Source organism: Kitasatospora sp. NPDC051914 (assembly GCF_040680995.1).
Taxonomy (GTDB): domain Bacteria; phylum Actinomycetota; class Actinomycetes; order Streptomycetales; family Streptomycetaceae; genus Kitasatospora.
This window is the reverse complement of the sequence record NZ_JBFAXX010000047.1, coordinates 1-56,085: the sequence shown is the minus strand read 5'-3', so window position 1 is coordinate 56,085 and position 56,085 is coordinate 1. Positions and strand designations below refer to the sequence as shown.

At 73.3% G+C, this 56,085-nt stretch carries 52 protein-coding genes; 17 read left to right on the top strand and 35 right to left on the bottom strand.

Annotated features, from left to right (window positions below):
- Positions 1 to 131: 131 nt before the first annotated feature.
- The 7 genes from AB0M03_RS27605 to AB0M03_RS27575 all read right to left on the bottom strand — a co-directional run bounded on the left by AB0M03_RS27605 (position 132) and on the right by AB0M03_RS27575 (position 5,922).
- Positions 132 to 1,448 (bottom strand): GTP-binding protein, encoded by a 1,317-nt coding sequence (locus AB0M03_RS27605; protein ID WP_363495573.1) that lies wholly within the window; start codon positions 1,446 to 1,448, stop codon positions 132 to 134.
- Between the two features lies 1 nt (position 1,449).
- Positions 1,450 to 2,388, bottom strand: a complete 939-nt coding sequence (gene cysD, locus AB0M03_RS27600; RefSeq protein ID WP_363495570.1) for a sulfate adenylyltransferase subunit CysD — start codon at positions 2,386 to 2,388, stop codon at positions 1,450 to 1,452.
- A complete protein-coding gene (gene cysC / locus AB0M03_RS27595) occupies positions 2,385 to 2,999 on the bottom strand; it encodes an adenylyl-sulfate kinase (RefSeq protein ID WP_363495629.1) in 615 nt (204 codons plus the stop codon). Before cysC ends, cysD begins: the two co-directional genes overlap by 4 nt.
- Positions 3,000 to 3,031: 32 nt before the next feature.
- Positions 3,032 to 3,730 carry a phosphoadenylyl-sulfate reductase gene (locus AB0M03_RS27590; RefSeq protein WP_363495567.1) on the bottom strand — a complete coding sequence of 233 codons (699 nt, stop codon included), beginning with the start codon at positions 3,728 to 3,730 and terminating at the stop codon, positions 3,032 to 3,034.
- A complete protein-coding gene (locus AB0M03_RS27585; protein ID WP_363495564.1) occupies positions 3,727 to 3,927 on the bottom strand; it encodes a hypothetical protein in 201 nt (66 codons plus the stop codon). Before AB0M03_RS27585 ends, AB0M03_RS27590 begins: the two co-directional genes overlap by 4 nt.
- Positions 3,924 to 5,648, bottom strand: a complete 1,725-nt coding sequence (locus AB0M03_RS27580; RefSeq protein WP_363495561.1) for a nitrite/sulfite reductase — start codon at positions 5,646 to 5,648, stop codon at positions 3,924 to 3,926. The genes AB0M03_RS27585 and AB0M03_RS27580 overlap by 4 nt, the downstream gene beginning before the upstream one ends.
- 190 nt (positions 5,649 to 5,838) lie before the next feature.
- Complete coding sequence (locus AB0M03_RS27575) at positions 5,839 to 5,922, bottom strand: putative leader peptide (protein ID WP_317634116.1); 84 nt, start codon at positions 5,920 to 5,922, stop codon at positions 5,839 to 5,841.
- A 225-nt stretch (positions 5,923 to 6,147) separates the two neighbouring features.
- Between AB0M03_RS27575 and AB0M03_RS27570 the strand changes: the two genes are divergently transcribed.
- From AB0M03_RS27570 to araA, 6 genes are all read left to right on the top strand, one after another.
- Positions 6,148 to 7,518 (top strand): YihY/virulence factor BrkB family protein, encoded by a 1,371-nt coding sequence (locus tag AB0M03_RS27570; protein WP_363495558.1) that lies wholly within the window; start codon positions 6,148 to 6,150, stop codon positions 7,516 to 7,518.
- Positions 7,519 to 7,783: 265 nt separating this feature from the next.
- Positions 7,784 to 8,065, top strand: a complete 282-nt coding sequence (locus AB0M03_RS27565) for a DUF5133 domain-containing protein (protein WP_363495555.1) — start codon at positions 7,784 to 7,786, stop codon at positions 8,063 to 8,065.
- Positions 8,066 to 8,302: 237 nt separating this feature from the next.
- A complete protein-coding gene (locus AB0M03_RS27560; protein ID WP_363495552.1) occupies positions 8,303 to 9,337 on the top strand; it encodes a LacI family DNA-binding transcriptional regulator in 1,035 nt (344 codons plus the stop codon).
- Positions 9,338 to 9,817: 480 nt separating this feature from the next.
- A complete protein-coding gene (gene araB / locus AB0M03_RS27555) occupies positions 9,818 to 11,584 on the top strand; it encodes a ribulokinase (RefSeq protein WP_363495549.1) in 1,767 nt (588 codons plus the stop codon).
- Complete coding sequence (locus tag AB0M03_RS27550) at positions 11,581 to 12,252, top strand: L-ribulose-5-phosphate 4-epimerase (protein WP_363495546.1); 672 nt, start codon at positions 11,581 to 11,583, stop codon at positions 12,250 to 12,252. Before araB ends, AB0M03_RS27550 begins: the two co-directional genes overlap by 4 nt.
- 14 nt (positions 12,253 to 12,266) lie before the next feature.
- Positions 12,267 to 13,775, top strand: a complete 1,509-nt coding sequence (gene araA, locus AB0M03_RS27545) for an L-arabinose isomerase (protein ID WP_363495543.1) — start codon at positions 12,267 to 12,269, stop codon at positions 13,773 to 13,775.
- 82 nt (positions 13,776 to 13,857) lie between these two features.
- Here araA and AB0M03_RS27540 read toward each other — a convergent pair whose 3' ends face one another.
- The 6 genes from AB0M03_RS27540 to AB0M03_RS27515 all read right to left on the bottom strand — a co-directional run bounded on the left by AB0M03_RS27540 (position 13,858) and on the right by AB0M03_RS27515 (position 21,731).
- Entirely contained in the window at positions 13,858 to 15,057 is a 1,200-nt protein-coding gene (locus AB0M03_RS27540; protein WP_363495540.1) for an MFS transporter, read from the bottom strand.
- A gap of 46 nt (positions 15,058 to 15,103) precedes the next feature.
- A complete protein-coding gene (locus AB0M03_RS27535; RefSeq protein ID WP_363495537.1) occupies positions 15,104 to 15,568 on the bottom strand; it encodes an RICIN domain-containing protein in 465 nt (154 codons plus the stop codon).
- A gap of 131 nt (positions 15,569 to 15,699) precedes the next feature.
- Positions 15,700 to 16,935 (bottom strand): multiple monosaccharide ABC transporter permease, encoded by a 1,236-nt coding sequence (gene mmsB, locus AB0M03_RS27530; protein WP_363495534.1) that lies wholly within the window; start codon positions 16,933 to 16,935, stop codon positions 15,700 to 15,702.
- A gap of 3 nt (positions 16,936 to 16,938) precedes the next feature.
- The gene (mmsA, locus tag AB0M03_RS27525; protein WP_363495532.1) at positions 16,939 to 18,516 is read right to left on the bottom strand and encodes a multiple monosaccharide ABC transporter ATP-binding protein; all 1,578 of its coding nucleotides are present in this window, start codon (positions 18,514 to 18,516) and stop codon (positions 16,939 to 16,941) included.
- Between the two features lie 112 nt (positions 18,517 to 18,628).
- Positions 18,629 to 19,726 (bottom strand): multiple monosaccharide ABC transporter substrate-binding protein, encoded by a 1,098-nt coding sequence (chvE, locus tag AB0M03_RS27520; RefSeq protein ID WP_363495529.1) that lies wholly within the window; start codon positions 19,724 to 19,726, stop codon positions 18,629 to 18,631.
- Positions 19,727 to 20,063: 337 nt separating this feature from the next.
- Complete coding sequence (locus tag AB0M03_RS27515; RefSeq protein ID WP_363495526.1) at positions 20,064 to 21,731, bottom strand: carbohydrate binding domain-containing protein; 1,668 nt, start codon at positions 21,729 to 21,731, stop codon at positions 20,064 to 20,066.
- Between the two features lie 437 nt (positions 21,732 to 22,168).
- On the opposite strand from AB0M03_RS27515, the gene rsgA reads away from it, so the two are divergent.
- Positions 22,169 to 23,275, top strand: a complete 1,107-nt coding sequence (gene rsgA / locus AB0M03_RS27510) for a ribosome small subunit-dependent GTPase A (protein WP_363495523.1) — start codon at positions 22,169 to 22,171, stop codon at positions 23,273 to 23,275.
- A 220-nt stretch (positions 23,276 to 23,495) separates the two neighbouring features.
- Here the strand turns inward: rsgA and AB0M03_RS27505 are convergent, their stop codons facing one another.
- Genes AB0M03_RS27505 through AB0M03_RS27490 form a run of 4 tightly spaced genes read right to left on the bottom strand, consistent with a single transcriptional unit; the run spans position 23,496 to position 28,137 of the window.
- Positions 23,496 to 24,920 carry a GH1 family beta-glucosidase gene (locus tag AB0M03_RS27505; protein ID WP_363495520.1) on the bottom strand — a complete coding sequence of 475 codons (1,425 nt, stop codon included), beginning with the start codon at positions 24,918 to 24,920 and terminating at the stop codon, positions 23,496 to 23,498.
- 49 nt (positions 24,921 to 24,969) lie between these two features.
- A complete protein-coding gene (locus tag AB0M03_RS27500; RefSeq protein WP_363495625.1) occupies positions 24,970 to 25,806 on the bottom strand; it encodes a carbohydrate ABC transporter permease in 837 nt (278 codons plus the stop codon).
- Between the two features lie 5 nt (positions 25,807 to 25,811).
- Positions 25,812 to 26,783 (bottom strand): sugar ABC transporter permease, encoded by a 972-nt coding sequence (locus tag AB0M03_RS27495; protein WP_363495517.1) that lies wholly within the window; start codon positions 26,781 to 26,783, stop codon positions 25,812 to 25,814.
- A 55-nt stretch (positions 26,784 to 26,838) separates the two neighbouring features.
- A complete protein-coding gene (locus AB0M03_RS27490) occupies positions 26,839 to 28,137 on the bottom strand; it encodes an extracellular solute-binding protein (RefSeq protein WP_363495514.1) in 1,299 nt (432 codons plus the stop codon).
- A gap of 407 nt (positions 28,138 to 28,544) precedes the next feature.
- Here AB0M03_RS27490 and AB0M03_RS27485 point away from each other — a divergent pair, with 407 nt between their 5' ends.
- Positions 28,545 to 31,427 carry a glycosyl hydrolase gene (locus AB0M03_RS27485; RefSeq protein WP_363495511.1) on the top strand — a complete coding sequence of 961 codons (2,883 nt, stop codon included), beginning with the start codon at positions 28,545 to 28,547 and terminating at the stop codon, positions 31,425 to 31,427.
- A gap of 27 nt (positions 31,428 to 31,454) precedes the next feature.
- Here AB0M03_RS27485 and AB0M03_RS27480 read toward each other — a convergent pair whose 3' ends face one another.
- Positions 31,455 to 31,898 carry an ASCH domain-containing protein gene (locus AB0M03_RS27480; protein ID WP_363495508.1) on the bottom strand — a complete coding sequence of 148 codons (444 nt, stop codon included), beginning with the start codon at positions 31,896 to 31,898 and terminating at the stop codon, positions 31,455 to 31,457.
- Between the two features lie 85 nt (positions 31,899 to 31,983).
- On the bottom strand, positions 31,984 to 32,307 hold the full coding sequence (fdxA, locus tag AB0M03_RS27475; RefSeq protein ID WP_363495505.1) for a ferredoxin: 324 nt from the start codon (positions 32,305 to 32,307) through the stop codon (positions 31,984 to 31,986).
- 95 nt (positions 32,308 to 32,402) lie between these two features.
- Between fdxA and soxR the strand changes: the two genes are divergently transcribed.
- Entirely contained in the window at positions 32,403 to 32,867 is a 465-nt protein-coding gene (soxR, locus tag AB0M03_RS27470; RefSeq protein WP_363495502.1) for a redox-sensitive transcriptional activator SoxR, read from the top strand.
- Between the two features lie 18 nt (positions 32,868 to 32,885).
- Here soxR and AB0M03_RS27465 read toward each other — a convergent pair whose 3' ends face one another.
- Positions 32,886 to 33,464, bottom strand: coding sequence for an XRE family transcriptional regulator (locus AB0M03_RS27465; protein WP_363495499.1), 579 nt, complete (start codon positions 33,462 to 33,464; stop codon positions 32,886 to 32,888).
- A 70-nt stretch (positions 33,465 to 33,534) separates the two neighbouring features.
- Here AB0M03_RS27465 and AB0M03_RS27460 point away from each other — a divergent pair, with 70 nt between their 5' ends.
- Complete coding sequence (locus AB0M03_RS27460; protein WP_363495496.1) at positions 33,535 to 35,076, top strand: MFS transporter; 1,542 nt, start codon at positions 33,535 to 33,537, stop codon at positions 35,074 to 35,076.
- A gap of 74 nt (positions 35,077 to 35,150) precedes the next feature.
- On the opposite strand, the gene AB0M03_RS27455 is transcribed toward AB0M03_RS27460, so the two are convergent.
- From AB0M03_RS27455 to AB0M03_RS27445, 3 genes are all read right to left on the bottom strand, one after another.
- Complete coding sequence (locus AB0M03_RS27455) at positions 35,151 to 35,603, bottom strand: SRPBCC family protein (protein WP_363495493.1); 453 nt, start codon at positions 35,601 to 35,603, stop codon at positions 35,151 to 35,153.
- Positions 35,604 to 35,855: 252 nt separating this feature from the next.
- On the bottom strand, positions 35,856 to 36,890 hold the full coding sequence (locus AB0M03_RS27450; protein ID WP_363495490.1) for an aminoglycoside phosphotransferase family protein: 1,035 nt from the start codon (positions 36,888 to 36,890) through the stop codon (positions 35,856 to 35,858).
- 79 nt (positions 36,891 to 36,969) lie between these two features.
- Positions 36,970 to 37,986, bottom strand: a complete 1,017-nt coding sequence (locus tag AB0M03_RS27445) for a LacI family DNA-binding transcriptional regulator (protein ID WP_363495623.1) — start codon at positions 37,984 to 37,986, stop codon at positions 36,970 to 36,972.
- 525 nt (positions 37,987 to 38,511) lie between these two features.
- Here AB0M03_RS27445 and AB0M03_RS27440 point away from each other — a divergent pair.
- Both AB0M03_RS27440 and AB0M03_RS27435 read left to right on the top strand, forming a co-directional pair.
- Complete coding sequence (locus tag AB0M03_RS27440) at positions 38,512 to 40,173, top strand: AlkA N-terminal domain-containing protein (protein WP_363495487.1); 1,662 nt, start codon at positions 38,512 to 38,514, stop codon at positions 40,171 to 40,173.
- Positions 40,170 to 40,676, top strand: coding sequence for a methylated-DNA--[protein]-cysteine S-methyltransferase (locus tag AB0M03_RS27435; RefSeq protein WP_363495484.1), 507 nt, complete (start codon positions 40,170 to 40,172; stop codon positions 40,674 to 40,676). The genes AB0M03_RS27440 and AB0M03_RS27435 overlap by 4 nt, the downstream gene beginning before the upstream one ends.
- Before the next feature lie 45 nt (positions 40,677 to 40,721).
- Here the strand turns inward: AB0M03_RS27435 and AB0M03_RS27430 are convergent, their stop codons facing one another.
- Positions 40,722 to 41,276 carry a MarR family transcriptional regulator gene (locus AB0M03_RS27430; protein ID WP_363495481.1) on the bottom strand — a complete coding sequence of 185 codons (555 nt, stop codon included), beginning with the start codon at positions 41,274 to 41,276 and terminating at the stop codon, positions 40,722 to 40,724.
- A gap of 192 nt (positions 41,277 to 41,468) precedes the next feature.
- On the opposite strand from AB0M03_RS27430, the gene AB0M03_RS27425 reads away from it, so the two are divergent.
- A complete protein-coding gene (locus AB0M03_RS27425) occupies positions 41,469 to 42,980 on the top strand; it encodes an MFS transporter (protein WP_363495478.1) in 1,512 nt (503 codons plus the stop codon).
- 157 nt (positions 42,981 to 43,137) lie between these two features.
- Here AB0M03_RS27425 and AB0M03_RS27420 read toward each other — a convergent pair whose 3' ends face one another.
- The 3 genes from AB0M03_RS27420 to AB0M03_RS27410 form a co-directional block, all read right to left on the bottom strand.
- Positions 43,138 to 43,836 (bottom strand): DUF305 domain-containing protein, encoded by a 699-nt coding sequence (locus AB0M03_RS27420; RefSeq protein ID WP_363495475.1) that lies wholly within the window; start codon positions 43,834 to 43,836, stop codon positions 43,138 to 43,140.
- The gene (locus AB0M03_RS27415) at positions 43,836 to 44,534 is read right to left on the bottom strand and encodes a DUF3105 domain-containing protein (protein ID WP_363495472.1); all 699 of its coding nucleotides are present in this window, start codon (positions 44,532 to 44,534) and stop codon (positions 43,836 to 43,838) included. The genes AB0M03_RS27420 and AB0M03_RS27415 overlap by 1 nt, the downstream gene beginning before the upstream one ends.
- A gap of 125 nt (positions 44,535 to 44,659) precedes the next feature.
- Entirely contained in the window at positions 44,660 to 45,151 is a 492-nt protein-coding gene (locus AB0M03_RS27410; RefSeq protein ID WP_363495469.1) for a hypothetical protein, read from the bottom strand.
- 295 nt (positions 45,152 to 45,446) lie between these two features.
- Here AB0M03_RS27410 and AB0M03_RS27405 point away from each other — a divergent pair, with 295 nt between their 5' ends.
- Entirely contained in the window at positions 45,447 to 47,123 is a 1,677-nt protein-coding gene (locus AB0M03_RS27405) for a hypothetical protein (protein WP_363495466.1), read from the top strand.
- A gap of 42 nt (positions 47,124 to 47,165) precedes the next feature.
- Here AB0M03_RS27405 and AB0M03_RS27400 read toward each other — a convergent pair whose 3' ends face one another.
- The 5 genes from AB0M03_RS27400 to AB0M03_RS27380 form a co-directional block, all read right to left on the bottom strand.
- Entirely contained in the window at positions 47,166 to 47,792 is a 627-nt protein-coding gene (locus tag AB0M03_RS27400; protein ID WP_363495463.1) for a TetR/AcrR family transcriptional regulator, read from the bottom strand.
- 179 nt (positions 47,793 to 47,971) lie between these two features.
- Positions 47,972 to 48,133 carry a hypothetical protein gene (locus tag AB0M03_RS27395; protein WP_363495461.1) on the bottom strand — a complete coding sequence of 54 codons (162 nt, stop codon included), beginning with the start codon at positions 48,131 to 48,133 and terminating at the stop codon, positions 47,972 to 47,974.
- 114 nt (positions 48,134 to 48,247) lie between these two features.
- On the bottom strand, positions 48,248 to 49,075 hold the full coding sequence (locus AB0M03_RS27390) for a tyrosinase family protein (RefSeq protein WP_363495458.1): 828 nt from the start codon (positions 49,073 to 49,075) through the stop codon (positions 48,248 to 48,250).
- Between the two features lie 50 nt (positions 49,076 to 49,125).
- Entirely contained in the window at positions 49,126 to 49,518 is a 393-nt protein-coding gene (locus AB0M03_RS27385; protein WP_363495455.1) for a tyrosinase cofactor, read from the bottom strand.
- Between the two features lie 234 nt (positions 49,519 to 49,752).
- Positions 49,753 to 50,559 carry a GntR family transcriptional regulator gene (locus tag AB0M03_RS27380; protein WP_363495452.1) on the bottom strand — a complete coding sequence of 269 codons (807 nt, stop codon included), beginning with the start codon at positions 50,557 to 50,559 and terminating at the stop codon, positions 49,753 to 49,755.
- Positions 50,560 to 50,655: 96 nt separating this feature from the next.
- Between AB0M03_RS27380 and AB0M03_RS27375 the strand changes: the two genes are divergently transcribed.
- A complete protein-coding gene (locus AB0M03_RS27375) occupies positions 50,656 to 50,898 on the top strand; it encodes a hypothetical protein (RefSeq protein WP_363495449.1) in 243 nt (80 codons plus the stop codon).
- Complete coding sequence (locus AB0M03_RS27370) at positions 50,892 to 51,140, top strand: hypothetical protein (RefSeq protein WP_363495446.1); 249 nt, start codon at positions 50,892 to 50,894, stop codon at positions 51,138 to 51,140. The genes AB0M03_RS27375 and AB0M03_RS27370 overlap by 7 nt, the downstream gene beginning before the upstream one ends.
- Before the next feature lie 40 nt (positions 51,141 to 51,180).
- Here AB0M03_RS27370 and AB0M03_RS27365 read toward each other — a convergent pair whose 3' ends face one another.
- The 3 genes from AB0M03_RS27365 to AB0M03_RS27355 are packed head-to-tail and all read right to left on the bottom strand — an operon-like array spanning position 51,181 to position 54,679.
- Positions 51,181 to 52,218 (bottom strand): agmatine deiminase family protein, encoded by a 1,038-nt coding sequence (locus AB0M03_RS27365; protein ID WP_363495443.1) that lies wholly within the window; start codon positions 52,216 to 52,218, stop codon positions 51,181 to 51,183.
- Between the two features lie 29 nt (positions 52,219 to 52,247).
- Positions 52,248 to 53,963, bottom strand: coding sequence for an urease subunit alpha (locus tag AB0M03_RS27360; protein ID WP_363495621.1), 1,716 nt, complete (start codon positions 53,961 to 53,963; stop codon positions 52,248 to 52,250).
- Positions 53,964 to 53,968: 5 nt separating this feature from the next.
- Positions 53,969 to 54,679, bottom strand: coding sequence for an urease subunit gamma (locus AB0M03_RS27355; RefSeq protein ID WP_363495440.1), 711 nt, complete (start codon positions 54,677 to 54,679; stop codon positions 53,969 to 53,971).
- A 722-nt stretch (positions 54,680 to 55,401) separates the two neighbouring features.
- On the opposite strand from AB0M03_RS27355, the gene AB0M03_RS27350 reads away from it, so the two are divergent.
- Positions 55,402 to 55,806, top strand: a complete 405-nt coding sequence (locus AB0M03_RS27350; RefSeq protein WP_363495437.1) for an ATP-binding protein — start codon at positions 55,402 to 55,404, stop codon at positions 55,804 to 55,806.
- The last annotated feature ends 279 nt before the right edge of the window (positions 55,807 to 56,085 follow it).

Here is a 56,085-nt window from a genome sequence, read left to right as displayed (position 1 = left end):
CGGCCCGGTGACAGGGGCTCAGCGCCCCTGTCCGCCCCCACATCGCGTCAGGCCGCCCTGGCCGCTGCCGAGGACGCCGCTGCCGATGCGGCCGCCTTCCTTGTCCATGCCCGAGAACGCCTCGCTGGGCATCAGACCCAGTCCTCCTCGTCCGGTTCGGTGGCGCGTACGGTGTCGAAGGCCTCGCCCGCCATGCCGGCGGTGAGGGTGGTGCCGTCGGCCGGGTCGATCAGCAGGAACGAGCCCGTCCGGCGGTTGTCGGTGTAGCCGTCGAGCGCCAGCGGCTCGGCGGTGCGCAGCACCACGTGGCCGATGTCGTTGACCTCCAGGCCGTCGGCACCGGAACGCTGCTCCAGCGTGTCGATGTCGATCCGGTAGGAGATCTCCTTGACCAGCGCGCGCACGGTGCGGGTGGTGTGCTTGAGCAGCACCTTCGCGCCGGGGCGCAGGGCCCGCTCGTTGAGGTGGCAGACGGTGGCCTCGATGTCCTTGGTGGGCACCGGGGCGGGGCCGGCCGCGATCAGGTCGCCGCGGGAGACGTCGATGTCCTCGGCGAGGCGGACGGTGACCGACTGGGGGGCCCAGGCGATGTCCGTCTCCTTGCCGAGGGCGTCGATGCCCGCGACGGTGGTGGTGTGCCCGGACGGCAGGACGGTCACCGGGTCGCCGACCCGCAGCACGCCGGAGGCGAGCTGGCCGGCGTAGCCGCGGTAGTCCGGGTGGTCCTCGGTCTGCGGCCGGATCACGTACTGGACGGGGAACCTGGCGGGCTCGCCGCTCGGGTCGCTGCCGACCGGGACGGTCTCCAGGTGCTCCAGCAGGGTCGGGCCGCCGTACCAGTCCATGTGCGCCGAGGGCTCGACGACGTTGTCGCCGGCCAGGGCGGAGATCGGCACCGCGACGACGTCCTTGACGCCGAGCGAGGCCGCGTAGGCGGTGAACTCCTCGGCGATGGCCGCGAAGACGGGCTCGGCGTAGTCGACGAGGTCCATCTTGTTGACCGCGAGGACGACGTGCGGGACGCGCAGCAGGGCGGCGACGGCGGCGTGCCGGCGGGTCTGCTCGACGACGCCGTTGCGGGCGTCGACCAGCACGACGGCGAGCTCGGCGGTGGAGGCGCCGGTCACCATGTTGCGGGTGTACTGCACGTGGCCCGGGGTGTCGGCGAGGATGAACCGGCGCCGGGCGGTGGCGAAGTAGCGGTAGGCGACGTCGATGGTGATGCCCTGCTCGCGCTCGGCGCGCAGGCCGTCGGTGAGCAGCGCCAGGTCGGGCGCCTCCTGGCCGCGGTTGCGGGAGGCGTGCTCCACGGCCTCCAGCTGGTCGGCGAGGACCGACTTGGAGTCGTGCAGCAGACGGCCGACCAGGGTCGACTTGCCGTCGTCCACGGAGCCGGCGGTGGCGAACCGCAGCAGCGAGGTGGCGGTGGTCTCCGGAGTGGCGGTCATCTTAGAAGTACCCCTCACGCTTGCGGTCCTCCATCGCGGCCTCGGACAGCTTGTCGTCGGCCCGCGTGGCGCCGCGCTCGGTGAGGCGGCTGGCGGCGATCTCGGTGATCACGTCGGCGATCGTGGTGGCGTCGGAGTCGACGGCGCCGGTGCAGGACATGTCGCCGACGGTGCGGTACCGGACGAGGCGGTTCTCGACCGGCTCGCTCTCCTTGGGGCCGCCCCACTCGCCGGCGGTCAGCCACATGCCGTTGCGCTTGAACACGTCGCGGTGGTGGGCGTAGTAGATCTCGGGGAGCTCGATGCCCTCGCGCTCGATGTACTGCCAGACGTCCAGCTCGGTCCAGTTGGAGAGCGGGAAGACCCGGACGTGCTCGCCGACCGCGTGCCGGCCGTTGTAGAGCGACCACAGCTCGGGGCGCTGGCGGCGCGGGTCCCAGGCGCCGAACTCGTCGCGCAGGGAGAAGACGCGCTCCTTGGCGCGGGCCTTCTCCTCGTCGCGGCGGCCGCCGCCGAAGACGGCGTCGAACCGGTTGGTCTCGATGGCGTCGAGCAGCGGGACGGTCTGCAGCGGGTTGCGGGTGCCGTCGGGGCGCTCGCGCAGCCGGCCGTCGTCGATGAAGTCCTGGACGTGGGCGACGTGCAGGCGCAGGTTGTGCTTCGCGACGGTGCGGTCGCGGTACTCGATGACCTCGGGGAAGTTGTGCCCGGTGTCGACGTGCAGCAGCGAGAACGGGACGGCGGCCGGCCAGAACGCCTTCAGCGCCAGGTGCAGCATGACGATGGAGTCCTTGCCGCCGGAGAAGAGGATCACCGGCCGCTCGAACTCGCCCGCCACCTCGCGGAAGATGTGCACCGACTCCGCCTCCAGGGCGTCGAGGTGCGACAGCGCGTACGGGTTCTCCTGGGTGTCCGGGAGACTGTGCGTGGCGGTCGTCATGCGAGGCCCCTTGTCGTCAGGAAGGCGTGCAGCTCGGCGGCGGATTCGGCGACCGCGCGGCCCTGGGTCTGCAGGCGCAGCTCGGGGTTCTGCGGTGCCTCGTACGGGTCGTCGACACCGGTGAGACCGGAGATCTCGCCGGCGGCCTGCTTGGCGTACAGGCCCTTGACGTCGCGCTCGGCGCAGAGCTCCACCGGCGTGGCGACGTGGATCTCCAGGAAGTCGGTGCCGTTGGCGGCGTGCCGCTCGCGGACGGCGGTGCGGGAGTCCGCGTACGGGGCGATCACCGGGGCGAGGACCTTGACCCCGTTCGAGGCCAGCTTCTCGGCGACGAAGCCGATCCGGGTCACGTTGGTGTGCCGGTCCTCCCGGGTGAACCCGAGGCCCTTGGAGAGGAACTCGCGGATCTCGTCACCGTCCAGGACCTCCACCTTGTGGCCCTCGGCGCGCAGCCGCTCGGCCAGCGCGAACGCCAGGGTGGTCTTGCCCGCGCTGGGCAGCCCGGTCAGCCACACGGTGGCGCCGCGCTCGCAGGGGGCGGCCGCGCGGGCCGCCGCGGTGCTCCCGGCGGACTCCCCGCGGTCCAAGGTGTCGGCTGTGGTCACGGTGATCTCTCCTGAGGTCTCGTCGGTCTGGCGGATGGTCAGAGGTGGATGCCGCACTCGGTCTTGCCGGAGCCCGCCCAGCGGCCGGCCCGGCCCTTCTCGCCCTCGCCGGGCTTGGCGGTGCAGGACAGCGGCGAGCAGCCGATGGAGGTGTAGCCCTCCCACAGCAGCGGGTTGAGCAGCACCCCGTTGGCCTGGACGTACGCGTCGACGTCGTCCTGCGTCCAGCGGGCGATCGGGGCGAGCTTGACCTTGCGGCGCTTGGCGTCCCAGGCCACCACCGGGGTGTTGGCGCGGGTCGGCGACTCGTCGCGGCGCAGCCCGGTCGCCCAGGCGTCGTACGCGCCGAGGCCGCGGTTCAGCGGCTCGACCTTGCGCAGCGAGCAGCACAGGTCCGGGTCGCGGTCGTGCAGGTTCGGCCCGTACTGGGCGTCCTGCTCGGCCACGGTCAGCTTCGGGGTGAGCGTGATGACGTTGACCGGCATGGTCGCCGCCACCGCGTCCCGGGTGCCGATGGTCTCGGCGAAGTGGTAGCCGGTGTCCAGGAAGACCACGTCCACGCCGGGCAGCACGGAGGAGGCGAGGTGGGCGACGACCGCGTCCTCCATCGAGGAGGTGACGCAGAACCGCTTGCCGAAGGTGTCGGCGGCCCACTGCAGGATCTCCTGCGCGGTCGCCTCCTCGAGGTCGCGGGCGGCCGCGGTGGCCAGCGCCTCGTAGTCGGCCGTGGTGCTCATTCGCCACCTCCTTCGGTGTGCTCGGTGCCGGTCGTGGTGCCGGTCGTGGTGCCGTCGGGCCGGAGCAGGCCCAGGAACTTCAGCTGGAACGCCCTCCGGCAGGAGGCGCACTCCCAGCAGCCGTGCCCGGCCTCCGAGGGCCGCAGGTCCTCGTCGCCGCAGTACGGGCAGTGGAACGGCGCAGCCCTCTCACTCACGAGAGCTGGTCCTCGGTGGCCCGGGCCGTCCACTGGGCGAAGCGCTCGCCCTCGGTGCGGTCGGCCTGGTAGCGGGTCAGCACGCGCTCGACGTACTCCGCCAGGCCGTCCTTGGTGACCTTCAGACCGCGGACCTTGCGGCCGAAGCCGGCCTCCAGGCCGAGCGCGCCGCCGAGGTGCACCTGGTAGCCCTCGACCTGCTCGCCGTTCTCGTCGGTCACCAGCTGGCCCTTGAGACCGATGTCCGCCACCTGGATGCGGGCGCAGGCGTTCGGGCAGCCGTTGATGTTGATGGTGAGCGGCTCGTCGAAGTCCGGCAGGCGCTGCTCGAGCTCGTCGATCAGGCGGCGGCCGCGCTCCTTGGTCTCGACGATGGCGAGCTTGCAGTACTCGATGCCGGTGCAGGCCATCGTGCCGCGGCGGAAGGTGGACGGCTTGACCTGCAGGTCGAGCGCCTCCAGGCCGGCGACCAGCGACTCCACGCGGTCCTCGGGGATGTCGAGGACGATCATCTTCTGCTCGGCGGTGGTGCGCAGGCGGTCCGAGCCGTGCTGCTCGGCGAGGTCCGCGATCTGGCCGAGGATCTTGCCGTTGACCCGGCCGACGCGCGGCGCGAAGCCGACGTAGAAGCGGCCGTCCTTCTGCCGGTGCACACCCACGTGGTCGCGCCAGCGGGCGATCGGCTCGGCCGGGGCGGGGCCGTCGGCCAGCTTGGTCCCCAGGTACTCGTCCTCCAGCACCTGGCGGAACTTCTCCGCGCCCCAGTCGGCGACCAGGAACTTCAGGCGGGCGCGGTTGCGCAGCCGGCGGTAGCCGTAGTCGCGGAAGATGCCGATGACACCGCCGTACACGTCCGGGACCTGCTCCAGCGGGACCCAGGCGCCCAGGCGCACGCCGAGCTTGGGGTTGGTGGACAGGCCGCCGCCGACCCACAGGTCGAAGCCGGGCCCGTGCTCGGGGTGGACGACGCCGACGAAGGCGACGTCGTTGATCTCGTGGGCGACGTCCAGCAGCGGGGAGCCGGAGACGGCCGACTTGAACTTGCGCGGCAGGTTGGAGAATTCCTTGTTGCCGATGAAGCGGCGCTGGATCTCGTCGATGGCGGGGCTGCCGTCGATGATCTCGTCCTCGGCGATGCCGGCCACCGGGGAGCCGAGGATGACGCGCGGGGTGTCGCCGCAGGCCTCGGTGGTGGACAGGCCGACGGCCTCCAGCTTCTGCCAGATCGCGGGGACGTCCTCGATCCGGATCCAGTGGTACTGGACGTTCTGCCGGTCGGTCAGGTCGGCGGTGCCGCGGCCGTACAGCTCGGAGACCTCGGCGATCGCTCTGAGCTGGGCGACCGTCAGCCGGCCACCGTCGATGCGCACGCGGAGCATGAAGTACTCGGCGTCCAGCTCGTGGGGGTCGAGGATGGCCGTCTTGCCGCCGTCGATGCCCCCCTTGCGCTGGGTGTAGAGGCCCCACCAGCGCATCCGGCCGCGCAGGTCGGCGGGGTCGATGGAGTCGAAGCCGCGGTGGGCGTAGATCGTCTCAATGCGTGTCCGCACATTGAGACCGTCGTCGTCCTTCTTGAACTGCTCGTTGGCGTTCAGCGGCGTGAAGTGGCCCATGCCCCACTGGCCCTCGCCGCGGTGGCGGGTCACCTTGCGGGCGGCGGCGGGGCGGCGCACGGGTGCGCCGGCGACCGTGGGCTCGACCGGTTCGGGGCTAGGGGCCATGGTGTCTCGTCCTTTGGCAGCTGGCTCTGATGAGGGGTTCGGCATCCCCGGGCACGCAACTGCTCCGACCTGCGCTGTTGCTGCAGGCGTCAGGGTGCAGTGACGCTGGCCGGAGGGCGCCCGCGCATCCGCATCGGCGGGGATTCGCGAGGTGCCGGCGCCGGTGCCGTGGTGGCGGCGGGGGTAGGGCTCAGGTCACCGGACAGATGGCGCTGGACACGCGGAGGAGATCGACGTGCAGTCGACCTACTAGGGTGGCTCCGGCGCTTGGCATGGCAAGAGATTCGCACGGCGAACGACCCTCGGTCCACTAACGTCCGCATTTTGGACGCGGATGTTTCGCATCATGGGATGCCTACCCGATTTACCGTCGTCAGCGCGGTGCGCGCCTCGACGCGAGGCCCCGCCGAAGGTACCTGACGACCCCTCCGCAGCCCCTCCCCGGGGCCCTCGCGCGCGTGTGCGCGGGGGAGGGGGTACAGGCCAGTACGGTAGGGGCGTGCAAGCAGCAGGCAGTACTCCGCGGGAGACCCCAGGCCCGGCCGCCGAACGGCCCCCGCGCCGCCGGGGCGGGCGCCGCCGTGCCCGCCGGAACGGCTGGCGCCACACCCTGTGGGCCCTGCTCAAGGACACCACCAACACCTGCGTCGAATACCGGGTCACCGGCCTCGCCGCCGAGGCCGCCTTCTTCACCCTGCTCTCGATCCCGCCGCTGCTCCTCTGCCTCGCCGGCACCCTCGGCTACCTCGACGACATCCTCGGCGCCGGCACCATCGACAAGCTGAAGAACGACGTCGTCTCGGCATCCGAAACGGTCCTCTCACCGGATTCGGTCGACCAGATCGTCCAACCCCTGCTGACCAGCGTCTTCGACAACGGCCGGCCCGACCTCATCTCCATCGGCTTCCTGCTGTCGCTCTGGTCCGGCTCCCGGGCGCTCTACATCTTCATCGACACCATCACCGTCATGTACGGCCTCGACGGCAAGCGCGGCATCGTCAAGACCCGCCTCATGTCCCTCGGCCTCTACCTCGGCGCCCTCGTCATCGGCTCGCTCGTCCTGCCGCTGCTCGTCGCCGGCCCCGGCCTCGTCATCGGCGCCCTCCCCGACTCCGCAGGCCTCGTCCAGGCCCTCTACTGGCCCGCCGCGATCCTGCTCCTGGTGATCTTCCTCACCACGCTCTACCACGTCGCCGTCCCCGCCAACACGCCCTGGCGCGAGGACATCCCCGGCGCCCTGGTCGCCCTGCTCGTCCTCGTCGTCTGCAGCGTCCTGCTCCGCGTCTACCTGATCAGCTCCGTCGAGGGCCCCTCCGTCTACGGCTCCCTCGCCGCCCCCGTCGCCGTGCTGCTGTGGATCTTCGTGGTCGCCCTCGCCGTCCTCATCGGCGCCGCCATGAACGCCGCCATCGACCGCCGCTGGCCCAGCGTCGAGACCGCCGACGCCCGCGCCGAGAACGAGCGCGCCAGCGAGGCCGCCGCCGCCACCGTCGTCCGCGAGGCCGCCGCCCGCCGCGCCCAGCAGCGCGCCCTCCTCGTCCGCGAACTCGGCCTCGCCGACGGCGGCGAGGAGGACGACGAGGACGACGACGACCTCCACGCCCCCGCCGAGTACCCCGAACGCTGGGCCGAAGTCCTCCCGCCGGACAGCCTGCTGCGCCGCATCCTCGGCGGCGGAGCCCGCCGCCGCCAGGCCCCGCCGCCCCCCGACACCGACCGGCCCACCGCCCCGCCGCGCAGCTCCCCGCACCACCACCCACAGCCGCCGCACCCCCTCCAGCAGCACGGCCAGATCTACCCCCCGCCCCCGCCCCCGATGCCCCCCGTCCCCCCGGCCCAGACCCCCCGCACCCCCTGGGACAGCCGCTAGGGGCGTCTTCAAGGGCCATGGGTGCACTTCCCGGCCGAAGGCCGGGGGAGAACTGCACGAGTCGGAAGGCGCCGAGCCGCACCTCCATCCCTCGCACAGCGCCCCATGCCTTCCCGCCCATGCCCACGGCGCGGGTGAATAAGGAGAAGGCGTGAAGAAGGTGCGTCCATTCGGAGGCATCGGGCTTGGCGTGCCGGTGCCCGGGCAGGCGCGCGAGCAGGATGCGGAACCGGTCCGTCCGTCCATGAACAGAGGGAGTAGGCCCATGCCGCTGATCAACTACGTCGTGCTGGGTGCGCTGGTCGCGGAGCTGGACGCCCTCGCCGACGTGGCCGTGCCGGACGCAGCCGTCCGGCGTCGCCGGGAGGACGCCCTCTACACCGTGTGCGTGTACACCGGCGTCCGCGACCCCCTGCGGGCCCTCGTCCGGGCCCGCCGGCTGCTCGCCCGGCACGATGCAGCGGTTCTCGCCGCGCCGGTGGTGCGGGCCGAGCCCGCCGTCCCGGCCGAGCTCGCCGTACCCGCGGAGCCCGTCGTCGCCGCGTAGCACTGCCGGGGCGCTGCGGCGCCCCCCGAGTCCGACGGGCTCGGCCGTGAGACTCGGCCCCCGTCCCGGAGCCCCCGCGCCGGAGGGTGCCGCCCGGGACGGGGGCCGACCACGTGGCCTGCACTGTTGCGGGGCGGCCCCGAGATCGACTTGTGAGCGCGAACAATTACACTCCCTTGCGCACACGTGAGACAGTTGCAGCGTGCATCTGGCTCTGCACCGACAAGGGGGCTGTGAGTGGGAAGTGAGATTGCCGGGACGGAGCCCCGACAGCCCGTGATGGCCGACGTCGCGAAGCTCGCCGGAGTGTCGCACCAGACCGTGTCCCGAGTCCTGAACGGCGCCCCGCACGTGCGGCCCGACACCCGCGACAAGGTGCTCGCCGCCATCAGGGAGCTGGACTACCGCCCCAACTCCGCCGCCCGGGCCCTGGTCACCCGCCGCTCCCAGACCCTCGGTGTGGTGAGCTTCGCCAGCACCCTCTACGGCCCGGCCTCGATGCTCGACGGCCTCGAACAGGCCGCCCGCAGCGCCGGCTACTTCGTCAGCGTGGCCAGCCTCCGCTCGCTGGACGCGCGTTCCGTCCAGGAGGCCGTGGACCGGCTGCGCGACCAGGGCGTCGAGGGCGTCGCCGTCATCGCCCCGCAGATCTCCGCCGTCGGCGCGGTCGCCCGGCTCTCCAGTTCGGTGCCGGTGGTCGCGGTCGGCTCCGGCAGCCGCTCCCGCGTCCCGACGGTCGCGGTCGACAACCTCACCGGCGCCGCCGCGGCCACCCGCCACCTGCTCGACCTCGGCCACGGCACCGTCCACCACGTCGCCGGCCCGGCCGGCTGGCTGGAGACCCAGGACCGCCTGGACGGCTGGCGCCGCACCCTGGAGGAGGCCGGTGCCCCGGTGCCCCAGGTCTACAACGGCGACTGGAGCGCCCGGTCCGGCTACGAGGCCGGCCTGCGGATCGCGGCGGACCCGGAGGTCACCGCGGTGTTCTGCGCCAACGACCACATGGCCCTCGGCCTGCTCCGGGCCCTCCACGAGGCCGGACGCCCGGTGCCCGGCGCGATCAGCGTGATCGGCTTCGACGACATCCCGGAGTCCGCCTACTTCACCCCGCCGCTCACCACCGTCCGCCAGAACTTCGGCGAACTTGGCCGCCGCGCCCTCGAACTCCTCGTCGAGGAACTCGCCGGGGTGGCCCACGCCCGCAGCCACGTCCTGGTCGCCCCGGAAATGGTCCTCCGCCGCTCCACCGGCCCGGCCCCGCGTCCGGCCTGACCCACCCGGGCGCGCCTGCAACCAAGAGGGGCGCGACGAACGGCGCGCAGCGGCAGGCCGACACCGTCACTCCCGCTCCGCGCGGCTCCGCGCGCCCCCTCGGGGTGAGTTGTGCCTTGAGCAGCGCACTCGAGGGGGCGCCGCACGGCCGCACTGCCGTCCCGCCCGTGTGACCTGCCCGTTCCGGCCCTCCCGACCTCGTTGCACGGCCCCCGCACCCTTGACAGCCAAAATGTGAACGTTAACAATCACAGCATCCGGAGTCGCCCGGCCATCCGCCACGGCCGTCGCGACCACCTGCTCCGCCGGCCGGCGGCCACCCCGCTTCGGCCCGTCCGCCCGGCGGCAGACGTTCCGCTCCTCATGAGGGTGAGGCGGCGGAACACCGGCCGGCCGCCGGCCCGCGACGGGGCGGAACAGCCGGCGGCCGGCCCCGAACGCCACCCCGTTCGTCCCCACCCCCGTTCGAAGGATGAGACAGTGACCGAGACGCCCCCCACCCGGGCCGAGCAGACCGGCACCCCGCAGACCGGCACCGAGCAGACCGCTGCGGACAGGACCGCCACCGGCGGCGACACCTACGTCGTCGGCGTCGACTTCGGCACCCTCTCCGGCCGCGCCGTCGTCGTCCGCGTCCGCGACGGCGAGGAGATCGCCACCGCCGTCCACAGCTACCCGCACGCCGTCATCGAGGACCGCCTCCCCGGCACCGGCCGCCGACTGCCCCCCGACTGGGCCCTCCAGCACCCCGAGGACTGGCGCGAAGTGCTCCGCACCGCCGTCCCCGAGGCCCTCGCCGCCTCCGGCGTCGACCCCGCCCGCGTCATCGGCATCGCCACCGACTTCACCGCCTGCACCGTGCTGCCCGTCCGCGCCGACGGCACCCCCCTCGCCGAGACCCCCGAGTGGGCCGCCCGCCCGCACGCCTGGCCCAAGCTGTGGAAGCACCACGCCGCCCAGCCGCAGGCCGACCGCATCAACGCCCTCGCCCACGCCCGCGGCGAGAAGTGGATCCACCGCTACGGCGGCAGGATCTCCGCCGAATGGCAGTACGCCAAGGCCCTCCAGGTCCTCGAGGAGGACCCGCAGGTCTACGCCGCCTGCGAGCGCTGGATCGAGGCCGCCGACTGGATCGTCTGGCAGCTCACCGGCACCGAGACCCGCAACAGCTGCACCGCCGGCTACAAGGGCATCCACCAGGACGGCGGCTATCCCGCCGACGACTACCTCGCCGCCCTCCACCCGGGCTTCGCCGACTTCGCCCGCACCCGCCTGGAGCACCCGCTCCTCCCGCTCGGCAGCCGGGCCGGCTCGCTCACCGCGGAGGCCGCCGCCTGGACGGGCCTGCCCGAGGGCACCGCCGTCGCCGCCGGCAACGTCGACGCCCACGTCGCCGCACCCGCCGCCCGTGCCGTCGACCACGGCCAGCTGCTCGCCATCATGGGCACCTCCACCTGCCACGTCGTCAACGGCGCCACCCTCGCCGACGTCCCCGGCATCTGCGGCGTCGTCGACGGCGGCATCGTCGCCGGCTCCTACGGCTACGAGGCCGGCCAGAGCGCCGTCGGCGACATCTTCGCCTGGTGGCTGCGCCAGGGCATGCCCGCCGACTACCTCGCCGAGGCCGAGGCCACCGGCGAGGACCTCCACCAGCTCCTCAGCCGCAAGGCGGCCGACCAGCCCGTCGGCGGCCACGGCCTGGTCGCCCTCGACTGGATGGGCGGCAACCGCTCCGTCCTCGTCGACCACCACCTCTCCGGAGTGATCGTCGGAATCACCCTGGCCACCAGGCCGGAGGAGATCTACCGCGCGCTCCTGGAGGCCACCGCCTACGGCACCCGTACGATCGTCGAGGCCCTCGAGGACGGCGGCGCCCCCGTCACCGAGTTCGTCGTCGCCGGCGGTCTCAAGAAGAACCCCCTCCTGATGCAGATCTACGCCGACGTGCTGCGCCGCCCCGTCTCGCTCGCCGCCTCCGAGCAGGGCCCCGCCCTCGGCTCCGCCATCCACGCCGCGGTCGCCGCCGGCGCCCACCCCGACGTGCGCACCGCCTCCGCCGCCATGGGCCGCGTCCACCGCCACGCCCACCTGCCCGACCCGGCCCGCGCCGACGCCTACGACGCCCTCTACGCCGAGTACCGCGCCCTGCACGACCACTTCGGCACCGGCCCCGACAAGCAGCTGCACCGCCTGCGCGCCATCCGCAACGCCGCCCTGACCGCCGACCGCACCAGCGAGGACCGATGACCTCCCCGATCGACCTGCTCCGCCGCCAGGTCAGCGACCTGCACCAGGAACTCGTCCGCTACAACCTGGTCGTCTGGACCGCGGGCAACGTCTCCGCCCGCGTCCCCGGCGAGGACCTCATGGTCATCAAGCCCAGTGGCGTCGCCTACGACGAGCTGACCCCCGACAACATGATCCTCTGCGACCTCGACGGCACCGTCGTGGCCGGCGACCACAGCCCGTCCTCCGACACCGCCGCCCACGCCTACGTCTACCGCCACATGCCCGAGGTCGGCGGCGTGGTGCACACCCACTCCACCTACGCCAGCGCCTGGGCCGCCCGCGGCGAGGCCGTCCCCTGCGTGCTCACCGCCATGGCCGACGAGTTCGGCGCCGAGATCCCCGTCGGCCCGTTCGCCCTCATCGGCGACGACTCCATCGGCCGCGGCATCGTCGACACCCTGCGCGGCCACCGCTCGCCCGCCGTCCTGATGAAGAGCCACGGCGTCTTCACCATCGGCAAGGACGCCAAGGCCGCCGTCAAGGCCGCCGTCATGTGCGAGGACGTCGCCCGCACCGTCCACATCTCCCGCCAGCTCGGCGAACCCCTGCCCATCGCCCAGGCCGACATCGACCGCCTCAACCACCGCTACCAGCACGTCTACGGCCAGCAGCCCGCGGCCCGGTGAAGGAGAACCACCCCATGACGCATACCGCCGACACCCGCGAGATCTGGTTCCTCACCGGCAGCCAGGGCCTCTACGGCGAGGACACCCTGCGCCAGGTCGCCGAACAGTCCCGCGAGGTCGCCGCCGCCCTCTCCGCCGACGGCGGCATCCCCGTCCGCATCGCCTGGAAGCCCGTCCTCACCGACGCCGCCGCCATCCGCCGCACCTGCCTCGACGCCAACGCCGACGACAACTGCATCGGCATCGTCGCCTGGATGCACACCTTCTCCCCGGCCAAGATGTGGATCGCCGGCCTCGACGCCCTGCGCAAGCCCCTGCTCCACCTGCACACCCAGGCCAACCGGCAGCTGCCCTGGTCCACCATCGACATGGACTTCATGAACCTGAACCAGGCCGCCCACGGCGACCGCGAGTTCGGCTACATCCAGTCCCGCCTCGGCGTCGCCCGCAAGACCGTCGCCGGCCACGCCACCGACCCCGCCACCGTCCGCCGCATCGCCTCCTGGGCCCGCGCCGCCGCCGGCCGCGCCGAACTCGCCACCCTCAAGCTCGCCCGCTTCGGCGACAACATGCGCGACGTCGCCGTCACCGAGGGGGACAAGGTCGAGGCCCAGCTCCGCCTCGGAGTCTCCGTCAACACCTACGGCGTCAACGACCTCGTCGCCGCCGTCGAAGGCGCCGCCGACAGCGACGTCACCGCCCTCACCAAGGAGTACGACGAGCTCTACCGCCTCGCCCCGGAACTCCGCCCCGGCGGCGACCGCCACGACGCGCTGCGCTACGCCGCCCGCATCGAGGCCGGCCTGCGCACCTTCCTCACCGACGGCGGCTTCGGCGCCTTCACCACCAACTTCGAGGACCTCGGTGGCCTGCGCCAGCTCCCCGGCCTCGCCGTCCAGCGCCTGATGGCCGACGGCTACGGCTTCGGCGGCGAGGGCGACTGGAAGACCGCCGTCCTGCTGCGCACCCTCAAGACCGCCGCCGCGGGCCTGCCCGGCGGCACCTCCTTCATGGAGGACTACACCTACCACCTGGAGCCCGGGCAGGAACTCATCCTCGGCGCCCACATGCTGGAGGTCTGCCCGACCATCGCCGCAGGCACCCCCTCCTGCGAGATCCACCCGCTGTCCATCGGCGGCCGCGAGGACCCCGTCCGCCTCGTCTTCGACGCCGCACCCGGACCCGCCGTCGTCGTCGGCATGGCCGACATGGGCGACCGCTTCCGGCTGGTCGCCAACGAGGTCGACGTCGTCGAGCCCGTCGAACCGCTGCCCCACCTGCCGGTCGCCCGCGCCGTCTGGAAGCCCCGCCCCGACCTGCGGACCTCCACCGAGGCCTGGCTCACCGCCGGCGGCCCGCACCACACCGTCCTCACCCGGGCCCTCGGCACCGAGGAGCTCGACGACCTCGCCGAGATGCTCGCCGTCGAACTCGTCCTCATCGACGGGGACACCACCATGCGCCGCTTCACCCGCGAACTGCGCTGGAGCCAGGCCTACCACCGTCTCGCCCAGGCCCTCTGAGCCCATGTCCACCGGCCGCACCCCGCACGCACCGCGGGGTGCGGCCGTCCGCGTGCCGCGACCTCCACCGCCGCGGGCACCGTCACGGGCCCGGGACCGGGCGGCGCAGCAGGTACAGCCCGGCGAACACGGTCAGCAGCGCCATGCAGACGATGAACACCACCCCCGCCTCCTCCAGGCCGACCGGTCCGGACAGCACGCCCACACCGATCACCGGGATCGAGATCCCCGTGTAGGCCACCACGAACAGCGAGGAGATCGACCCGGCCCGGTGCTCTGCGGGCGCCGCCGCGGCCACCGCCCCGACCGAGCCGCGCAGCGACAGCCCCTGGCCCGTCCCGCCGACCAGCGCGCTCAGCACCAGCAGCGCCAGCACCTCGGCCAGCAGCGAGCCGCCGAGCAGCGCCAGCCCCGCGAGCAGCACCGCGCAGCCCAGCGGCAGCGCCCGCCGCGCCCCGAGCCGGCCGGCCGCCAGCTGGCCGCCCGTCGACGCCAGGAACGTCGCGAAGACGATCAGCCCGATCAGCGCCCGGTTGTGCACGTCCAGGGTCTGCGCCAGGAAGGCCGGCGAGACCGCCGTGAACACCCCGAGCAGCGCGAACCCGGCGAAGGACGCGACCCCGGCCGGCACGAACACCCTGCGCACCTCGGGCGGCAGGCTCGGCGCCTTCAGCCGGGCCGCCGACAGGCCGCCCGCCCCGGCCACCGACTCCGGCAGCACCAGCAGCACCCCCGCCGCGACCGCCACCATCACCAGGTGCACCACGAACGGCAGCACCAGCGGATCGGGCGCGTACTCGGCCAGCACCCCCGACAGCAGCGGGCCGAGCCCCAGCCCGCCCATGTTCGCCGCCGTCGCCGCGAACGCCGCCCGGCCCTCCCGGCCGACCGGCGCCAGCTCCAGCACGTACGCGGTCGCGGTGCCGGTGAACAGGCCCGCCGAGAAGCCCGACATCAACCGGCCCAGGCAGAGCAGCGGCACCCCGCCCTCCGCCAGGAAGCAGACCGCGCTGAGCGCCGCGAAGCCGAGCCCCGCCAGCAGCACCGGCTTGCGCCCCACGGTGTCCGAGACGTTGCCGACGGCCAGCAGCACTCCGATCACGGCGAAGGCGTACACCGCGAAGACCACCGTGACGACCAGTTCGGAGAAGCCCAGCTCCTCCTGGTACAGCGAGTACAACGGGGTGGGCAGGGTGGTGCCGGCCATGCAGACCGCGAAGACGCCGGAGGCGGCCAGGTACGCCGTGGAACGGGTCGGACGGCCGGTCTGACGTTCACTCATGCGCCCACGGTACGGGCCGGTCGGCACGGCACCGCGGGGGCGCGCGTCAGGCCGGTTCCAACCGCCACCACTGCGCGGGATCGTCGGCGTCCTCCTGCTGGCGCACCGAGCCGTCCGCACAGCCCTCCACGGCCTTGCCGCTGATCACCGCGACGACCGTGAACGTGCCCGGCGCGTCCACGTGCTGCTCGAACAGCCACTCCTGGGCACCGAAGCCGTTCGGGGACCACTGCTGGATCGGCACCCCGTTTTTCGTGCGGGCACCCATGACGTCGAGGCGCTTGCCGCTCGCCGCGTTCTCCAGGTGGTACAGGCCCGCCCCCGGATGCACCGGTGACACCCGCCAGACCTGGGCCTCGCTGCCGTCGTCCGACGCGTGCCGGGCCTTCGCCCCACTGCCGCCGCGCCCGCCGGCGATCTCCAGCAGCAGCCCGCTGCCGACGTTGCGCAGCCGGTAGCGGCCCTCCGCCACCGGCCCGTGCGCCGCCCCGCCCGACCGTGCTCCGCCCATGTGCCGTCCCGCCGCCGCCCGGCCGCCCGGGTGCGACCGTCCTCGGAGGTCCACGCTACGTGCCGGGACCGACAGGAACGGCTCCGCCCGGTGTGCGCACACACACCGGGCGGAGCCGTCGCGGGCCGGGGTCAGGAGCCGACCTTGCGCTTGTTGTAGACGTCGAAGCCGACTGCGGCGAGCAGCACCAGGCCCTTGATGACCTGCTGGTAGTCGGTGCCGACGCCGACCAGCGACATGCCGTTGTTGAGCACGCCCAGCACCAGGCCGCCGATGATCGCGCCGAGCACGGTGCCGACGCCGCCCGAGGCGGAGGCGCCGCCGATGAACGCCGCCGCGATCGCCTCCAGTTCGAAGTTGATGCCGGCCTGCGGGGTGCCGGCGTTCAGCCGGGCCGCGAAGACCAGGCCGGCCAGCGCCGCCAGCACGCCCATGTTGACGAAGGCGAGGAACACCACCCGCTTGCTCTTCACACCGGAGAGCTTCGCCGCGGGCTCGTTGCCGCCGATCGCGTAGGTGTGCCGGCCGATGATCGAGTTCCGCATCAGGTAGCCGAAGCCGACCAGCAGTGCGCCCAGGATCAGCAGCACGATCGGGGCGCCGTGGTAGCTGGCGAGCAGCAGGGTGAAGACCACGACCGCGGCGGTGATCGCGGCGATCTTGGCGAGGAAGAAGCCCACCGGCAGCAGTTCGAGTCCGTACGAGGCGGCCTGGCGGCGGCCGCGGACCTCCTGCAGCACGGCGATCGCGAGCACGCCGAGGCCGAGCAGCAGGGTCAGGTTGTGGTAGTTGGTGGGCGGGCCGACCTCGGGCAGGAAGCCGCTGGAGATCTTCTGGAAGCCCTTGGGGAACGGCGCGATCGACTGGCCCTGGAGCAGGATCTGGGTGCCGCCGCGGAACAGCAGCATGCCGGCCAGGGTGACGATGAACGACGGGATGCCGATGTAGGCGATCCAGAAGCCCTGCCAGGCGCCGGCCACCGCGCCGATCAGCAGCGCGAACACCAGGGCGAGCGGCCACGGCAGGTCGTGCCTGACCATCATCACGGCGGCCGCCGCCCCGACGAACGCCGCCAGTGAGCCCACCGACAGGTCGATGTGCCCGGCGATGATGACGATCATCATGCCGATCGCCAGGATGAGGATGTAGCCGTTCTGCTGGATCAGGTTGGTGATGTTGAGCGGCTTCAGCAGGGTGCCGTCCGTCCAGATCTGGAACAGCACCACGATCAGCGCGAGGGCGACCAGCATGCCGTACTGGCGGACGTTGCCGCGCAGCGCCTGGACCAGCACGGCGCCGGCGGAGCGCGGCTCCGCGGGGGCCGCCGGGCCCGGCGGGGTCTTCGGGGTGGTCTGGGTCTGGGCCATGCCTTACACCTGCTCGGGTCGGGATGCCGCGGTCTGCGGGGCGGCGGTCTGCGGGGCTGCGCTCACGGTCATGAGGCGCATCAGGGACTCCTGGTCGGCGTCGGCACGGGCCACCTCGCCGGTGACCCGGCCCTCGGCCATCGTGTAGATCCGGTCGCACAGGCCCAGGAGCTCGGGGAGTTCGGAGGAGATCACCAGCACGGCCTTGCCCTGTGCGGCGAGGTCGGCGATGACCTGGTAGATCTCGGCCTTGGCACCGATGTCGATGCCGCGGGTCGGCTCGTCGAGGATCAGCACCTCCGGGCCGGCGAAGATCCACTTGCTGAGGACGACCTTCTGCTGGTTGCCGCCGCTGAGCTTGCCGGTCTCGGCGAACACCGACGGGGCCTTGATGTTCATCGACGCCCGGTACGACTCGGCGACCTTGGTCTCCTCGTGCCGGTTCACCCAGCCCCGCCGCGCCACCTTGCCGAGCGCGCTCAGCGTGATGTTCCGGCTGATGTCGTCGATCAGGTTGAGGCCGAGCTGCTTGCGGTCCTCGGTCACGTACGCGATGCCGTGCCCGATCGCCTGCGGCACCGTCCGGGTGGAGACCTCCCGCCCGTGCACCAGCACCCGCCCGCCGGTGTACCGCCCGTACGAGCGGCCGAAGACGCTCATCGCGAGCTCGGTCCGGCCGGCGCCCATCAGGCCGGCGATGCCGACGATCTCGCCGCGCCGCACGGTCAGCGAGGCGCCCTCGACGACGTTGCGGTGGTGGTCGATCGGGTGCTGGACGGTCCAGTCCTCGACGGCGAAGGCGGTCTCGCCGATCTCGGGGGTGCGCTCGGGGTAGCGGTGCTCCAGGTCGCGGCCGACCATGCCGCGGATGATGCGGTCCTCGGCGATGCCGTCGGCGCCGACCGGGATGGTCTCGATGGTCCGGCCGTCGCGCAGCACGGTGACCGCGTCGGCGACCCGGGCGATCTCGTTGAGCTTGTGCGAGATGATGATGCAGGAGATGCCCTGGGCCTTGAGCTCCAGCATCAGGTCGAGCAGCTTGCGGCTGTCCTCGTCGTTCAGCGCGGCGGTCGGCTCGTCCAGGATGAGCAGCTTCACCTCCTTCGCCAGTGCCTTGGCGATCTCGACGAGCTGCTGCTTGCCCACGCCGATGTCGGCGATCCGGGTGTGCGGGTTCTCCTGCAGGCCGACCCGCTTCAGCAGGGCGGCGGCGTGGGTGAGCGTCCTGTTCCAGCTGATGATGCCGCGGCTGGCGTGCTCGTTGCCGAGGAAGATGTTCTCGGCGATCGACAGGTACGGCACCAGGGCGAGTTCCTGGTGGATGATCACGATGCCGCGCTGCTCGCTGGCCCGGATGTCCTTGAAGCGGCAGGGCTCGCCCTCGAAGAGGATCTCGCCCTCGTAGCTGCCGTGCGGGTACACGCCGCTCAGCACCTTCATCAGGGTGGACTTGCCGGCGCCGTTCTCGCCGCAGATCGCGTGGATCTCCCCGGCGGCGACGCTGAGGTTGACGTCGGAGAGGGCCTTGACGCCGGGGAAGGTCTTGGTGATCGAACGCATCTCGAGGACAGGTCCGGCCATGGTGGTGCATCCGTTTCGACGGGGGCGGTGCGGGCGGGGGCGCTGGGGTCGCACCCCGCCCGCACCGCCGGATCCAAGCGGCCCGCGGCGGGCGGGCCCGGGACTGGTCGGGTTACTTGAGCTGGTCGGCCGTGTACTGGCCGCCGTCGACCAGGACCTTGGCGTAGTTCTCCTTGTCGACGCTGACCGGCTGCAGCAGGTAGGCCGGGACGACCTTGGCGCCGTTGTCGTACTGGGTGGTGTCGTTGGTCTGCGGCTTGCCGCCGGTCAGCAGCGCGTCGCCCATCTGGACGGCGACCTTGGCGAGTTCGCGGGTGTCCTTGTAGACGGTCTGGGTCTGCTCGCCCGCGATGATCGACTTCACCGAGGCCACCTCGGCGTCCTGTCCGGTGACGATCGGCAGCGCCTTGCCGGCGCTGCCGTAGCCGACGCCCTTGAGCGAGGAGAGGATGCCGATGGAGATGCCGTCGTAGGGCGAGAGCACCGCGTCCACGTGGGCGCTGGTGTACGACTTGCTCAGCAGGTTGTCCATCCGGGACTGCGCGACGCCGCCGTCCCAGCGCAGCGTGGCGACCTGGTTGAAGGCGGTCTGGCCGCTCTGCACGACGAGCTTCTTGCTGTCGATGTACGGCTTGAGGACGCTCATCGCGCCGTTGAAGAAGAACTGGGCGTTGTTGTCGTCCGGCGAGCCGGCGAACAGCTCGACGTTGAACGGGCCCTTGCCGTCCTTGAGGCCGAGCTTGTCGGCGATGTACGTGCCCTGCAGGACGCCGACCTTGAAGTTGTCGAAGGTGGCGTAGTAGTCGACGTTCTTGGTGCCGCGGATCAGCCGGTCGTAGGAGACCACCGGGATGTGGGCGTCGGCCGCCTTCTGCAGGACGTCGGTCAGCGAGGAGCCGTCGATCGCGGCGACGACCAGGAGCTTCGCGCCCTTGGTGATCATGTTCTCGATCTGCGACACCTGGTTCTCGACGACGTTGTCGCCGTACTGCAGGTCGGTCTTGTAGCCCTTGCCCTGGAACTCCTTGACCATGTTGTTGCCGTCGTTGATCCAGCGCTCGGAGGACTTGGTCGGCATGGCGATGCCGACCAGCCCGCCCTTGCCTCCGTCCTTGGCCGCGCCGTCGCCGACGCCGTTGGCGCTCTGGCCGCAGGCCGCCAGCGACAGCGCGAGACCGGCCGCGGCGAGGGCCGTAGAGAGCTTGCGCACAGTTCCTCCAGGGGGTGTGCCGCGACCGGGGCGGACGGGGGGTGCCGGGTCGGTCGAGCGGGGGGGGGTGGGGGGCAGGTTATCGGTCAGGGAATGAGGGTGCTGCCAGGGGGACGGGCCCCCTGGCCTGGTGTTACCTGAGTGTTAACGCTCACAAGAAGCCCGTCAAGGGGGGTGGAGTCACCATCGGGTCACGTGCGGGCATAGATATGGAAGCGCCGTGCAGGCTGCTTGACGAGTCGACTGTTAGCGCTAACAATTTGCCCGGGGGGCTGCCCGGACGCGCAGAGCCGCCCCCGCCGGTGGGGGCGGGGGCGGCTCTGCGGCTCTGCGGTCGTCAGCCGGTGAAGCCGGCCGTGATGGAGGTGAACTGCCAGTTGTTCTGGCTGATGCCGGAGCAGTTCTCGGCCACCCCGCCGCCGGCGCACGGCCGGTCGCGGTTGACCGACCAGAAGGCCAGGCGGGCGATGTGGTTGGCGTTCGCCCAGTCGCGGATGCTCGTCCAGATCGCCGGCGTGGTGGTCTCCTGCTGGTCGGAGAGGCCGTTCATGCCGGAGATGCCGACGTGCGCGTACGCGGTGGCGTCGTCCCAGTCGAAGGTGGTCTTCAGCTTGTTCTTCAGGCCGTTCGCCGCGCTCACGGTGTTGCCGTACATGTCGGCGCCGCCGCCGAAGTCGAACGGCATGATCGTGAAGACGTCGATGTCGGCGTTCAGGGCCTTGGCCTGCTCGATCAGCCGGTTGCCGTAGTAGGTCGGGCCGGTGGTCGAGGTGCCGAAGGTGAGGATCGTCCTCAGGCCGGGGTTGTTCTGCTTGACGATCTTCAGCGCGCCGAGGATCTTGTCCTGGACGGCCGTGTTCTCGAACTCGTCGGTGTTCTCGATGTCGACGTCGATCGCCTTCAGGCCGTAGGCGCTGATCACCTTCTGGTAGGCGCCGGCCAGGTCGGCGGCGGTGGCGCAGTTCGGGCCGAGCTTGTTGCCCTGCCAGCCGCCGATCGACGGCACGATGTCGCCGCCGGCCGCCCGGATCGCGTTGATCGTCTGCTGGTCGACGCCGCCGGTGAGCGGGCGCTGACCGTCCCAGGACGGGTTGCAGCCGCCGGAGGAGAGGATGAACGCCATGGTGAACCACTTGATGCCGGTCGCGCTCATCACCGTGGTCGCGGACGGCGGCTCGCCCCAGCCCATGTACAGGTAGGGCGCGGCCTGCTTGAAGCCGGTGCCGCCACCGCCGCCGGGGTCGGTGGTCACCGTGACGCCGTTGGACGCCGCCGAGGTGTTGCCCGCCGCGTCCCGCGCCTTGACGGTGAAGGTGTACGCGGTGCTCGCGGCCAGGCCGGTCACCGTCGCCGAGGTGCCGGTGCTGCTCGCCACCACGTTGCCGCCGCTGTACACGTCGTAGCCGGCCACGCCCACGTTGTCGGTGGAGGCGTTCCAGGACAGCGACACCGTGGAGGAGCTCTTGCCGGTCGAGGCGAGGCCGCCCGGCGCGGTCGGCGCCTGGGTGTCGCCGCCCCCACCGCCCGGGCCGTCCAGGCTGATGTCGTCGGCGTAGTAGGTGCCCTGGCCGTACCAGCCGTGCGTGAAGATCTGCGCGCTGGTCTGGCTCGCGCCGGTGGTGAAGGTGACGGACAACTGCTGGTACGAGGCGGCGGACGGCGTCCAGGTGGAGGCGCCGCCGGTCACGCCCAGGTAGACGTAGTTGCCGCGGACCCAGCCGGACAGCGTGTACGTGGTGTTGGGCTGCACCGAGACGGTCTGGGTGCACTGCGCCGAGTCGCTCGCGCTCGCCGCGCCGGCCAGCGCCTTGCTGCCGGAGTGCACCGGGCTGTTCACCACCGAGCCGAGCCCGCCGGTGCAGGACCAGCCGCTGAGCGTGCCGCTCTCGAAGCCGGGATTGGTGAGCAGATTGGCCGCCTGGGCCGTTCCAGGCAGGGCGACGGCCGCGGCCGAGCCCAACGCGACGGCGCCGAGCGCCGCCACGAGGCGGTTCCGGGTACGCACAGGACCTCCAGTGGGGGATGGGGGTTGCGGCCGCAGGGGAGGTGCGGGGGAGCCGTGCAGGCCGCGTGCTCCGCCAAGATGGACTAGACCAATATCGGGTGTCAAGGGTACGTCAACACCCATCGGCGGCATCGCACTTGACCGGATCGGCAGCAGCGCAGGTGAACCGCCCCGCCCGGCTGGAAAAACCGCTGGCGCCGCGCCCGCCCGATGGCTAGCGTGGACGCCGTCCGGGAGGCCCGCCGAGGCCTCCCCCGTCGAGCCCTGTGAAGCCAGGAGGTGAGGACCGTGATGACCGTCGTTGCGATGGGCGCTGCCCGCGTCCGTACGTCGTCCACCCCCACCCCCGTGGCCACCGGCTGACCCGCACCGATCGCACCGCGCGCCGACGCGCGCACCGCCGGGGCCACCCTTTCCCGTGAAGGGCCCACCCCACCGTGACCAGCAACACCCCTCTCGCCCACCCGCTCTCCGCCTACGGCTGGAACGACGACCGGGCCGACGAGTTCACCCACTTCGCCGAGGCAGGGCTCACCCCCGCCCTCATCTCCCGCGTCGACCGGGGCCGCTGCGACCTCCTGGTCGCCGACCCCGACACCGGCGAACTGCGCACCGTCCGCGCCGACACCCGGCCGGTCGGCGATCCCGACCCGGTCAAGTGCCCCTGCACCGGGGACTGGGCCGCCGTCGACCTCGCCGCGCAGCCCATGCCCACCGTCACCGCCCTGCTCGACCGCACCACCGCGATCGTCCGCAAGACCGCGGGCGGCCGCTCCGACGGCCAGGTCCTCGCCGCCAACATCGACACCGTCATGATCGCGGTCTCGCTGGCGGCCGACCCGGACCTCGGCCGGATCGAGCGCTTCCTCGCCCTCGCCTGGGAGTCCGGCGCCGCACCCCTGGTCGTCCTCACCAAGGCCGACCTCGTCGACGACGCCGACTTCATCCACGAGGACGTCGAGAAGATCGCCCCCGGCGCCACCGTCCTCACCGTCAGCGCCGAGACCGGCGAGGGCATGGACGTGCTCCGCGCCTGCCTGCACGGCGCCACCGCCCTCGTCGGCCAGTCCGGCGCCGGCAAGTCCACCCTCACCAACGCCCTCGCCGGGCGCCGGGTGATGGCCGTCCAGGAGACCCGCTCCGTCGACGAGAAGGGCCGCCACACCACCACCACCCGCGAGCTGGTCCCGCTCGAGGGCGGCGGAGTCGTCATCGACACCCCCGGCCTGCGCGAGGTCGGCCTCTACGGCGGCGAGGGCGTCGACCTCGCCTTCGCCGACATCGCCGGCCTCGCCGAGCAGTGCCGTTTCGACGACTGCAGCCACCGCTCCGAGCCCGGCTGCGCCGTGGCCGCCGCCCTCGAGGACGGCACCCTGCCGCAGCGCCGGATGGACAGCTACCTCAAGCTCCAGCGCGAGAACGACTGGATCGCCTCGCGCAGCGACGCCCGGCTCGCCGCCGAGCGCCTGAGGAAGTGGAAAACCGTCAGCAAGTCGATGCGCGGGCCGAACAACCCCACCCGGCACGACCCGGCCCGCCGCTGACACGGACGGCCGTGCACCCGTACGGCGGCCGCGCCGTCAGGGCTTGTCAGACAAGCCCTCGGGCACGGCCGCCGGGTCGAACGGATGCACGGCCGATCGGCCGCCGGGCGCCGCCGGGCCCGGCGGCCGCCCACCGCACCACCGGTGTACCGACCCGCACGGCCGCCCCGAGCCCCCACAGCCCAGGGCGGCCGTACGGCGCACCACCGCCGGCCCCACCTCAGGCCGGCAGATCACCGGTGCGGATCACCTCCGCGTACCAGCGCGCACTCTCCTTGGGCGTGCGCCGCTGGCTCGCGAAGTCCACATGGACGATGCCGAAACGCTTGCTGTACCCGAACGCCCACTCGAAGTTGTCGAGCAGCGACCACAGGAAGTAGCCCTTCACCGGCGCCCCGTCCCCGATCGCCCGGCGCACCGCACCCAGGTGCCCGTGCAGGTAGGCGATCCGCTCCGGGTCGCGCACCGCACCCGACGGGTCGCTGTAGTCCTCGTACGCCGCGCCGTTCTCGGTCACCAGCAGCGGCAGCCCCGGCAGGTCGTCCCGCAGCCGGGTCAGCAGCTCGTACAGCCCGTCGGCGTCCACCGGCCAGCCCATCGCGGTGCGGCTGCCCTCCGCGGGCAGGAACCGCACCCCGCGGTCGGCCGGCCACGGCGAGATGTCGCCCGCGTGCCCGTCCTGCCGCACCGCCGGGCGCTCCGGGTCGTCGGCCGCGACCACCGTCGGCGTGTAGTAGTTGATCCCCAGCGAGTCGATCGGCCGGGAGATCTCCGCCAGGTCGCCGTCCCGGACGAAGGACCAGTCGGTGACCTCCGCGGTGTCCGCCAGCACGTCCGCCGGGTAGCGGCCGTGGAACACCGGGTCCAGGAAGATCCGGTTCGCCAGGCCGTCGATCCGGCGCGCCGCGTCCAGGTCCGCCGCGTCCTGCGACAGCGGGCGCACCGCCGCCAGGTTCAGCGTCAGCGACACCTGCGCCGCCGGCGGCAGCGCCGAGCGCAGTGCCGCCGTGCCCAGCCCGTGCGCCAGCAGCAGGTGGTGGTGGGCGGTCAGGGCGTCCGCCGGGCTGGTGCGGCCCGGTGCGTGGATGCCGTTGCCGTAGCCGAGGAAGGCGCTGCACCAGGGCTCGTTGAGCGTCGTCCAGGTGCCGATCCGGTCGCCGAGGCGCTCGGCCGCGACCCGGGCGTACTCCGCGAAGCGGTAGGCGGTGTCCCGGTTCGTCCAGCCGCCCCCGTCCTCCAGCTCCTGCGGCAGGTCCCAGTGGTAGAGCGTCGCCACCGGGGCGATCCCGGCCGCCAGCAGCTCGTCGACCAGCCGGTCGTAGAAGTCCAGGCCGGCCTCGTTCACCGGGCCGCGGCCGCCGGGCACGATCCGCGGCCAGGCCAGCGAGAACCGGTACGCGCCGAGCCCCAGCGAGGCCATCAGCGCCACGTCCTCGCGGTACCGGTGGTAGTGGTCGGCGGCGATGTCGCCGGTGTCGCCGTTGCGGACCTTGCCCGGGGTGCGGCTGAAGGTGTCCCAGATCGACGGGGTGCGGCCGTCCTCGGCGGCGGCACCCTCGATCTGGTACGCGGCCGTGGCCGCGCCCCAGACGAAGCCGGCCGGGAAACCGGTGCGGACGGGGGAGGGGAGGGCTTCGACGGACATGTCGCCTTCCGGAAGGAGTGGTTGGGGAAGCACGGGCGCGGAGTGCGGGTCAGCCCTTGACGGCGCCCTGCATGATGCCGCCGACGATCTGCCGGCCGAGCAGCGCGAACACCAGCAGCACCGGCAGGGTGCCCAGCAGCGTGCCGGCCATCACGACCGACTGGTCCGGCACGTAGCCCTGTCCGAGCGACTTCAGCGCCACCTGCACCGTCGGGTTCTGCGAACTCAGCGCCACGATCGGCCAGAAGAAGTCGTTCCAGGTGGCCATGAAGGTCAGCATGCCCAGCACGGCCATGCCCGGCCGGGCCACCGGCAGCACGATCGACCAGAAGATCCGCAGCGCCGAGGCGCCGTCGACCCGGCCCGCCTCGATCAGCTCGTCCGGCAGCGCCTGGATCAGGAACTGCCGCATGAAGAACACGCCGAAGGCCGACACCAGCGCGGGCAGGATCACCGCCGGCAGCTTGTTCTGCAGGTCCATCTTCACGATCACCATGAACAGCGGGATCACACCCAGCTGCGGCGGGATCATCATCGTGCCGATGGTGAGCGCCAGCAGCAGGCCCCGGCCGCGGAAGCGCAGCTTCGCGAACGCGAACCCGGCCAGCGTCGAGGACAGCACCACACCGACGGTCACCGCACCGGAGACGACCAGCGAGTTCCACAGCGCGGTGCCGATCGCCGCCTGCTCCAGCGCCTCGCCGAGGTTGTGGAACAGGTTCGGGCCCGGGGTGAAGGCGGGCACCGCCGCACTCAGCTCCGCGTTGGTGCGGCTGGCCGCCACCAGCGTCCAGTAGAACGGGAAGACGAACATCAGCGTGGCCGCACCCAGCACCGCGTAGGCGAGCGGGCCGCCCTGCAGCGGGGAACGCTTGGCGAGCTTCATCTCGATCACCGGTCCGTACGGTTGCGCCGGGCGGCGATCGCCGCGTTCAGCAGGGCGAGTACGACGATCAGCAGGAACATCACCCACGCCACGGCCGCCGCGCGGCCCAGGTGGAAGAACGTCCAGCCCTGCTCGTACATGTAGAGGCCGAGGGTCTGGTACTGGTGCGAGATGCCGCCGCCCGCATTGCCCTCGTACAGCAGCGGCTCACCGAACAGCTGGGTCGCGCCGATCGTCGACACCACCACGGTGAAGACGATCGTCGGCCGCAGACCGGGGATCGTCACGTGCCGGAACTGCTGCCAGCGCGAAGCGCCGTCCATCGCCGCCGACTCGTACAGCTCGCCCGGGATCGCCTGCATGCCCGCCAGGTAGATCAGCGCGTTGTAGCCCGTCCACCGCCAGGTGACGATCGCCGACACGCCGAACTGCGAGGCCCAGGTGCTCGCCTGCCAGTCCACCGGGCCGACGCCCACCGAGGTCAGCAGCCAGTTGATCAGCCCGTAGTCCCGGCCGAACAGCTGGGCGAACACCAGGGTCGCCGCCGCCACCGACGTCGCGTACGGCATCAGCATCGCGACCCGGAAGAACGTCCGCCCGCGCAGCCTGTAGTTCAGCAGGTGCGCCAGACCCAGCGCCATCAGCAGCTGCGGCACCGTCGACAGCACGCCGATGGTGAACGTGTTGCCCAGCGCGTTCCAGAAGAACGGGTCCTCGAACAGCCGGGTGTAGTTCTGCACACCCAGCCAGTCCATCCGCTCCGAGGTCTGCAACTCCACCCGGTGCAGCGACACGTACGCCGTGTACAGCAGCGGGAACAGCCCGAAGGCGGCGAACAGGACGAAGAACGGCGCGACGAAGCCGTACGGGGCGAGCCGCCCCGCAGCACGCGGACCGGACCGGCGGGCCGCCGCGGCCGGCGCCGGCGCACCGGGTCGCCGGCCGGCCGCCGGGGCCGGGGGAGAGGAGATGGCCATGGGAGTCCTTCGACGGGGCCCCCGGCCGCACGGGCCGGGGGCCGGTGGTGGGGCGTCAGTTACCGCTGGCCTTCTTGATGTTGTCCAGCGCGTGCTGCCACGCCGTGGCCGGAGCGGTGTTGGTCCGCTCCACCTCGCCCAGCGCGTCCGTGAACGCCTTGTTGACCACACCGTCGTCCGTGCCCAGCACCTGCGCCGGCATCGCCGCCGCCGACTCCGCGAAGATCTGGCCGATCGGCGCGTTGTTGAAGTACGGGTCCTGCACCGACTTGATCTCCGACTGCGCGGCCGTGCTGGACGGGAAGGAGCCCTGCTTGCTGAACAGCTTCACCTGCTGCTCCTTGGCCGTCAGCCACTTGATCAGCTCGGCGGCCTCCTTCGGGTGCTTGGCCGTCCGCGGGATCGCCAGGTACGAGCCGCCCCAGTTGCCGGTCTTGCCCGGGCCCGCGGCGATGTCCCACTTGCCGGAGGCCGCGTCGCCGGCCTGCCCCTTGATGTAGCCGATCATCCAGGCCGGGCAGCTCAGCGTCGCGAACTTGCCGGTGGAGAACGCCTTGTTCCACTCCGGCGTCCACTGCGGCAGCTTGGCCGACAGGCCGTCCGCGACCAGCTTGGTCGCGTCCTCCCAGGCGGTCTTCACGGCCGGGCTGCTCTCGTACACGGCCTTGCCGCTCTCGTCGGAGTAGCGGACCTTCTGCTGGCCGACCTCGGCGGTGAACATGCCCGCCGCGCTGTCCGTCCAGGCGTTGCCCGCCGGGGCCTTGGCCGCGTACTGCTTGCCGAGGTCGAGGTAGCCCTGCCAGGTCGACCACTTGGCGGCCAGCTCGGTGCGGTCGGTGGGCAGGCCGGCGGCCTTGAACAGGTCGGTGCGGTAGCAGATCGCCTCGGGGCCGATGTCGGTGCCCGCGCCGAGCACCTTGCCGTCCGCGGTCTTGACGGCCGCGCCCTTCCAGGGGACCAGCTCGTCGTTGACGTTGCCGATGCCGAGCGTCTTGAGGTCGGTGAACTTGTCGGCCTGCTTCTGCACCACGCTCGCGACCCGGCCGACCTCCAGGCCCTGGATGTCGGCGACACCGCCGCCGCCGGCCAGCTTGGTCTGCAGGGCCTGCCAGTACTGGGCCTCGTCCTGGGTGTCGGACTGCTTGATGGTGATGTTCGGGTGAGCCTTCATGTACTCGTCGTAGAGGCCGGTCTCCTTGAACCCGAAGGTGCCGAAGAGGTCGATCGTCAGGGTGACCTTGCCGTCGGCGGCGTCCTTGGAGGCGGTGCTGCCGGAGGAACAGGCGGAGAGCAGCAGGGCCGCCGCGAGGGCGGCGGTGCCGAGGGCGGCCGGGCGGGCTCTGAACGGACGCATGGGGATGTCTCCTGACCGGGCAGGGTGGGTGGCGTGGAGTCTGCGAGGGGAGTGCGCTCGTGCCGAGCGCGCACCGACCGAGGGCGCAGCCCTGTCCTGGCGTACCGGAGTCCCGGGCCATTTCTGAGAGCGCTCTCAGCGATGCAAGGAGAGTGCCGGGGTGGCAGGGCAGGCGTCAAGGGGTCGAAACCTGACCGTAATCTCCGGCGGGGCAGCGCTCTCCCGCCGATCGGGAGCGCTACCGCCCCGGCCAGGCAAGGAATCCCGGCGCGCGCCACAAGGCCGGTCGGGCCGCCCGGGGGATTCCGTTCAATTCATTGACACTCCGTCGGATCCGGCCCTACGGTCCCGTCGCTGAGAGCGCTTTCACTTCTCATCGTCCCCCACCCCCACCCGAGGTGGACTCCATGAAGCTCAGATCCCTGCGCAGCCCGGCCGCGGCGGTCACCGCCCTGGCCCTGGCCGCCGCCGCAGCCCTCACCGCCACGGTCGCCGCCGGCAGTGCCGCCGCCGCGACCGTCCCGGTCGGCCTCGGCGGATACGCCGACACCCGCCCCGCCGGAACCGTCGGGCCGAGCAGCGCCGACGGCGCCCCCGTCACCCCCAAGGTCACCGCCAGGATGGCCGGCAAGGCCGTCCCCACCAACGACTGGTGGTCCTCGCTGGTCTACCAGCGCTACGCGGGCAACCCGTACTCCGAGAACATGTACGCCCACCCGTTCACCTTCAAGGCCGCCGCGGGCGGCCTGGAGGTCGGCTACCCCACCACGCCGACGATCACCGGCGACGGACGGCAGTACGACTACACCCACACCCGCGACCTCACCCTCGGCGTCGCCGGCCTCAACTCCCCGGACACCAAGGTCGACGGCTGGTCCGACTGGACGGTCACCCCCTACTGGGCCGACGGCAGCCGCACCTTCAGCGCCACCGTCGGCCACGGCCTGCCCTACGTCTACGCCCACGCCACCGGCGGCGCCGCCCAGATCACCGCCGCCGGCACCCCGACCGTCTTCGCCGACCAGGGCAACGTCCTCGGCATCACCGTCGGCGGCCACCACTACGGCCTGTTCGCCCCCACCGGCACCGACTGGACGGTCAACGGCACCACCCTGACCGCCGCCCTCGGCGCCAAGGACTACTACTCCGTCGCCGTCCTGCCCTCGCCCGCCGACCTCGCCCAGTACCGCACCTACGCCTACAGCTTCGTCACCGACACCAGGGTCGACTGGAGCTACCAGGAGGCCGCCGGCACCCTCAGCACCTCCTACACCGCCACCACCGTCCCGCAGGAGGGCAGCCGGACCGGCACCCTGCTCGCCCTCTACCGGCACCAGTGGCAGGCCACCGCCGACCAGCTGACCGGCCTCACCTACACCTCGCCCCGCGGCCAGATGAAGGTCCGCCAGGGCAACGGCTTCACCACCACCCAGACCGTCACCGGCGTGCTGCCCTCACTGCCCGACGTCGGCGGCTACGACCGCACCGTCCTCGGCAACCTCGTCCGGGCCGAGGCCGACGCCGCCGACCCCTGGCAGGGCGCCACCGACACCTACTGGACGGGCAAGGCCCTCGGCCGCCTCGCCCAGCTCGTCCCCGTCGCCGACCAGCTCGGCGACACCGCGACCCGCGACAAGCTGCTCGGCCTGATCAAGGGCAGGCTCCAGACCTGGTTCAAGGGCACCGGCTCCACCGTCTTCGCCTACGACAACACCTGGAAGACCCTGATCGGCTACCCCGCCTCCTACGGCACCGACGCCGAACTCAACGACCACCACTTCCACTACGGCTACTTCGTGCAGGCCGCCGCCACCGTCGCCCGCTACGACGCCGCCTGGGCCGCCGACTCCGCCTGGGGCGGCATGGTCAAGCTCCTCGCCAAGGACGGCGCCAACGCCGACCGCACCGACGGCCGCTTCCCGCTGCTGCGCAACTTCGACCCCTACGCCGGCCACGGCTGGGCCTCCGGCCACGCGGGCTTTGCCGCCGGCAACAACCAGGAGTCCTCCTCCGAGGGCCTCAACTTCAGCTCCGCGTTGATCCTCTACGGCTCCGCCACCGGGGACACCGCCCTGCGCGACCTCGGCGTCTACCTCTACACCACCGAGGCAAACGCCGTTCAGCAGTACTGGTTCGACGCCGACCACGCCGTCTTCCCGAGCACCTTCGGCCACTCCACCGTCGGCATGGTCTGGGGCAGCGGCGCCGCCTACTCCACCTGGTGGACTGCCTCGCCCGGCATGATCCACGGCATCAACTTCCTCCCGGTCAACGGCGGATCGCTCTACCTCGGCCGCCGCCAGGACGACCTGCGGGCCAACCTCGCCGAACTCAAGGCCAACAACGGCGGCGCCTTCACCGACTGGCGGGACATCCTCTGGGAGACCGAGGCCCTCACCGACCCGGCGGCCGCCAAGGCCGACTGGGACGCCGGGAACGCCGGCTACACCCCCGAGGAGGGCGAGTCCAAGGCCCACACCTACCACTGGATCCACGACCTGGCCTCGCTGGGCACCCTCGACCCCGCGACGACCGCCGACACCCCGACCGCGGCGGTCTTCAGCAACGGCGGCACCCGCACCCACGTGGCGCACAACTACACCACCGCCGCCCGCACCGTGCACTTCTCGGACGGCTACGCGCTGACCGTGCCCGCCCGGTCCACCGCCAGCGAGCGCGGCAGCCGCGAGGACGGCGGCAACGGAGGCGTCACCCCGTCGCCCACCCCGACCGGATCGCCGACCGCGACGCCGACGCCCACCCCGACGCCCAGCCCGACCGCGACGGCCACCACCGGCAACACCCTCTACCTGCAGCCCGGCGGCACCCTGACCACCGCCTACGGCACCGCAGCCGCCACCGACACGCTGCCCTCTGCGGGCGGCACCAACCACGACGGCACGCCGTACCAGGCGAAGGCCTACGAGATCCGCAACCTCAGCGGCACCGTGAAGCCCGGCGCGGCCACCGACTTCGACCTCTGGGTCGACGCCGGCAGCGCCGTAGGCCTCGGCCAGCAGGCCCGGATCTCCTACGACCTCACCGGCGACGGCACCTTCGAACGCGTCGAGACCTACCGGTACTTCGCCACCGACCCGGTCGCCGGCTGGGAGCGCTACTCCGGCGCCGCCATGGGCCTGAGCTCCGCCACCGGCACCCTCGGCACGCTCGACCACGGCACCGTCCGCATCGAGATCTGGTCCGCCATCGGCAACGCCCCCGCCCAGCTGCGGGTCGGAGCCACCCAGGCCCAGGGCAGCGCCTCGGTGCTGCGCATCCCGTTCAACTGACCCGTACGCGGCCCGTGGGCCCGGCCGTCACCCGACGGCCGGGCCCACCCGCTCCACCACGCGGAACCGCTGCAGCACCAGCAGCGTCGACCCGTCCACGGTGAACCCCGGGTCGTCGAGCTCGGCCCGGATCTCCGCGCCGTGCCAGAAGCTCTCGTGCCCGGCCCGCCACTCGGCCACCGAGGTGTACCCCTCGCCCTCGTCCACGGCGTGCGCGAGATCGACCTCCGAGAGCGGCGCGATCCGCACCTCGGTCAGCTCGATCACCGCAACCACGCGGTCCGCCGAGTCCACCACCGCCTCCAGCCGGCCGGCCTCGGGAAGGGCCTCACCGAACTTCTCGTACTCCACCAGCAGCCCGGTGGTGCTGGTCTTCGAGCCGTCCAGGATCGCCCCGACCAGGGCGTCCCGCAGCGGCCCCGGAAAAGCGAACTCGGCCTTCGGCAGGCCCTCGTGGGCAGTACGGTCCATCCCGCCACACTAGGTCGGCACACGGACGGCCCGCATCCGAATTGCCCCGCATCCGAATTGCGCGGCGTCCGGCGCCCCCGGCGGGTCAGACGGTGTCCTGGACCGGCAGCGCCGCCACCATCGGATGGTCCTTCTCGATCAGGCCGAGCTTCGCACTGCCGCCGGGGGAGCCGAGGTCGGTGAAGAACTCGGCGTTCGCCGTGTTGAACGGCCGCCACGGCTCCGGGGTGTCGTCCTCGAAGTAGATCGCCTCGACCGGGCAGGCCGGCTCGCAGGCACCGCAGTCGATGCACTCGTCGGGGTGGACGTAGAGCATCCGCTCCCCCTCGTAGATGCAGTCGACGGGGCACTCGTCCAGGCACGCCTTGTCCTTGACGTCCACGCAGGGCAGGGCGATCACAAACGTCATCGGGCTGCCGTCCTCTCCGGGTCGGTACTGCTCGCCGCTCTGGCGCAGCCGACCGTAGGGCCTCAAGTAAACTTGAGGTCAAGAGGAGGCGGTGCATGACGACCCACCAGCCCGACGGCGCCAGCGCCACCCCCGACGACCGGCTGGCCATCGGCGAGGTCAGCGCGCGGACCGGGGCGGCGGTGTCCGCCCTGCGGTTCTACGAGGAACTCGGCCTGATCGCGTCCGAACGCGACGAGCGCAACCAGCGCCGCTACCCGCGGCACATGCTGCGCCGGGTCGCCCTGATCTCGGTGGCGAAACGGATCGGCATCCCGCTGCAGGACCTCCGGGAGGCGTTCGCCGACGTACCGCTCGACCGGCCGCCGAGCCACCAGGAGTGGCAGCGCGCCTCGCGCGGCTGGAAGCGCCGCCTGGAGGAGCGCCGGCAGACCATCGAACGGCTCGAGGCAGAACTCACGGGGTGCATCGGCTGCGGCTGCCTCTCGATGAAGGCCTGCGCCCTGCTGAACCCCGGCGACGCACTCGCCGAGGACGGTGCCGGCCCCCGACGCCTGTAAGGGGTTCCGGACAGGACCCTAGGCGCCCTGGGGTTTCGCGCGGACGTGCATCCGTTCGCCCTGGGGGCCGAACAGGCTGAGGATCTCCACCGGGCCCTCGCCGGTGCTGCCGAACCAGTGCGGCTGCCGGGTGTCGAACTCGGCGGCCTCGCCCGCCTTCAGCACCACGTCGTGCTCCGCGAGCACCAGCCGCAGTTTCCCGCCGAGGACGTACAGCCACTCGTAGCCCTCGTGCGTCCGGGGGTCGGGCTCCTTGCGCGAGGTGGGGATGACCATCTTGAACGCCTGCACACCGCCCGGGTGCTGGGTCAGCGGCACGATCGTCGCACCCGCCCGCCTGATCGGCTTCAGCCGCACCCGCGGATCACCCACCGGCGGCGCACCCACGAGCTCGTCCAGCGGCACCTGGTAGGCCCGCGCGAGCGGCAGCAGCAGCTCCAGCGTCGGCCGGCGCTCGCCCGACTCGAGCCGGGACAGCGTGCTCACCGACACACCGGTGTTCTCCGAGAGCTGGGCCAGGGTGATGTCCCGCTTCCGGCGCAGCGCGCGCAGCCGCGGCCCCACGGAGGCCAGCACCTCGGCATCGTCGTTTGCCATACCGGCAAGGTTACTTTGCCGAACCCGCCGGTCGGCCGCACCGTGAGCGGCGAGCGAAAGGAGACCCGCGGTGGAAGACGCACACCACACCCTGGCGGCGGGCAACGACCCCGAGGCACCCGCCGGCACACCCGCACCCGCCGGCACACCGGCCCCCACAGGCGCACCGGCACCCGCAGACCCGTCGGCACCCGCCGGCACCCCCGTACAAGCAGGCTCTCCCGCGTCCGCCCGCCGGGCACTGGCCGCCCTCGCACTGGCCGTCCTGCTCGCCTCGCTCGGCACCAGCATCGCCAACGTGGCCCTGCCGACCCTCGCGCAGGCCTTCGACGCCTCCTTCCAGCAGGTCCAGTGGATCGTCCTCGCCTACCTGCTCGCCATGACCACCCTGATCGTCGGCGTCGGACGGCTCGGCGACCTCACCGGCCGCCGCCGGCTGCTGCTCGGCGGCATCCTGCTGTTCACCGCGGCCTCCGTGCTGTGCGGCCTCGCCCCCTCGCTCCCGGTGCTGATCGCCGCCCGGGCGGCCCAGGGCCTCGGCGCGGCCGCCATGACAGCGCTCGCCATGGCCTTCGTCGGAGCGACCGTGCCGCGCGCCAGGACCGGCAGCGCCATGGGCCTGCTCGGGACGACCTCCGCGATCGGCACCGCCCTCGGCCCCTCGCTCGGCGGCGTGCTGATCTCCGGACCCGGCTGGCGGGCCGTCTTCCTGGCCGGTGTCCCGCTCGGCCTGCTCGCCCTGTTCCTCGCCCACCGCCACCTGCCCGCCGACCACCCCCGGCCCGGGGCCGACCGCCCCCGCTTCGACCGTGCGGGCACCCTGCTGCTCGCCCTGACCCTCGGGGCCTACGCCCTCGCCATGACCACCGGACGCGGCAGCTTCGGCCTGCTCAACCTGGCCCTGCTCGCCGCAGCCGCCCTCGGCACCGGCCTGTTCGTCCTCGTCGAGACGCGAACCGCGGCACCACTGATCAGACCGGCGATGTTCCGCGACCCCGTCCTCGGCGCCGGCCTCGCCACCGGCGCCCTGGTTTCCACCGTCATGATGGCCACCCTCGTGGTCGGGCCCTTCCACCTCTCCCGCGCCCTCGGCCTCGCCGCGGCACCCGTCGGCCTCGCGATGTCCGCCGGCCCGCTCGTCGCCGCACTGACCGGCGTCCCCGCCGGCCGCATCGTGGACCGCCTCGGCGCACCGCGGATGACCCTCCTCGGCCTCGCCGCGGCAGCCGCCGGCTGTGCCCTGCTGGCCGTCCTGCCCGCAGCGCTCGGCCCCGTCGGCTACCTCGTGCCCGTCGTCGTGGTCACCGCCGGCTACGCGCTCTTCCAGGCGGCCAACAACACCGCGGTCATGGCGGACGTCCACCCGGACCGGCGGGGCGTCGTCTCGGGCATGCTCAACCTGGCGCGCAACCTCGGGCTGGTCACCGGCGCGTCCCTGATGGGCGCGGTCTTCGCCCTCGCCTCCGGCGGCGCCGACATCACCGCGGCGAGCCCCGCCGCCGTCGCCACCGGCACCCGCACCACCTTCGCCGCCGCGACCGCACTGCTCCTGCTCGCCCTCGCCGTCGCCGCCGGAAGCCGGGCCCGCGCCCGCCGCTCCCCGGCGGCCTGACCCCGGCACCGGACCGACCGTCGTGGCTGCCCACGACACCGGCTCACCGGGAGGACGGGCGGTGATCCGTTCTGTCAGCCCGACCTGCGGGCGGCCTCGTCGACGGCGGCCAGCATGCTCTCGAACTGTCCCGTCAGCATCCTGTCGATCACGGGACCGGTCAGTTGTCCGATCGGGCCGCCCCTCGGCACGTACCTGTAGTCGAACGTGATGGCCGTCCCGTCACCGTCGGGCTCGAGGGTGATCCTGGCCGCGGCCTGTTTCATCGGCACGAGGGCCGACGGCCGGTTCCCGGTGGCGAGCGTGCGGCCCTCCTCCCAGGCGGTCACCGTTTCGACCAACGAGCCGACCGGCTTCAGATCGACCCGGCGGCGAGCACCCACACCCCGGGTCCGGTCGCCGATGGCCCGAGAGCCCCTGAGGCCGCTCCAGATGCCCGCCAGATTCGGGAAATCTGCGAATACGGCCCAGACGGAAACAGGCGACGCGACCGCTCGCCGCCGGACTCTGAGGTGACGCTCTGCCATGTCGACTGCCTTCAGGTCGCCGGGCCGTGGCAATTTCATCCTATGGCGTTGGGGCCGTCCTGCCCGCCGGGCCACTGACGGCGACTGCCGCCGGGCGTCGCGCCGTGCCGCCGCCTCGCGTTCGACCAGGACGTCGTTCTCGAACCCGGTGCCCGTGCGGACCGGCGCGACCAGGTGCGCACCGGTGATCGTCCGCCGACGGGCATCCTGCGGACAAGTCCTGAGCCTTGCTCCGCGGCGTCCCTCCCGCGACTACTCCGGGGGACGCTCGGCGGGCAGCGGCCGGAGGCGGGGCCAGCGGGCGAGCATGCTGTCGCGCACGGCGGTGCACAGGCGCCCGAAGGCCTCCGGCCCGCCGGTGTCGGCGGCCGACCGGGCGACGACCCCGAGGCGGTGCGCCAGGCGCTGGCGGGCGGTGGCGGTGCCCCAGGTCCAGTCGCGGTGCGGGAGCCGGCCCAGGTGGTCGACGCCGCCGCGGTGGGCCCGCTGGACGAGGGCGTCGCCCCGCAGCAGCCAGCCCGCACAGGCGTCGGTCGGGTCGCCCAGGACCTCGGTGCCGGTCGCCGCGTGCCAGGCGGCGCGGTAGGCGGCCTCGGCCGCCTCCAACTGCTCCGGGGGAGGGGAGGTGGAGCACCAGCAGGTCGGGAAGCCGATGCGCAGATAGGCGAGTTCGACGATGCCGTGGCCCAGCGAGGCCTGTTCGAAGTCGACGAACCGGACGCCGTCGCCGGTGTGCAGGTCGTTGCCGGGGCAGGGGTCGCCGTGCAGCAGGGCGTGGCCGGGGGTGCCGGTCAGGCGGTCCAGGAGGGCGTCCAGTTCGGCGGGCACACCGGACGGCACCGCGACGCCGAGCGCCCGGGCGAGCGCGAGGAAGGCGTCGGCGTCCTGCGCCGTCGGCCCCGACCAGGCGGGCAGACGGCCGACCGCCGCGGGCCCGGCGGCCGCGTGGAGCCGGGCCAGCGCCTCCGCGTAGGCCACCACCCAGTCCCCGCGGGGCTGTCGGTGCTCCACGTGCTCCAGGACGAGCACCCGCTGCTCGGGGTCGGCCCCGAGCAGCCGCGGTGCCACGGGCGGGTCGACCCGGGAGGCGAGCTCCAGCGCGGCCGTCTCGCGCGCGTACCGCTCGGCGGCCTCCGGGGCGTCCCGTAGCTGCTTGACCACCACGGGCGTGCCGGACACCTCGACCCGCCACACCCGCGACCGCGGGCTGCTGGTCAGCCTGCGCGCCGGGCCCGGCGGCCCCAGCTCGGCCCTGAGTCTCTCCCCGAACGGCAGTCCCGACCTCATGCGGGCATCCTGCCATGCGTACGAACCGTCCGGGCGGCGAAGAGAGCTGACGCCCGGTCCGGGGCGCTGCCGGTGGCGGTCAGGCCGAACCGCGGACCACCAGCCGGGTCGGGGTTATCACCGAGGTCGGACCGCGCCGGCCGGTGGCGGGCTCGGCCGCGCCGGACAGCCGCCGCAGCAGCAGGCGGGCCATCAGACGGCCCATGTCCTCGATGTCCTGACGGACGGTGGTGAGCGGCGGCTCCGTCCAGGCGGAGATCTGCTCGACGTCGTCGAAGCCGACCACGGCCACGTCCTCGGGGACCCGGCGGCCGGCAGCCCGCAGCACCCGCAGCGCGCCGGAGGCCATCGCGTCCGAGGCGGCGAAGACGCCGTCCAGGTCGGGCCGGCGGGCGAGCAGTTCGGCCATGGCCCGGCCGCCGCCGTCCGGGGTGAAGTCGCCCTCGGCGATCAGGTCGGGGTCGCCGTCGGGCAGCAGGTCGCGGTAGCCGTCGAGCCGGTCGAGGGAGGACGTCTGGTCGAGCGGGCCGGTGATGGTGGCGATCGTGGTCCGGCCGATGGACTGCAGGTGCTGGACGGCGATCCGCCCGCCGCCGCGGTTGTCGCTGTCGACGTAGACCAGCTCGCGGTCGGACTCGGCGCCGGGCCAGCCGGGGCGTCCGCCTATCACGAACGGCAGCCCGACCCTCCGTGCCATGTCCGGCAGCGGGTCGCTGTGATGCAGAGAGAACAGCAGGGCGCCGTCCACGTGGCCGCCCGCCAGGTAGCGGCCGACCCGCTGATAGTCGTCCTGGTCCTCGACGAGCAGCAGCACCATCTGGTTGTCCGCCGCCGACAGCTCGCGGGAGATGCCGCGCAGGTGCTGGGCGAAGAACGGGTCGGAGAACAGCCGGCTCTCCGGCTCGGCGACGACGACCGCCACCGCGTGGTTGCGGCGGGTGACCAGGGTGCGGGCCGCCAGGTTGGGGACGTACCCCAGCTCCTCGACCGCCCGCTGGACCTTCTCGCGCAGCGAGGCGCGGACCCCGGCCCCGCCGTTGACCACGCGGGATGCGGTGGCCCGGGAGACCCCGGCGAGCTCGGCGACGGACTCCAGGGTCGGTCTCGGCGCAGCCCCCGGCGGCTCGCTGCGGCCGGGGTCACTGCCTGCAGCCCCGGGTACGGGGCGGCCGGCGGCCCGGGCGTGCCGGGACCCGCCGGAGGACGGTGCGCCGCCGGAGGGCTGGGCGGCGGAGGGTCCGGCGCCGGTGGGCTGGTGCTGCGACACCCTGGGCTCCTCTCACGGAACGGTTCGCATCGAAGCCTATCGGGTGCGTCGAGCAGTTGAGAGCGCTCCCAGAAATCGGCACACACCGGACGCAGCCGCACCGCGCGACGCTCCCTGCCGAACGGCACGGCAAGGCCCGGACCCGCCCGAGCCGAAGGGCCCGCCGGTGTTGAGAGCGAGGAGCGAGGGGGGCGACACCCGCCCCGAGCCGAAGGGCCCGCCGGTGTCGAAAGGGAGGAGCGCGGGAGCGCAGCGACGGAGGGACGACCGTCGGCGCCGGGTTCAGAGGGCCCGGAGGCGAGCGGGCGAGTTACAGCCCGGAGGCGAGCGGGCGACAACCAGCCCCCCACGGTGATGTCCGAATCCCGCCAGTCGGCCCCCCGGGGATGGCGCAGACTGGAGGGCGTGATCGACGACGACACCAGGTACCGGGCCGTGGACAGCCGGGACTCCCGCTTCGACGGGGTCTTCTTCACCGCCGTCCGCACCACCGGCATCTACTGCCGGCCCAGCTGCCCCGCGGTGACCCCCAAGCGCGTCAACTGCACGTTCTACCCCACCGCCGCGGCCGCCCAGGGCGCCGGCTACCGCGCCTGCCGCCGCTGCCGCCCGGACTCCGTCCCCGGCTCCCCCGAGTGGAACCACCGCGCCGACCTGGTCGGCCGCGCCGTCCGCCTGATCGGCGACGGCGTCGTCGACCGCGAGGGCGTCGCAGGCCTCGCCGACCGCCTCGGCTACAGCGCCCGCCAGCTCCAGCGCCAGCTCACCGCCGAACTCGGCGCCGGCCCGCTCGCCCTGGCCCGCGCCCAGCGCGCCCAGACCGCCCGCCTGCTGCTGCAGACCACCGACCTCCCGGTCACCGAGATCGCCTTCGCGGCCGGCTTCGCCTCCGTCCGTCAGTTCAACGACACCGTCCGCGAGGTCTACGACCGCACCCCGAGCGGACTGCGCGCCGAGACCGCCGGCCGCCGCACCGCCCCGGCCCCGGCAGCCGGCACCCTCGCCCTGCGCCTCGCCTACCGCGGCGCCCTCGACAGCGACCACCTGCTGGACTTCCTCGCGCTGCGCGCCGTCCCCGGCATCGAGGAGGTCGTCCCCGGCAGCCGCCCCGGCGTGCGCACCTACCGCCGCACCCTCGCCCTCCCGTACGGCCACGCGGTCGCCGAGGTCGACGGGCTCGCCGCCGGCGACGCACCCACCCGCGGCTGGCTCGACTGCCGCCTCACCCTCACCGACCTGCGCGACCTCACCACCGCCGTGCACCGGCTGCGCGCCCTGCTCGACCTGGACGCCGACCCGGACGCCGTCGACGAACAGCTCGCCGCGGACGGCCTGCTCGGCGCCGCCGTCCGCGCCCGGCCCGGCGTCCGATCGCCCGGCCACGTCGACCCGCACGAGCTGGCCGTCCGTGCCGTGCTCGGCCAGCAGGTCACCGTCGTCGCCGCCCGCACCCTCACCGCCCGGCTCGCCGAGCGGTACGGCGCCGCGCTGCCCGTCCCCGGTGGCGGCCTCCGGCTGCTCTTCCCCACCCCGGCCGCCCTGGCCGAGGCCGAGGACTCCGACCTCGCCATGCCCGCCGCCCGACGCCGCGCCCTGCGCGGCCTGTGCACGGCGCTCGCCGACGGCACCGTCCGGCTGGACGGCGGCGTCGACCGCGAGCAGGCCGCCGCCGACCTGCTCGCCCTCCCCGGCATCGGCCCCTGGACCGTCGGCTACCTGCGGATGCGGGCCCTCGCCGACCCGGACGTCTTCCTGCCCGGCGACGCCGGCGTCCGGCACGGACTCCAGCGGCTCGGCCGCCCCGGCGACCCGGCCGCGGCACTGACCGCCGCCCGGCCCTGGGCACCGTGGCGCTCGTACGCGGTGCACCGGCTCTGGCTCTCCGCCGCAGCGCCCGGACATGCGGCGCCGCGGCCGGCCGCGGGGGAACGGGCGGCGGGACGGGCAGCGGCGGTGCGGGCCGTGCCGGCCGGGCTGCCGAAGGACGGTGCACCCGCCGAGGAGGTGGCGGTATGACCACGGTGTTCACCACCATGCCGAGCCCGCTCGGGCAGCTGTTGCTCGCCGGCCGGGCCGACGGCGACGGCCCGGTCGCCCTGCTGTCCGTGACGGCCCCCGGGAAGCGGGGGGCACCGGCCGAACCCGAGCCCGAGTGGCTGCCCGACACCGAGGCCCTCGCCCCGGCCGTCCGCCAGCTCGCCGCCTACTTCGACGGCACCCGCACCGAGTTCGACCTCCCGCTCGCCCCCGAGGGCAGCCCGTTCCGGCAGACGGTCTGGGCCGCACTGGACGACATCCCGTACGGGAGCACCGTCACCTACGGCGAGCTCGGCGCCGCGGCCGGCCTGCCGCCGACGGCCGTCCGGGCGGTGGGCGGGGCGGTCGGGGCGAACCCGCTGCTGGTGATCCGCCCGTGCCACCGGGTCGTCGGCGCCAACGGCACGCTCACCGGATTCGCCGCGGGCGTCGACCGCAAGCGCTGGCTGCTCGACCACGAGCGCGGAGCCACGCTGTTCTGATGCTCCGCGGGCTCCGGGGACGGGTGCGCGGGCCCGGTGGGGGAGTCAGGGAGTCGGACGGTCCTCGGCGGAGGCGTCCCCGGCGAGTGCCCGGGCGAGCTGCTCCAGGCCGGGGAGGGCGCCCATCACGGCGTCGCGGTCGGCCGGCGACAGGCTCTCCAGGGCGTCGGCGAGGCGGCGCTCATGGGCCCGGCGCCAGTCGAGCAGCTGGCGGCGGCCGGCGTCCGTCAGCGCGATCCGGGCCGTGCGGCGGTCGCCCGGGTCGGCCTGCCGGTCCACGAAGCCGGCCTCCAGCAGCTTGCCGACCAGGCCGCTCACCGTGTTCGGCGCCAGGCGCTGGCGGGCCGCCAGCTCACCGACCCGCATCGGCGCGGCGGCCAGCGTCTGCAGCAGCTCCACCTGCGCCATCGGCAGCGATTCCCACGGGTAGTCCGTGCGGATGCTGCTGCGCAGGGCGCGGCGCAGCCGGGTGATCACATCGGTCAGCCGCTGCGCCCGTTCGATCGCCAGCGCCTCCTCGACCGCGGAGAACCCGCTCACGTCGGCAGGCAGGGGAGGCGGCGGCGCTGTGCGCGGTGCGGGGGTGGACGGCTCCGACATGGCGGACAGCGTATCGGCTCACCGGCGGCCCCGGTCGTCCGGCGATCTTTGCGGGGACGGGGCGGGTCGTGTTCCGACACGATCCGCGGCCGATCGCGGCCGCTCTGCCTTCGACCGGCTTCGGGGCGGACAGTTCTGCAGGCCGACAGAGTCTGTTTACGAGTATGTCTGTTGCAGAGATATCATGGCACCGTGTCATCCTTCGTCGACCGCCCCCGCCTCGTCGCCGGCGTCCTGCAGCTGGCCGAGCGGCCGCGGCCCCGTGCGATCGCCGGCTGGCGGCACGCGCACTGGCTGGCCGTGGGCACCGTCTGCCTCGGCGCGTTCCTCGGGCAGCTGACCGCGAGCATCACCGCCCTGGTCTTCCCCGCCCTGGAGCGGAGCTTCGACGCCGGGTTCGCCGCGGTCGCCTGGGTCTCCCTCGCCTACCTGCTGGTGCTCGTCGCGCTGCTGGCCCCGGTCGGCCGGCTCTCGGACACCGTCGGCCGCAAGACCATGTACCTCGGCGGCTTCGCCGTGTTCGGGCTGGCCTCGCTCGCCGCCGGCTTCGCCGGAGGGCTGGGGACGCTCGTCGTCTGCCGGGCCGTCCAGGCGGTCGGCGGGGCGATGATGCAGGCCAACAGTGTCGCACTGGTCGCCCGAGGGGTCCCCGGCCGGGCCATGCGCACCGCGCTCGGCATCCAGGCGGCCGCGCAGGCGCTCGGCCTGGCGCTCGGCCCGACCGTCGGCGGTCTGCTGGTCGCGCACGGGTCCTGGCGCTGGGCGTTCTGGATCAACGTCCCGATCGCCCTGCTCGGCATGCTGGCCGGCTGGTTCCTGCTGCCCCGCAGCCGGTCCGCCGCCGCCGAGTCCCCGGCCGCCACCGTGCCCCCGACCACCGCACGGGGAGGACCCGCGGGCCGCCACGGCACCCACCGCGAGTCCCGCTTCGACCTGCTCGGGCTCCTGCTCCTCGCGGCGGCCTCGTCCACGCTGCTGCTCGGCCTGTCCACCGCCTCCGGCCTGCCGCTGCCCGGCTGGGCCGTGGTCGTCCTGCTCGCCGCCTCGGCGGTGTTCTCCGTCGCCCTCGCGCGGCAGGAGCAGCGCGCCGACCGCCCGATCATCGCCCCCGGCCTGGTCAACACCCCCGGGGTGCGGGCGGGCCTGGCGGTCGCGCTGATCGGCTACCTGCTGCTGTTCTGCCCGCTGGTCCTCGGCCCGGTCATGCTGGCCGGCGCCGGAGTGTCGGCTGCGACCGCGGGCCTGGTGATCACGGCCCTGCCGGCCGCCTTCGCGGTGGCGGCGACGGTCGGCGGTCTGCTGCTGCCCGGGCACTGGTCGGACGCCCGACGGGGGCGCACCGGTGCCCTGGTGACCACGGCGGGTCTGCTCGCCCTCGTGCTGCTACCGGTGTCCCCGCTGCTGTCACCCCTGCCGCTCGCGGTCGCCGGCTACGGCCTCGGGCTGCTGCTGCCCGCCAACAACGCCCTGGTGATGCGGTCGATCCCGGCCGAGAGCTCGGCGGTCGGCGGCGGCATGGTCAACATGGTGCGCAGCCTCGGCACCGCCCTGGGTACGGCGCTGCCGGTGCTGGGCGTCCACCTGGCGGGTGCGGCCGCCGGAGGCCGTGCCGTCCTGCTGCTGCTCGCCGGTACGGCGCTGGTCGCGGTGCGCCTCTCCACCGCCGCACGGCCCGCCGGCCCGCCCCGGCCCGCCCGGCGCTGAGCCCGGCACCGGCCCTGAGCCCGGCACCGACGCCGAGCCCGCACCGCCGGGACGGGCGGCCGCCGCCGGAGCAGCAGAAGAACGGCGGGCGGGCCGGGTGCCGTGCACCCGACCCGCCCGCCACCGTGCTCCGGCCGGCGCCGCTCCGCCCGTCCGCTCAGGACAGCGGCTGCGCCCCGCGCTTGGCCAGCATCGACGTCATCAGGTCGATCTCCGACTTCTGCCCGTTGACCATGGTCTGGGCGAGCCGCTTCTCGACGTCGTTGCGGGCCGCGTCCACGTAGGCCTGCGCCATCTCCACGCCGCCCTTGTGGTGCTCGATCATCAGCTGCAGGTAGAGCACCTCGGCGTCCCGGCCGCTGAGCGTGCGCAGCTTGGCCAGGTCGGTGTTGGTGGCCATGCCGGGCATCAGCGAGCCGTCGTGGGCCTCGTAGGTGTGCCCCATCCAGGCCATCGGCTTGGCGGACGTGCTCTGCGTCAGACCCCACTGGTCGAGCCAGCCCATCATCATGCCGCGCTGGTTGGCCTGCGTGTTGATGATGTCGAACGCCAGGTTGCGCACGTCCTCGTCCTGCGTCCGGTCGCGGACGATGAAGGACATGTCGATGGCCTGCTGGTGGTGCGTCGCCATGTCGCGGGCGAACCCGGCCTCGGCGGAGTCGGTGGTCGGCGCTGCCGCCGAGGACCCGCCGGAGTCCGACCCGCCCGCGACCAGCGCGGACACGCCGAGGCAGAGCGCGATCACCGCGGCGATCGCCGCCGGCCACCACAGCAGCTTCCGGGAACGGCGGGGGGTGCCGGCCCCACCCTCGTGCTCCTCGACCCGGGTGGCCGAGGTCTCCTCGGCGCCGGTCATCACTGCATCACACCCGCGCTGCAGGACGCGCCCGGCTCCTGGGTCTGCGGGCCCTGGACGTACTTGGTGAAGAACTGCTCGACCCGCGGGTCGCTGGCGCTGTCCACGTTCAGCTGGGTGCCCCAGGCGGAGAGCGTGATCGGGCTCTTCTCGTCCGGGTAGGGGCTCATGAAGCTGTACGGCGTCGCCTTGACCTTCTCCGAGAGCTTCTTGATGTCGTCGGCGGAGGCCTTCGAGTTGTACGTCACCCAGACCGCGCCGTGCTCCAGCGAGTGGACGGCGTTCTCGTTGGCCAGCGGCTTGTCGTAGACGTCGCCCATGCAGTTCGCCCAGCGCGGGTTGTGGTCGCCGCCGACCGGCGGGGTCTGCGCGTAGGTGACCTTGGTCTCGACGTGGTTGCGCGAGAGGTTGTCGTAGGTCTGCACACCGGAGACCGGGGCCTTCGCGGCGGCTTCCTTGGCGTCCTGGTCGTGCTTGGCGTCCAGGGCTATCCAGGTGCCGGCGCCGATCATGCCGGCCAGCAGCACGCCGGCCACGCTGAACGCGAGGATCTTGTTGCGGCGGTCGCGGCGCTTCTCGGCCTCGCGCAGCTCGGCGATCCGGGCGCGGCGGTCGGCCTGGCGCTCGTTGTGGCTCTGCCGGTTGCCGGGGTTGCCGGACGACTTCGACGGCTTGGACTGCCTGGAGGCGGAACCCATGAGTGTGTGTCCTTGTCTCCGCGGTGCACGCGGGCACGGCGGTGGGGCGAGAGGTGGTGGGGGCAGCGGAGCCGCCGGACGGCCCGGCACGCGGGGCACGGGTCACGGCCGGCGGTGGGTTCCGCTCAGGACCTGTGGACCTGCAGCACGTGGAGGTCGGGCGCAGGGGCCGGCCCGGCCGACGTGCCGGGCGGGACGGCTGCGGGCAGCGCACGCACCGCCACCAGCTGCGGGAGTGCGACCGGCAGCGGGTGCGGCGGGGCGTTCGGCAGCTGCGCCTCCAGCCCCCGGAACGGGTGGCTGGTGCAGCCCTTCCCCGGCCCGGGGTGGCTGCCGTCCGCCGAGCACCACACGTGGTGCCCGCCGTCGTCGGCCCGGAGCGCCGCGGAGTGCGCGGTGCGCTGCGGGGCCGGGGCCGCGTCGGAGACGTGCGGCCCGGTGGCGGCCGTGGCCGGAGGGGCGGACGGGGCGTGCGAGCTCACCGCCTTCGCGGTTCCTGCGCAGGGGAGCAGCGCCAGCAGACCGACGACGAGCAGCGCCCACAGCACCACGGCCGGGCGGCTGCCCGTGCGGAGGGACCGCACCGGTTCACCGGTCGCGGATGCTGGCACGCTCATGCGCACATATTAATCAGCCGAAGGGGTGAAGCGGTCCCCTCTTGGTCCACGGTTTCAGGGCCGGAAGGCCCTCGCAACCACACCCGGACCCCAGTCGGACACCTCCGGTTCGGACAGCCGGACGATCACTGCACGGGTGGCCGAATCCCGTCGGGTCGCGCCCGGCACTGCACTCGGCGGGTGGTCCGGTGTCCCCGAAAGCCGGACACCGTCGTTCTCCTTCGGGAGAATGACCACCGAGTCCGGCCGACCGGTCCGCTCGGCGGACGGCAGACACGGCACGAGGAGCCACTACGTGAGCAACCAGGGTGCAGCCCCGCACCATCGGCCGGAGGACGGCTGGTGGCACTCCGTCTACGCGGGCCCGGCAGGCACTCTGCCGGACGCCCCCGGGGCGGCCGCAGGCGAGGGCAGCGTCGACGACTGGTTCGACTCCGCGGCAGGCATGATCGGACCCCGGCCCGCCGCCCCGGCCCCGGCCGCGGAAACCCCGGCCCCGCCCGTTGCACCCCCGCCGCCCGTTGCCGCCGAGCCCCCGGCCGCCGCGCCTTCGCCGATACCTCCGGCCCCCGCACCCGCACCGGCTGCGCCCACGCATCCGCCGGGCGTCCCGCCGCAGGCCGTACGGACTCCGCCTCCCGGGCCCGCCGAGCAGCCCGCACCGCAGCCGGGCCGGACACCCGGGGCCGACACCACGAGCGTGGACGACTGGTTCGACACCGCCGCCGGCGTGATCGGCGACCCGCGGCCGGCCCCGCAGCAGCAGCCGGTCCAGCAGGCCGTACCAGCCCAGCAGGCCGTACCAGCCCAGCAGGCCGCAGCGGCGCAGCAGCCCGACGCGGATGCGGAGCCCGACCCGACCCTCGACCTGCACACCGTCGACCGGTCGGCACGGCAGCCCGCCCCCGAGCCCGGCCCGACGGTCGTCCTGCGCAAGCTCACCCCCCGGGAACCCGAACCCGCCCCTCCGGCAGAGCCCGCGAAACCCGCACCGGTACCCGCACCGGCCGGGCCGCCCCCGGCACCGACCGCCGCCGCGGAGCCGCCGCCGCGGCCCGCGCCGCGCCGGCCTCCCCTGGAGCCGCCCGTGCCGCACGTCGGCGAGCGGCCCCCGACCTACGGGCCGGAGCCGACCGCGCTGCCCGCCGCAGACCCCGCCGGCCTGGCAGCCGTCGTCCCGGACACCGTCCTCGACGGAGCCCAGTACGGCCCCGCGACAGTGCGCGCGGCCTCCGTACGCGGGGACTCCGCACGGTTCCGCGGCGAGCCCCGGCGGGACTCCCTGCTGGTCACCCGCTTCGGCGAGGGCGAGGACGGCCTGCTGCTCGCCGTGATCGCCTCACCGGCCCGCGGCACGGACGCCGCCACCGGTGCCGCAGCCGCCGCCGAGGCCGCCCGGCAGCTGGCCGCCGCCGTCGGACGCAGCCGGACCGAGCTCGCCGCCGACCTGCGCGCCGGGGCCCGCGACCGGCTCCGCTACGGCCTGCAGCGCCTCACGGTCGGCGCGGCCGCACCGCTCCGCCCGGCCGGTGACACGGACCGGGGTGAAGGCGACACGGAGGACTCCGGAGCACTGCACTGCCTCCTCGTCCCGCTCGACGGCGAGGCCGGCCACCGCGCCGCCTTCGGCACCGGCCCGGGCGGCCTCTACCTGCTGCGATCCGGCCACTGGATCGACGCGTACGCCGCCCGGCTGCTCCACCACCCGGGCGGGGAGCCGCCCGTGGCGCCCGCCGCAGCGCCGCGGTCCTTCCGGTTCCGGATGGTGCCCGCCACGACCGGCGACATCCTGCTGCTCTGCACGGCAGGCCTGGCAGGTCCGATCGCGGACGAGCCCGCGGTGGCCCGTTTCCTCTCCGACCACTGGGCCCACCCGCACCCGCCGGGCACCGTCGACTTCCTGCGCCAGGTACAGGTCCGGGCGAAGGGCTACGCGGACGACCGGACGGCCGCCGCACTCTGGACTGAGTGACCGGACCGGGGCGGACGGGCGCCCCTGACGGGTCACCCGGGATCAGTCGAGCAGAGCCGCCGTCACGGACGCCACCTGGGCGATCGCGTCCGCGCGGTCCGCTCCGGGCAGGCCGATCGCCAGGGAGACGGCGAAGCCGTCGAGCACCGCCCGGATCTGCCGTGCCCGGTCCTGCACCGCGGCCGCCGGACCGGCGGCGTCCGGGCCGGCCGCCACCCGGAAGTCGCCGGCGGCGACGCCCTCCTCGATCAGCGCGACCAGGTCGGCCTGCCAGGGCGCCTCGATCTCCAGCTGGCCCTGCCGGATCTCGGCACTGGCGGGGGAGCGCCCCCAGACCTCCACCCAGAGGATCCAGCGCGGATCGCCCGGCCCCTCGGGCAGGTAGAGATCGCCGTACGCGGCGAGCCGCTGCCGGACGGTGAGGTCGGTACGCGCCAGCGCCTCGCGCCGGCGTTCGCCGAGCTGGTCCTCGCTCCAGCGGAGGGTCTCCAGCAGCAGCTGGTCCTTGCTGCCGAAGTAGTAGAGGAGATGGCCGGCGCTCATCTGCAGCTGCTTGCCGAGGCCGGCCATGGTCAGCTTGTCGAGTCCGTGCTCGGCGATCGCGGCCCGTGCGGTCGCGAAGACCTCCTCGCGGGGCCGTGCCGGCCGGCGCGCCCGCGGCTCCGCCATCTGCTGCTCCTCCTCGGCCTGCCCGGCTCGTGCTGACCCGACCCGTCCCGCAGGGCCCGTCCCGACCGACTCGTTCTGCCCGGTCCCGCCGTCCGACCCCCACGATAGGGCGCCGCCCCGGGCCGCGGGTGTCGACCCCTGCCGCGGCTCCCGGTCCTGCGCCCCGGCCGGGCCCGGGTTCACCAGCCGCTGTGCTCCTGGCCCTCGGCGGCCTCCTGGCGTCCGGCGGTGCGGCCCGCCTCGTACACCTTGCGGACGAACTCGGCGGCCTGTTCCTGGTCGAGGTCCTCGGTGAGGCGCATCAGCTCGTCGGTGAATTGGATCAGCCAGTGTGTGGTCATGCCCTCATGACACCGTGCCCCGTGCCGGGGCGCCCGCCGGACACCGTCCGGCAGGCACCGCGGCACGCACAATCACTCGTCCGGCCGGGCCCGGTCAGGCCCGGCCGGGGCGGATCAGAACGCCGAGTCGTAGGTGTAGAACCGGGTGTGGTCCAGCATGTCGGCGGGGGTGGTGTCGTTCCACGGCTTCATCGCCGTGTTGAGTGCGACCACGTTGGTGGTGGCGGTGGTCGGCAGGTAGCCCTGCCGGGGGTGGCGGCGCTGCCACTCGGCCCACAGCTTGTCGATGAAGCAGTGGTGCAGCCAGAAGACCGGGTCGTTGGGCGACATGCCGGTGCCCATCAGGCCGCCGACCCAGACGTGCACCCGGTTGTGCAGGTTGACGCCGCGCCAGCCCTCGAGCTGGTTGCGGAACCCGGCCGAGGAGCTGTTCCACGGGGCCGCGTCGTAGGTCTGCACGGCCAGTACGGACTCGACGTCGGCGCGGGTGGGCAGCTGGGCGACGCCGGTGCCGAGCGAGCGCCGCAGGTAGTCGCGGCTGTCGGGCCGCACGGTGATCGTCCACTGTCCGCCGCCGGCGGCGAACGGGCCGGTGGTGACGCGGTTGTCGCCCGAGCGGCCGTTGCCGCCGAGCATGTCGTCGGCCCACAGGCCCGCGCCGGCCGTGCGGTCGGCGGTCCAGTCCCAGTACGGCAGGGAGACCGAGGGGTTGACGGACTGCAGGTCCTGCTCGAACTGGAGCAGGAACTTGCGGTGCCAGGGCAGGAACGACGGCGAGCGGTGGCCCGTCCGCTCGCCGTTGTCGGTGTCGCTGACGATGAAGCGGTTGTGGGTGCTGACGTAGGCGTCGTAGCGGCCGAGGCGCTTGAGCTGGAGCACGGCGTCGACGAAGTCGCGCTTCTCCTTGGCCGTGAGGGTTGCCTGGTTCTTGCGGACCGCCATGGTGTCCTCCTGGAGGTGCGGATGGGTGGTGCGGGGGAGGGGCGGTCGGGTCAGGCGATCGGGACGAGCGCCGCGCCCTGCAGTTCGACCACGGCGGCGCGGGCGAGCGCACGCGGGGTCTGGTGCGGCTGGTAGTGGTTGACGACGCTGATCCAGGTGCCGTCGGCGTTGCGCATCACGTGCAGCTCCTCGCCGTCGATCAGCACGGTGTAGTCGCTGCCGTGGTGGTGGCCGCCGCCGGAGGCCGGTCGGCCCTGGATGCGGCGGCCCTTGTAGAGCTCGTCGAAGGTGTCGCCGCCGCCGGGGCCGGCCGCGGCGGCCGGGGTGCCGCCCGGTCCGGCGAGGCCGATGACGGCGGTGCCGACGGCGGCGGTGAGGGCGACGCCTGCGCCCTGCAGCATTCGACGGCGGGTCAGCTCGGTGCGGTGACCGGCTTCGGGCATGGGTGGTTCCCCCCTGATGACGCGGATCTGACGATGCATCGGCAACGGCACGTGCTTTTGGCATATGCGCCGTCGCGGGCGGGACTCATGCTGGCAAGGCGGGGTGCGGGCGCGGAACCGTCCATCGGCGGGGGCCGGTCGACAGACCGAAATCCGGACACGGATGAACGATCAACGAACGCGGCGGCCTGCGGGCGTGCGCCCGCCGGTGACGGGGAGTCGGACGGCTGCGGGTCAGCCCCGGTCGGCGGCGGCGTCCGTGGAGTCGGAAGGTGCTGCGGGCTCGGGCCGGGTGCCGTACTCGGCGGCCCAGCGGCTGCCGAGCAGCACGATGTCGGCGGTCTCCACCGCGCGGCCGGTGGCCGGGTCGTAGTGGGTGCGCTCGACGGCCAGCACCGGTGCGGCGGGGGTGGTGCCGAGCAGGGCGGCCTCGGGGCGCGAGGCGCCGCGGGCGACCACCCGTTCCACCGGGACGCCGACCTCGATGCCGATCAGCGCCATCCGCTCGGCGACGCCGATGCCCGCGTACGGGCCGGCCTCCGGCAGGACGACCAGGGTGCCGCCGGTGACGGCCATCGGCTCCCAGGATTCGGCGAGCTGCACCGGCTCGCCGTCGGCCCGGTAGACGTACGAGGTGTGCATCACCGGGTCGCCGGCGGCGATGCCGAGGCGATCGGCGATCCGCAGGTCGGCGCGGGCCGTGGTCGACTCGCTGTCCCAACTGGCCCGGACGCCCTGGGCGTCGAGCAGTGCCGCGGTCGGCGATCCGGAGCCGGGGGCGACCCGCGGACGGCGCACCAGCAGGGGGCGCTCCTCCTGTGAGCGGACGAAGTGGCCGCGGCCGGGGCGGGCGACGACCAGGCCCTCGTCGACGAGCACGGCGTAGGCGCGCTGGCCGACCGTGCCGGAGAAGCCGGTCTCCTCGCGGATCTCGGAGAGGGAGGGCAGGAGGTCGCCCGGAGCGAGGTCGCCGGACTGGATGCGCTGGCGGAGCTGCTCGGCCACCCGGAGGTACGGGGGCGGCGAGCTGTCCTGACTCATCCTGTGTCCTCTCACTGTGTGACTGCGAGGTGACAGAGTATCCGTCCGGCCACTAGTCTATTAGTACAGTTCCAGTCTGTTACTAGGGAAGGGGCGGTGCAGGTCAGCGTGCGTGCGAACGTCCTGCGCGAAGCCCTCGAACGGGCCACCGGCGAGGTCGCGACCACCGCCCGGACCGCCCCTGGCACTGTCCGCATCACCGTGTCGATCCCGGAGCGGTGCACCGACGAGCAGTGGGCCGCCGTCCTGCGGGCCCTTGCGTCCGTGGCGCGTTGGGGCGCCACCGACGGCGCCGGTCGCACCGTCGTCTGGGCCGAGGTCCAGGAGGACCCGTGCTGAATCCGCCCACCGGTCCCGACCGCGAACCGCGGCGCCATGTCACCCCGCCCGATCCGGTGCCGCGCTACCGCCGGTGCGGGCACTGCGGCCGCTGCCACGGCGGCGGTGCCGGCCCCGTGCCCCCGGGCGACTGCTGGGCCGACCACCTCGACGCCGTCACCGCCGCGCTCACCCGCCCCTCGGCCGGCGACACCGGCGCGGCCCCGGCCGAACGGCCGACAGGCCCGCCCGATCACCGTTGACGGTGCCCCGGACGGGCCTGTCGGAAGAGTCGACCATTCGTCAGCCCTGCGGCTGCTGCTGGGTGATGCAGTGGATTCCGCCGCCGTTGGCGAAGATCTCGCGGGCGTCGACCAGCTCCACCGTGCGGCCGGGGTAGGCCTCGGCGAGGATCGCGGCCGCCTCCTGGTCGCGGGGGTCGTCGAAGGCGCAGAGGATCACGGCGCCGTTGGCCACGTAGTGGTTGATGTACGAGTAGTCGACCGGCTCGCCCTCCTCGTCCAGCAGGACGGTGGGGGCGGGGAGTTCGACGACCTCCAGGGTGCGGCCCTGCGCGTCGGTGGAGGACCGCAGGATCGCCACCAGCTCCCGGCACACCTCGTGGTCGGGGTGCTCGGGGTCGGGCTGCACGTGCGCGACGACCACGCCGGGGCGGACGAAGGAGGCGACAATGTCGATGTGCCCGCGGGTGCCGAACTCGTCGTAGTCGCGGGTGAGTCCGCGCGGCAGCCAGATCGCCTTGGTGGTGCCGAGGAAGGCGTGCAGCTCGGCCTCGACCTCCTCGCGGGTCCAGTCGGCGTTGCGGCCCTCGCCCAGCTGCACGGTGTCGGTGACCAGGACGGTGCCCTCGCCGTCCACGTGGATGCCGCCGCCCTCGTTGATCAGCCGGGAGGCGAAGCGCTGCACACCGGTCAGGCCGGTGATGTGCTCGGCGACGTGCTGGTCGTTGTCCCAGCGCGCCCAGGACTGGGCGCCCCAGCCGTTGAAGATCCAGTCGGCGGCGGCCACCGCACCCTTGCCGTCGACCAGGAAGGTCGGGCCGATGTCGCGCATCCAGGCGTCGTCCAGCGGGCGCTCCACGATCTCCACCTCGGGGGCGACGTACTTCCGCGCCTCCTCGGTCTCACCGGTGTTGACCACCAGGGTCACCGGCTCGTACCGGACGACGGTGTTGGCGACCTCCGCCCAGGCCTCGCGGCCGGCGTGCAGGTGCTCGGGGGAGTCGAAGGTGGGGTTGGCGGTGGGGAAGGCCATCCAGGTGCGCTCGTGGGGGTGCCATTCGGCGGGCATCCGGAAGCCGAGCTGGGCGGGAGTGGTCATGAGGGTGCGTTCCCAATCAGTGGTGGGGGTCAGAGGAAGTAGAGGCGGCTGAGCGAGACGCTGTCGGCGGGCTCGGAGCGCAGCGGTTCGCCGTCCAGCGAGACCAGACCGGTGGCGGCCTCCACCTGGACGTGGCCGATGCGGGCGTTGCGGACCATGTCCTTGGGGCCGATCCCGCGGGTGTTCCGGACACCCACCCGGCGCCTGCGGGTGGGCAGCTGGTCGCCGGCGACGTCCAGGTAGGAGGCCTCGGCGGCGGCCTGCGAGACGAAGGCGACCGAGATGTCCGCGGCGGTGGCCCCGTGCGCGCCGAACTGCGGTCCGAGCACCAGCGGTTCGCAGCGGTCGGTGGAGGCGTTGGGGTCGCCGACCACGCCGTACGCCGGGAAGCCGGCCTTGAGCACCAGCTGCGGCTTGGCGCCGAAGTGGTCGGGCCGCCACAGCACGATGTCGGCGAGCTTGCCGACCTCCAGCGAGCCGACCTCGTGGGAGAGGCCGTGGGCGATCGCCGGGTTGACGGTGAGCTTGGCGATGTAGCGCAGCACGCGCTCGTTGTCGTCGCCGCCGGCGGCGGTGCCGTACGAGCCCTCGCCGTCCATCGGGCCGAGTTCGGCCTTCATCTTGCCGGCCATCGCGAAGGTGCGGCGCACCGTCTCGCCGGCCCGGCCCATGCCCTGGGCGTCGGAGGAGGTGATGCCGATGACCCCGAGGTCGTGCAGCACGTCCTCGGCGCCCATCGTGCCGGCCCGGATGCGGTCGCGGGCCATCGCGGCGTCGCCGGGCAGGTCGACCTTGAGGTCGTGCGCGGAGACGATCATGCCGAAGTGCTCGCCGAGGGCGTCCCTGCCGAAGGGCAGGGTGGGGTTGGTGGAGGAGCCGATGACGTTCTCCACACCGGCCATCTTCAGCACGTTGGGCACGTGCCCGCCGCCGCAGCCCTCGATGTGGAAGGCGTGGATGGTGCGGCCCTCCAGCACCTTGAGGGTGTCCTCCACCGAGAGGCACTCGTTCAGGCCGTCGGTGTGCAGGGCGACCTGGACGTCGTACTCCTCGGCGACCCGCAGTGCGGTGTCCAGGGCGCGGGTGTGCGCGCCCATGTCCTCGTGCACCTTGAAGCCGGAGGCGCCGCCCTCGGCGAGGGCCTCGATCAGCGGCGCCGGGTCCGAGGACGAGCCGCGGCCGAGGAAGCCGATGTTGACCGGCCAGGCGTCGAAGGCGTTGAAGGCGTGCCGCAGCGCCCAGGGGGAGTTGACGCCGACGCCCCAGACCGGGCCGAACTCCTGGCCGATGATCGTGGTGACACCGGAGGCCAGCGAGGCCTCCATGATCCGCGGCGAGAGCAGGTGGACGTGGGTGTCGATGGCGCCGGCGGTGGCGATCATGCCCTCGCCGGAGACGATCGTGGTGCCGGTGGAGACGACCACCTCGACGCCGTCCATGGTGTCCGGGTTGCCGGCCCGGCCGATCGAGACGATCCGGCCGTCCCGGATGCCGATCGAGGTCTTGCGGATGCCCTGGACGGCGTCGATCACGACGACGTTGCTGATGACGACGTCGCAGGTGTCGCGGATCGCGGTGGCCTTGAGGTGCAGGCCGTCCCGGGCGGTCTTGCCGAAGCCGGCCAGGAACTCGTTGCCCGGTTCCTGCGAGTCGGACTCCACCCGGATGATCAGCCCGCTGTCGCCGAGCCGGATGCGGTCGCCGGTGCGGGCGCCGTGCACCGAGATGTAGTCGTGGGGGGAAATGGCTGTCACGACTCGACCTCCGCGTCGTCGAAGCTGGTCAGGTAGCCGGTGGCGCGCGCCTTCTCCAGGGCGGCCTCCTTGGCGCCGGGTGCGTCCAGCGGTCCGTCGACCAGGCCCGCGAAGCCGATGGCGACCCGTTCGCCGCCGATCGGGACGAGGCCGACCTCGACGGTCGCGCCCGGGTCGAACCGCACCGAGGAGCCGGCCGGCACGGCCAGGTGCGTGCCGTACGCGGCGGCGCGGTCGAAGGCGAGGCGCGGGTTGGCCTCGAAGAAGTGGAAGTGCGAGGTGACCGAGATCGGCACGGCCGCGGTGTTGTGGACGGACAGCACGACCGTCTCCTCGATCGGGTCGTAGCCGTGCCCGGGACCGGCCAGGGCGGCGCCGGGGGCGTCGTCGCCCAGTGAGCCGGCGCCGCGGAACGGGTCGTCGACCACGGCGAGCCGGGTGCCGTCGTCGAAGACGGCCTCGACCTGCACCACGGTGACCACGTCGGGCACGCCGGGCAGCACGTCGTCGGCGGAGAGCACCGACCGCCCGGCCTCGATGGCCTCGGCCAGCCGGCGGCCGTCGCGGGCGGCCTCGCAGACGGTGTCGGCGATCAGCGCGGTGGCCTCGGGCACGTTCAGTTTCACGCCGCGGGCACGGCGGGCGCGGGCCAGCTCGGCCGCTGTGAAGATCAGCAGCCGGTCCCGCTCGGTGGGGGTCAGTCGCACGGTTCCTCGCTCCGCCGGTGGTCACGGTTAGAACGTCGTTCAAACATCTTCGGCCATTGAACCCGGCCGAGCCCTGCCTGTCCAGCGTTGCTCTCCCCGGGGCGCCCTGCCTGTCGGGCCGGGCCCGGCGCCCCGCCCGTGCCGGAAAGCGGCTGAACCCGGTGCCGGGGCGGCCGCGGCCGCCCCGGACGGCGGCGGCCGGGGAGCCAAACCTCCCCCCGGCCGCGGAGTGGATCACGGTGCGCCCCCCGAGCCCCGCTTCACCCCGGATGGCCGGGTACGGACTGTTGGGTGCGGCCTGGAATGGGCATGAGGACTTTCGACGGCTGGACGCCCCGGAGGGGGACCGGTGGGGCGTTCCTGAGCAGGGCGGGGGCGTTTTGATGGACGGTCAGGCACGATTTCCGCGCCAGCGGTCGGCGGCTTCCGGCTCCGGCCCGGGCGGCCCCGGAGAATTCCGCGGCAGTGGCGCGACCAGTGCCACCGGCGCGGCGCATTCGGCGGCCTCGGCGAGCGCGGCGGGCCCACCGGGAGGCCGCGGCGGCGCGGGCGGACCGGCCGGCCGGACGGACGCCTCCCGATCGGGCCCGGCGGCCGGTACGGGGGCTGCGGACCGGGCGGCCGGGCCGCCGGCGCCCAGGGCGGCGCCCGACGACGCGCCGCCATCCGCCTCCGCGCCCGGGGCGGGCCCCGCCACCGCATCCGCCACCGCGCCGCCACCGGTGCGCGAACCCGGCTGCGCGTTCCACCACCGGCTGCGCGCCGCCCTGGAACCGGCCGACCTGGCCGCCGTGGGGGCGGTCCGCCGCCGGCTGCGGGCCGCGCTCGACCGCTGGGGCGTGCCGCCGGAGGCGGTGGACACGGCCGAACTGCTCGCCACCGAACTGGTCACCAATGCACTGGTGCACACCGGGCAGCGCGCGGTCTTCGACGCCGTGCTCACTCCCGACCGGCTGCTGCGGATCGAAGTCCGCGATGGCGTGGCGCGCGTCCCGGGGCGGCGCAGCCCGGCCGAGTACGCGACCTCGGGCCGCGGTCTGCTGCTGGTGGAGGCCCTGGCGGACGACTGGGGAGTGCAGCTCCGGGGAGACGGCAAGGTCACCTGGTTCGAGCTCGGACCGTCGTGAAACGTGTACGAACCGTTACCCGCTCCCCATCTTTGTGACACCCGGACGGCACTCCGGGATTGCCGCCTTGCCGAACATACGAGAGGCTAGTGAGAATGTGTGCGCGGTGCGCGGCGGGAAGAACCGATTCCCGACCGGCCCCACCGGCCGGCACACCGATCCGATCACGACACGGCCGTGGGGGGGGGCCGGGGCGCGGCGGGGGGGGGGCGGGCCCGGGGCCCAGAGCGCCGGGCTAGGGAGCGGACACCTGATATCACCCCTCAACCACACATACGC

Excerpts from the sequence above, each read along its gene's own strand:
- AB0M03_RS27605 (WP_363495573.1), bottom strand. The coding sequence starts at position 1,448 with ATGACCGCCACTCCGGAGACCACCGCCACCTCGCTGCTGCGGTTCGCC.
- cysD (WP_363495570.1), bottom strand. The coding sequence starts at position 2,388 with ATGACGACCGCCACGCACAGTCTCCCGGACACCCAGGAGAACCCGTAC.
- AB0M03_RS27590 (WP_363495567.1), bottom strand. The coding sequence starts at position 3,730 with ATGAGCACCACGGCCGACTACGAGGCGCTGGCCACCGCGGCCGCCCGC.
- AB0M03_RS27580 (WP_363495561.1), bottom strand. The coding sequence starts at position 5,648 with ATGGCCCCTAGCCCCGAACCGGTCGAGCCCACGGTCGCCGGCGCACCC.
- AB0M03_RS27575 (WP_317634116.1), bottom strand. The coding sequence starts at position 5,922 with ATGCCAAGCGCCGGAGCCACCCTAGTAGGTCGACTGCACGTCGATCTC.
- AB0M03_RS27565 (WP_363495555.1), top strand. The coding sequence starts at position 7,784 with ATGCCGCTGATCAACTACGTCGTGCTGGGTGCGCTGGTCGCGGAGCTG.
- AB0M03_RS27550 (WP_363495546.1), top strand. The coding sequence starts at position 11,581 with ATGACCTCCCCGATCGACCTGCTCCGCCGCCAGGTCAGCGACCTGCAC.
- araA (WP_363495543.1), top strand. The coding sequence starts at position 12,267 with ATGACGCATACCGCCGACACCCGCGAGATCTGGTTCCTCACCGGCAGC.
- AB0M03_RS27540 (WP_363495540.1), bottom strand. The coding sequence starts at position 15,057 with ATGAGTGAACGTCAGACCGGCCGTCCGACCCGTTCCACGGCGTACCTG.
- AB0M03_RS27535 (WP_363495537.1), bottom strand. The coding sequence starts at position 15,568 with ATGGGCGGAGCACGGTCGGGCGGGGCGGCGCACGGGCCGGTGGCGGAG.
- mmsB (WP_363495534.1), bottom strand. The coding sequence starts at position 16,935 with ATGGCCCAGACCCAGACCACCCCGAAGACCCCGCCGGGCCCGGCGGCC.
- mmsA (WP_363495532.1), bottom strand. The coding sequence starts at position 18,516 with ATGGCCGGACCTGTCCTCGAGATGCGTTCGATCACCAAGACCTTCCCC.
- AB0M03_RS27505 (WP_363495520.1), bottom strand. The coding sequence starts at position 24,920 with ATGTCCGTCGAAGCCCTCCCCTCCCCCGTCCGCACCGGTTTCCCGGCC.
- AB0M03_RS27500 (WP_363495625.1), bottom strand. The coding sequence starts at position 25,806 with ATGAAGCTCGCCAAGCGTTCCCCGCTGCAGGGCGGCCCGCTCGCCTAC.
- AB0M03_RS27495 (WP_363495517.1), bottom strand. The coding sequence starts at position 26,783 with ATGGCCATCTCCTCTCCCCCGGCCCCGGCGGCCGGCCGGCGACCCGGT.
- AB0M03_RS27490 (WP_363495514.1), bottom strand. The coding sequence starts at position 28,137 with ATGCGTCCGTTCAGAGCCCGCCCGGCCGCCCTCGGCACCGCCGCCCTC.
- AB0M03_RS27485 (WP_363495511.1), top strand. The coding sequence starts at position 28,545 with ATGAAGCTCAGATCCCTGCGCAGCCCGGCCGCGGCGGTCACCGCCCTG.
- AB0M03_RS27480 (WP_363495508.1), bottom strand. The coding sequence starts at position 31,898 with ATGGACCGTACTGCCCACGAGGGCCTGCCGAAGGCCGAGTTCGCTTTT.
- fdxA (WP_363495505.1), bottom strand. The coding sequence starts at position 32,307 with ATGACGTTTGTGATCGCCCTGCCCTGCGTGGACGTCAAGGACAAGGCG.
- soxR (WP_363495502.1), top strand. The coding sequence starts at position 32,403 with ATGACGACCCACCAGCCCGACGGCGCCAGCGCCACCCCCGACGACCGG.
- AB0M03_RS27465 (WP_363495499.1), bottom strand. The coding sequence starts at position 33,464 with ATGGCAAACGACGATGCCGAGGTGCTGGCCTCCGTGGGGCCGCGGCTG.
- AB0M03_RS27455 (WP_363495493.1), bottom strand. The coding sequence starts at position 35,603 with ATGGCAGAGCGTCACCTCAGAGTCCGGCGGCGAGCGGTCGCGTCGCCT.
- AB0M03_RS27450 (WP_363495490.1), bottom strand. The coding sequence starts at position 36,890 with ATGAGGTCGGGACTGCCGTTCGGGGAGAGACTCAGGGCCGAGCTGGGG.
- AB0M03_RS27440 (WP_363495487.1), top strand. The coding sequence starts at position 38,512 with ATGTCCGAATCCCGCCAGTCGGCCCCCCGGGGATGGCGCAGACTGGAG.
- AB0M03_RS27435 (WP_363495484.1), top strand. The coding sequence starts at position 40,170 with ATGACCACGGTGTTCACCACCATGCCGAGCCCGCTCGGGCAGCTGTTG.
- AB0M03_RS27430 (WP_363495481.1), bottom strand. The coding sequence starts at position 41,276 with ATGTCGGAGCCGTCCACCCCCGCACCGCGCACAGCGCCGCCGCCTCCC.
- AB0M03_RS27420 (WP_363495475.1), bottom strand. The coding sequence starts at position 43,836 with ATGACCGGCGCCGAGGAGACCTCGGCCACCCGGGTCGAGGAGCACGAG.
- AB0M03_RS27415 (WP_363495472.1), bottom strand. The coding sequence starts at position 44,534 with ATGGGTTCCGCCTCCAGGCAGTCCAAGCCGTCGAAGTCGTCCGGCAAC.
- AB0M03_RS27410 (WP_363495469.1), bottom strand. The coding sequence starts at position 45,151 with ATGAGCGTGCCAGCATCCGCGACCGGTGAACCGGTGCGGTCCCTCCGC.
- AB0M03_RS27400 (WP_363495463.1), bottom strand. The coding sequence starts at position 47,792 with ATGGCGGAGCCGCGGGCGCGCCGGCCGGCACGGCCCCGCGAGGAGGTC.
- AB0M03_RS27395 (WP_363495461.1), bottom strand. The coding sequence starts at position 48,133 with ATGACCACACACTGGCTGATCCAATTCACCGACGAGCTGATGCGCCTC.
- AB0M03_RS27390 (WP_363495458.1), bottom strand. The coding sequence starts at position 49,075 with ATGGCGGTCCGCAAGAACCAGGCAACCCTCACGGCCAAGGAGAAGCGC.
- AB0M03_RS27385 (WP_363495455.1), bottom strand. The coding sequence starts at position 49,518 with ATGCCCGAAGCCGGTCACCGCACCGAGCTGACCCGCCGTCGAATGCTG.
- AB0M03_RS27380 (WP_363495452.1), bottom strand. The coding sequence starts at position 50,559 with ATGAGTCAGGACAGCTCGCCGCCCCCGTACCTCCGGGTGGCCGAGCAG.
- AB0M03_RS27365 (WP_363495443.1), bottom strand. The coding sequence starts at position 52,218 with ATGACCACTCCCGCCCAGCTCGGCTTCCGGATGCCCGCCGAATGGCAC.